The organism is Synechococcus sp. Cruz-7E5, assembly GCF_024345995.1.
In the GTDB taxonomy this organism is placed as follows: Bacteria; Cyanobacteriota; Cyanobacteriia; order PCC-6307; family Cyanobiaceae; genus Regnicoccus_A.
Genome location: NZ_JAGQCE010000019.1, coordinates 1 through 43,631, shown reverse-complemented (window position 1 = coordinate 43,631; position 43,631 = coordinate 1). Strand labels below are relative to the sequence as shown.

The 43,631-nt window shown below is 66.7% G+C and carries 43 protein-coding genes and 1 pseudogene; 22 read left to right on the top strand and 22 right to left on the bottom strand.

Features of this window, described 5'->3' with window-relative positions; genetic code table 11:
- Nucleotides 1-146: 146 nt before the first annotated feature.
- From KBY77_RS15280 to KBY77_RS15260, 5 genes are all read right to left on the bottom strand, one after another.
- Entirely contained in the window at nt 147-953 is an 807-nt protein-coding gene (locus KBY77_RS15280; RefSeq protein WP_255094579.1) for an inositol monophosphatase family protein, read from the bottom strand.
- Nucleotides 950-2,359: a BCD family MFS transporter gene (locus KBY77_RS15275; protein WP_255106295.1), complete on the bottom strand. Its 1,410-nt coding sequence runs from the start codon at nt 2,357-2,359 to the stop codon at nt 950-952. The genes KBY77_RS15280 and KBY77_RS15275 overlap by 4 nt, the downstream gene beginning before the upstream one ends.
- Nucleotides 2,360-2,426: 67 nt before the next feature.
- Nucleotides 2,427-4,121 (bottom strand): TolC family protein, encoded by a 1,695-nt coding sequence (locus KBY77_RS15270; RefSeq protein WP_255106292.1) that lies wholly within the window; start codon nt 4,119-4,121, stop codon nt 2,427-2,429.
- Between the two features lie 65 nt (nt 4,122-4,186).
- Complete coding sequence (locus KBY77_RS15265; RefSeq protein ID WP_255106289.1) at nt 4,187-5,575, bottom strand: TIGR03279 family radical SAM protein; 1,389 nt, start codon at nt 5,573-5,575, stop codon at nt 4,187-4,189.
- Between the two features lie 46 nt (nt 5,576-5,621).
- On the bottom strand, nt 5,622-6,494 hold the full coding sequence (locus tag KBY77_RS15260; protein WP_255106286.1) for an undecaprenyl-diphosphate phosphatase: 873 nt from the start codon (nt 6,492-6,494) through the stop codon (nt 5,622-5,624).
- Nucleotides 6,495-6,721: 227 nt separating this feature from the next.
- On the opposite strand from KBY77_RS15260, the gene KBY77_RS15255 reads away from it, so the two are divergent.
- From KBY77_RS15255 to nadB, 3 genes are all read left to right on the top strand, one after another.
- A complete protein-coding gene (locus KBY77_RS15255; protein ID WP_255106301.1) occupies nt 6,722-7,354 on the top strand; it encodes a DUF3120 domain-containing protein in 633 nt (210 codons plus the stop codon).
- Nucleotides 7,355-7,525: 171 nt separating this feature from the next.
- Nucleotides 7,526-7,903, top strand: coding sequence for a photosystem II complex extrinsic protein PsbU (gene psbU, locus KBY77_RS15250; protein ID WP_255094586.1), 378 nt, complete (start codon nt 7,526-7,528; stop codon nt 7,901-7,903).
- Nucleotides 7,904-7,963: 60 nt separating this feature from the next.
- Nucleotides 7,964-9,658 (top strand): L-aspartate oxidase, encoded by a 1,695-nt coding sequence (nadB, locus tag KBY77_RS15245; protein WP_255106284.1) that lies wholly within the window; start codon nt 7,964-7,966, stop codon nt 9,656-9,658.
- A 16-nt stretch (nt 9,659-9,674) separates the two neighbouring features.
- Here the strand turns inward: nadB and KBY77_RS15240 are convergent, their stop codons facing one another.
- Together KBY77_RS15240 and KBY77_RS15235 are read right to left on the bottom strand one after the other, a co-directional pair.
- A complete protein-coding gene (locus KBY77_RS15240; RefSeq protein WP_255106282.1) occupies nt 9,675-10,595 on the bottom strand; it encodes a vitamin K epoxide reductase family protein in 921 nt (306 codons plus the stop codon).
- Nucleotides 10,592-11,428: a BtpA/SgcQ family protein gene (locus tag KBY77_RS15235; RefSeq protein ID WP_255106280.1), complete on the bottom strand. Its 837-nt coding sequence runs from the start codon at nt 11,426-11,428 to the stop codon at nt 10,592-10,594. The genes KBY77_RS15240 and KBY77_RS15235 overlap by 4 nt, the downstream gene beginning before the upstream one ends.
- Nucleotides 11,429-11,540: 112 nt before the next feature.
- Between KBY77_RS15235 and rimO the strand changes: the two genes are divergently transcribed.
- The 3 genes from rimO (at nt 11,541) to KBY77_RS15220 (ending at nt 15,975) form a co-directional block, all read left to right on the top strand.
- A complete protein-coding gene (gene rimO / locus KBY77_RS15230; protein WP_255106278.1) occupies nt 11,541-12,974 on the top strand; it encodes a 30S ribosomal protein S12 methylthiotransferase RimO in 1,434 nt (477 codons plus the stop codon).
- A complete protein-coding gene (locus tag KBY77_RS15225) occupies nt 12,971-14,209 on the top strand; it encodes an MFS transporter (protein ID WP_255106276.1) in 1,239 nt (412 codons plus the stop codon). Before rimO ends, KBY77_RS15225 begins: the two co-directional genes overlap by 4 nt.
- Before the next feature lie 161 nt (nt 14,210-14,370).
- Nucleotides 14,371-15,975, top strand: coding sequence for a B12-binding domain-containing radical SAM protein (locus KBY77_RS15220; RefSeq protein WP_255106274.1), 1,605 nt, complete (start codon nt 14,371-14,373; stop codon nt 15,973-15,975).
- A gap of 47 nt (nt 15,976-16,022) precedes the next feature.
- Here the strand turns inward: KBY77_RS15220 and KBY77_RS15215 are convergent, their stop codons facing one another.
- Both KBY77_RS15215 and KBY77_RS15210 read right to left on the bottom strand, forming a co-directional pair.
- Nucleotides 16,023-16,445, bottom strand: coding sequence for a DUF4346 domain-containing protein (locus KBY77_RS15215; RefSeq protein ID WP_255106272.1), 423 nt, complete (start codon nt 16,443-16,445; stop codon nt 16,023-16,025).
- 22 nt (nt 16,446-16,467) lie between these two features.
- Nucleotides 16,468-17,646 (bottom strand): GNAT family N-acetyltransferase, encoded by a 1,179-nt coding sequence (locus tag KBY77_RS15210; protein WP_255106270.1) that lies wholly within the window; start codon nt 17,644-17,646, stop codon nt 16,468-16,470.
- Nucleotides 17,647-17,692: 46 nt separating this feature from the next.
- On the opposite strand from KBY77_RS15210, the gene KBY77_RS15205 reads away from it, so the two are divergent.
- Complete coding sequence (locus KBY77_RS15205) at nt 17,693-18,145, top strand: hypothetical protein (RefSeq protein ID WP_255106268.1); 453 nt, start codon at nt 17,693-17,695, stop codon at nt 18,143-18,145.
- Here KBY77_RS15205 and KBY77_RS15200 read toward each other — a convergent pair.
- Together KBY77_RS15200 and KBY77_RS15195 are read right to left on the bottom strand one after the other, a co-directional pair.
- Entirely contained in the window at nt 18,132-18,779 is a 648-nt protein-coding gene (locus tag KBY77_RS15200; RefSeq protein ID WP_255106265.1) for a dihydrofolate reductase family protein, read from the bottom strand. The genes KBY77_RS15205 and KBY77_RS15200 overlap by 14 nt on opposite strands.
- Nucleotides 18,776-19,714 carry a 6-carboxytetrahydropterin synthase gene (locus KBY77_RS15195; RefSeq protein ID WP_255106298.1) on the bottom strand — a complete coding sequence of 313 codons (939 nt, stop codon included), beginning with the start codon at nt 19,712-19,714 and terminating at the stop codon, nt 18,776-18,778. Before KBY77_RS15195 ends, KBY77_RS15200 begins: the two co-directional genes overlap by 4 nt.
- 103 nt (nt 19,715-19,817) lie before the next feature.
- On the opposite strand from KBY77_RS15195, the gene KBY77_RS15190 reads away from it, so the two are divergent.
- Entirely contained in the window at nt 19,818-20,480 is a 663-nt protein-coding gene (locus KBY77_RS15190) for a shikimate kinase (RefSeq protein ID WP_255106262.1), read from the top strand.
- Nucleotides 20,481-20,558: 78 nt separating this feature from the next.
- Here KBY77_RS15190 and KBY77_RS15185 read toward each other — a convergent pair whose 3' ends face one another.
- On the bottom strand, nt 20,559-20,822 hold the full coding sequence (locus KBY77_RS15185; protein ID WP_255094601.1) for a chlororespiratory reduction protein 7: 264 nt from the start codon (nt 20,820-20,822) through the stop codon (nt 20,559-20,561).
- On the opposite strand from KBY77_RS15185, the gene KBY77_RS15180 reads away from it, so the two are divergent.
- Nucleotides 20,821-21,516 (top strand): DUF6816 family protein, encoded by a 696-nt coding sequence (locus tag KBY77_RS15180; RefSeq protein WP_255106260.1) that lies wholly within the window; start codon nt 20,821-20,823, stop codon nt 21,514-21,516. The genes KBY77_RS15185 and KBY77_RS15180 overlap by 2 nt on opposite strands.
- 9 nt (nt 21,517-21,525) lie before the next feature.
- Here KBY77_RS15180 and KBY77_RS15175 read toward each other — a convergent pair whose 3' ends face one another.
- Complete coding sequence (locus tag KBY77_RS15175) at nt 21,526-22,269, bottom strand: glutathione S-transferase family protein (protein WP_255106257.1); 744 nt, start codon at nt 22,267-22,269, stop codon at nt 21,526-21,528.
- Between the two features lie 113 nt (nt 22,270-22,382).
- Between KBY77_RS15175 and KBY77_RS15170 the strand changes: the two genes are divergently transcribed.
- The 5 genes from KBY77_RS15170 to KBY77_RS15150 are packed head-to-tail and all read left to right on the top strand — an operon-like array spanning nt 22,383 to nt 26,746.
- On the top strand, nt 22,383-22,589 hold the full coding sequence (locus KBY77_RS15170; protein ID WP_255094604.1) for a DUF751 family protein: 207 nt from the start codon (nt 22,383-22,385) through the stop codon (nt 22,587-22,589).
- A gap of 2 nt (nt 22,590-22,591) precedes the next feature.
- The gene (gene rbfA, locus KBY77_RS15165; protein WP_255106255.1) at nt 22,592-23,041 is read left to right on the top strand and encodes a 30S ribosome-binding factor RbfA; all 450 of its coding nucleotides are present in this window, start codon (nt 22,592-22,594) and stop codon (nt 23,039-23,041) included.
- Nucleotides 23,038-24,690, top strand: a complete 1,653-nt coding sequence (locus KBY77_RS15160; protein ID WP_255106253.1) for a glycoside hydrolase family 3 N-terminal domain-containing protein — start codon at nt 23,038-23,040, stop codon at nt 24,688-24,690. The genes rbfA and KBY77_RS15160 overlap by 4 nt, the downstream gene beginning before the upstream one ends.
- 50 nt (nt 24,691-24,740) lie before the next feature.
- On the top strand, nt 24,741-25,949 hold the full coding sequence (locus tag KBY77_RS15155) for a TPR domain-containing glycosyltransferase (RefSeq protein ID WP_255106251.1): 1,209 nt from the start codon (nt 24,741-24,743) through the stop codon (nt 25,947-25,949).
- Nucleotides 25,949-26,746 carry a uroporphyrinogen-III synthase gene (locus KBY77_RS15150; protein ID WP_255106249.1) on the top strand — a complete coding sequence of 266 codons (798 nt, stop codon included), beginning with the start codon at nt 25,949-25,951 and terminating at the stop codon, nt 26,744-26,746. The genes KBY77_RS15155 and KBY77_RS15150 overlap by 1 nt, the downstream gene beginning before the upstream one ends.
- On the opposite strand, the gene KBY77_RS15145 is transcribed toward KBY77_RS15150, so the two are convergent.
- The 3 genes from KBY77_RS15145 to zds are packed head-to-tail and all read right to left on the bottom strand — an operon-like array spanning nt 26,743 to nt 29,253.
- The gene (locus tag KBY77_RS15145) at nt 26,743-27,282 is read right to left on the bottom strand and encodes a hypothetical protein (protein ID WP_255106246.1); all 540 of its coding nucleotides are present in this window, start codon (nt 27,280-27,282) and stop codon (nt 26,743-26,745) included. The two genes, KBY77_RS15150 and KBY77_RS15145, sit on opposite strands and share 4 nt — an antisense overlap.
- Nucleotides 27,283-27,316: 34 nt before the next feature.
- Nucleotides 27,317-27,763 (bottom strand): SRPBCC family protein, encoded by a 447-nt coding sequence (locus tag KBY77_RS15140; RefSeq protein WP_255106243.1) that lies wholly within the window; start codon nt 27,761-27,763, stop codon nt 27,317-27,319.
- 5 nt (nt 27,764-27,768) lie between these two features.
- Nucleotides 27,769-29,253: a 9,9'-di-cis-zeta-carotene desaturase gene (gene zds / locus KBY77_RS15135; protein WP_255106241.1), complete on the bottom strand. Its 1,485-nt coding sequence runs from the start codon at nt 29,251-29,253 to the stop codon at nt 27,769-27,771.
- Nucleotides 29,254-29,375: 122 nt separating this feature from the next.
- On the opposite strand from zds, the gene KBY77_RS15130 reads away from it, so the two are divergent.
- Genes KBY77_RS15130 through KBY77_RS15115 form a run of 4 tightly spaced genes read left to right on the top strand, consistent with a single transcriptional unit; the run spans nt 29,376 to nt 31,813 of the window.
- The gene (locus tag KBY77_RS15130; protein WP_255094612.1) at nt 29,376-29,804 is read left to right on the top strand and encodes an iron-sulfur cluster assembly accessory protein; all 429 of its coding nucleotides are present in this window, start codon (nt 29,376-29,378) and stop codon (nt 29,802-29,804) included.
- 56 nt (nt 29,805-29,860) lie between these two features.
- Complete coding sequence (locus KBY77_RS15125; protein ID WP_094556463.1) at nt 29,861-30,289, top strand: hypothetical protein; 429 nt, start codon at nt 29,861-29,863, stop codon at nt 30,287-30,289.
- A 17-nt stretch (nt 30,290-30,306) separates the two neighbouring features.
- Complete coding sequence (locus KBY77_RS15120; RefSeq protein WP_255106238.1) at nt 30,307-31,533, top strand: lipid-A-disaccharide synthase-related protein; 1,227 nt, start codon at nt 30,307-30,309, stop codon at nt 31,531-31,533.
- Complete coding sequence (locus tag KBY77_RS15115; protein WP_255106235.1) at nt 31,508-31,813, top strand: hypothetical protein; 306 nt, start codon at nt 31,508-31,510, stop codon at nt 31,811-31,813. Before KBY77_RS15120 ends, KBY77_RS15115 begins: the two co-directional genes overlap by 26 nt.
- Here the strand turns inward: KBY77_RS15115 and KBY77_RS15110 are convergent.
- Nucleotides 31,749-32,684 carry a TIGR01777 family oxidoreductase gene (locus KBY77_RS15110; protein ID WP_255106232.1) on the bottom strand — a complete coding sequence of 312 codons (936 nt, stop codon included), beginning with the start codon at nt 32,682-32,684 and terminating at the stop codon, nt 31,749-31,751. The two genes, KBY77_RS15115 and KBY77_RS15110, sit on opposite strands and share 65 nt — an antisense overlap.
- 94 nt (nt 32,685-32,778) lie before the next feature.
- On the opposite strand from KBY77_RS15110, the gene KBY77_RS15105 reads away from it, so the two are divergent.
- The gene (locus KBY77_RS15105) at nt 32,779-33,027 is read left to right on the top strand and encodes an NAD(P)H-quinone oxidoreductase subunit O (protein WP_255106229.1); all 249 of its coding nucleotides are present in this window, start codon (nt 32,779-32,781) and stop codon (nt 33,025-33,027) included.
- Here the strand turns inward: KBY77_RS15105 and KBY77_RS15100 are convergent.
- The 3 genes from KBY77_RS15100 to KBY77_RS15090 all read right to left on the bottom strand — a co-directional run bounded on the left by KBY77_RS15100 (nt 33,024) and on the right by KBY77_RS15090 (nt 37,498).
- Nucleotides 33,024-33,701: a J domain-containing protein gene (locus KBY77_RS15100; RefSeq protein WP_255106227.1), complete on the bottom strand. Its 678-nt coding sequence runs from the start codon at nt 33,699-33,701 to the stop codon at nt 33,024-33,026. The genes KBY77_RS15105 and KBY77_RS15100 overlap by 4 nt on opposite strands.
- A 141-nt stretch (nt 33,702-33,842) precedes the next feature.
- The gene (locus tag KBY77_RS15095) at nt 33,843-35,528 is read right to left on the bottom strand and encodes an iron uptake porin (protein WP_255106226.1); all 1,686 of its coding nucleotides are present in this window, start codon (nt 35,526-35,528) and stop codon (nt 33,843-33,845) included.
- Between the two features lie 347 nt (nt 35,529-35,875).
- The gene (locus tag KBY77_RS15090; protein WP_255106224.1) at nt 35,876-37,498 is read right to left on the bottom strand and encodes an iron uptake porin; all 1,623 of its coding nucleotides are present in this window, start codon (nt 37,496-37,498) and stop codon (nt 35,876-35,878) included.
- A 186-nt stretch (nt 37,499-37,684) separates the two neighbouring features.
- On the opposite strand from KBY77_RS15090, the gene KBY77_RS15085 reads away from it, so the two are divergent.
- From KBY77_RS15085 to KBY77_RS15075, 3 genes are read left to right on the top strand one after another with little or no spacing between them, the layout of a single operon-like run.
- The gene (locus tag KBY77_RS15085; protein ID WP_255106222.1) at nt 37,685-39,733 is read left to right on the top strand and encodes a glycosyltransferase family 39 protein; all 2,049 of its coding nucleotides are present in this window, start codon (nt 37,685-37,687) and stop codon (nt 39,731-39,733) included.
- On the top strand, nt 39,733-41,385 hold the full coding sequence (locus KBY77_RS15080; protein WP_255106220.1) for a glycosyltransferase family 39 protein: 1,653 nt from the start codon (nt 39,733-39,735) through the stop codon (nt 41,383-41,385). Before KBY77_RS15085 ends, KBY77_RS15080 begins: the two co-directional genes overlap by 1 nt.
- Nucleotides 41,345-43,003 (top strand): DUF2079 domain-containing protein, encoded by a 1,659-nt coding sequence (locus tag KBY77_RS15075; RefSeq protein WP_255106217.1) that lies wholly within the window; start codon nt 41,345-41,347, stop codon nt 43,001-43,003. Before KBY77_RS15080 ends, KBY77_RS15075 begins: the two co-directional genes overlap by 41 nt.
- Nucleotides 43,004-43,119: 116 nt before the next feature.
- Here KBY77_RS15075 and KBY77_RS15070 read toward each other — a convergent pair whose 3' ends face one another.
- Entirely contained in the window at nt 43,120-43,260 is a 141-nt protein-coding gene (locus KBY77_RS15070; RefSeq protein ID WP_158218592.1) for a hypothetical protein, read from the bottom strand.
- A gap of 228 nt (nt 43,261-43,488) precedes the next feature.
- Nucleotides 43,489-43,631, bottom strand: a pseudogene (locus tag KBY77_RS15065) (photosystem II D2 protein (photosystem q(a) protein)); the annotation flags it as partial.

Here is a 43,631-nt window from a genome sequence, read left to right as displayed (position 1 = left end):
GCTCGCGGTGGTCTCCCGACCGCTTTGGAAACTTACAACACCGGCGGCGGGCTCTCGCCCTCACTTCTGCTGTAAGCCCTGCAGCGCTCGCCTTCCGGCTCACGCGCAGTCCAAAAACATACCACAGAACGAGCCGTACTCAGGGCTCAACCTCGAAGAAGCGCTTCGGCCCAGGGCATGAAGCGCTCGAGCGCCTCCGGGCTGCTGGCGGCCAGCACCGGAAAATCAGTGTGGCCATGGTCGTCGCCAGGCCTCAGGTGCTCAGGACTGCGCACCAGCCAGCGCAGGGGACACTGCAATTCACTCAGCACCAGCCATGCTGCAGCCAGATCCCAGATCTTGGGGGTGGCCTCCAGCGCCATCACGGTCTGGCCCATGGCCACGCTCACAAGGTTGAGGCTGGCGACCCCGAGCAGGCGGATCTTGCCGGGGAAGCGCCGATCCGGCAGCTTCTGCAGCACCCCGATCGAACGGCTGCAGAGCGAAGCACACCCGGCCGCCTGGGCCTCATCTCCCGGGGGTTTCAAGGATTTGCCATTGCGCCAGGCGCCCAGCCCACGCACCGCGATGATTCTCTGGCGCAGGGGAGGCACATCCAGCACCGCCAGCACGGGGACACCTCCCTCGAAGCGGGCCAGGGAAATCGCCCAATAGGGAATCCCGGCGGCGAAGTTGGTGGTGCCATCAAGGGGATCGACCACCCAGTAGGCGTCGGTGGAGGGCACCAGCTTGCGGCCCTCCTCACTGAGAACCCCCTCACCGGGATAAAGCAGCTCCAGCCCCCGCACCAGGGTTTCATCGCTCCAGCGGTCACAGGCGGTTATCAGGCTGCCGTCGGCTTTGGCTTCCGAGGCCATGTGGCCGAAATCCTTGCGTTGCCGCTCGGCAACGGCATCAAGCAATTCCGTGAGCCTCAGAGCCTCGGGTGGAATGGCGGTGAAGGTGGCAGTCATCCGAGTTCGGTGGTCAGGACCTGGGTCAGCTGCCTGGTGGTGTCGTCGCGGAAGCGGTGAACATTGAGGGCGACCAGCACCCGCAGGGCCGCCAGGGCGATCAGCGCGGCCGTGCCCAGGACCAGGGCATACGGAACAAAAGGACCCTGGCCGGGGATGATGGCACGACCCAGATCCAGCAATCCGCCACCGATCAGTTTGGCCGTGGCGCGGGAGAATGCCTGGGCCAGGCCCCACACACCCACGAAGGTGCCAGCGGCTTCCGGCAGGGTTAGATCGAGCATCAGGCACAGGGTGCTGTTGGTGCCGATGCCGGAGGCCAGCCCGAAGAGCAGCAGCACCGCCTGAAGCAAGGGGACCTCACCCACCAGTCCGCTCAGAATCAGCAGGAGCATCGAAGCCAGGATCAGCTGACAGCCAAGCCTGGCCGTTGCGTACTTACCCAGCCTGGGCACGATCCACCAACCCGCCAGCACCAGGCCGAGCAGGGTGCCGACCCCCCAGAAGGCATTGAGCGAGGCGGTGGCGGCAATCGGCATGCCGAACACGTCGGCGCCATAGCTCTCCAGGATCGGGTCCTGGATGAACAGGGCCAGGGTGAAGAGCACCACAAACAGGAAGAAAACCGCCACCTGCCGGCTGGAGGTGATCAGACGCCATGCCTGGGGCATGGTGATCGCATCGTCACGGGCTGAGCTGGTGCCGCTGCCGACGGTCTTGGCGCTAGCAGGAACGACGGGCTCGACGCCCCAGGTGGCCAGCAGGGTGAGGCACATCACCGCCAGGGCGGCCCGCACCATGAACCGGGAGAGCTCAGCCTCGAGCACCAGCGGGTCGGTGATGCCGTCGAGCCCCTTGAGGCTCCGGGAGATCACCACCGCTCCCACCACGATCCCCACGGTGAGCATGCACCAGATGATTCCCACCGCCCGGGGTCGCTCCCGCTCCTGGGTGCGGTCGATCACCAGGGCCAGGTACGGGGTGGTGGCCATCGAAACAGCCAGTCCGTAGGCAGCGAACAGGACACACATCAGGACTGTGCCCAGAGTGATGGCGGCTCCATCCCCCAGCTCCCGGGCCGCCGCTAGCCGGAAGATCACCGGCACCACCAGCACCGCCAGCCCGCAGAAGAGCGCGGCGCCCAGCCAGATGTACGGGGTGCGGTGGCGGCCCGCCAGGGGCCGGGCATCGGAGAGCTGGCCGAACAGAATTCTCGACGGGGCCACGAATTGTTCGAAGGCCAGGGCCCCACCCACCAACAGACCGGGAAATCCCAGTTCACTGATCATCACCCGGTTGAGCATGCCGGCGAAGATCACCGCCAGAAAGCCGAGGCTCCCCTGGAACAGCCCCAGCCGCACGGTGCTGGCGATCGAGAGGCTGGGCGGCGAGCTGGAGAGGGCCATGGTGGAGGGCAAGATTCAGGCAACGAAACCTTCCGGCCACCCGGGTTGATCCCCCGCCGGGCGCTCTCTAGGGGGAGAGAGGACCGCGCCCATCCGGCGTACGCACCTCAGACTGACAGGCCGGTAACAACGGTTGGGGCTCGATCGGGATCTGGGTGGTGGGATCGGTGGCCGGCTTGCTGGATGGGAGGCTGGGCGGCTGACAGAAAGCCACCTGATCCAGGCCCGTGCGGCGCCTCAGTTCGGCCAGCCGGCGGTTGTAGTCGGTCACGGCGCGGGCGTAACTCACCTCTGCCTGGGTGAGGTCGCGCTGGCTCTCGACGACCTCCCGCTGGGTGGTGACGCCCGCCTGGAAACGCAGCCTTGCCAGGCGCAGCGCTTCGCGCGAAGAGATCACCGACCGGGAGGTCGTGGTGATGTCGCGGTTGTTCTGAAGAAGCAGGTAGAAACTGGTTTCCACTTCCAGCCGAATCTGGTCGCGGCGGTCGGCGAAGTTGAAGCGCTGCTCTTCTGCCGCCTGTTTCTGCTGGCGGTACTGGGCGGCGGCCCGGCCGCCATCAAAGAGATTCCAGCTCAGATTCAGGCCGATCGAATTGTCGACTCCGTAGGTGTAACTGCCCATGTTGATCGGCAGATCCACCGGAACCCCATTCCGGCCGTTGCTGCGATCCCAGCCGAAGTTGTTGACGATGCTCAGAAAGGGCTGAACCGCGCCGATCGCCGCATTGGCATTGCTGTTGGCAATCGAGATCTGCAGGATGACCTGATCGAGCTCCTCTCGGAAGGCGTAGGCCGCCACGATGCTTTCCTGCAACGACGGCATCCAGGTGCCCACCACCCGTGCCGGCTCCTTGGCCGTCGGCGTGACGTCCTGGGGAAGATCCAGCAGGGAGGCCAGAGCCCGGCGAGCCACCGACTGTTCGGCCAGAGAGTTGGTCAGCAACTGCTGGTCACGGGCCAGCTGGGTTTCCGCCTGGAGCACCTCAAGCTTGGTGGAGACCCCCGCCTGAAACCTGGCTCGGGCATCCTTGAGACTCACCAAAGAGGCCCGCACCGATTCCTGACCGATGCGCACGCCCTCATCGGCAAGCTGCAGGTTGAAATAATTCTGGGCCGCCTGAAGGCGCAGGTCGCGAAGGGCGATCAGGTATTGATTCTGGGCCTGCTCGAACTGGTCGCGGGCCGCCGAAATCTGGGGAACCCGCTGGGGATTGATCAGGTCCCAGTTGATCCCGATGTTCATGTTGGCCCCAAGGGTCTGCCCTTTCGTGCGCGACTCAGGCGTGGCAAAGGGGCCGGTGGCGTCGGCGTCGTAACTGAACCGGTAGCTGTTGGTAAGGGCCGGGAAGGCTCCGGTGGATAAATTGATGCTGGGGTACCAGGCGGAGATCTGGGCCCTCAGGTTGGATCTGGCCTGATCCACCCGGGAGGCCACCGCCTTGAGGCTGGGGTTGTTGGTCTCGGCGAGGGTCTCGACCTCGCGGAGGCCCAGGGGCCGCAGTTGCTGGATTTTGACCTGGGCTGGCCTGGTGGGCAGCGCCAGGGAGGGGGGTGAGGCCAGGGGTTGTAAACCGGGCTCAAGCTCGGTAGCCGCCGGCGGAAGAACGGTGGGGTCCGATTTGGGCCGGTTTCCCTTGACATCTGGAGCCAGGGGAATCGGCACGGGCTGGGCTGGGCGCCCAGGCACAGCCTCAGCCGGGACAGCCGCTGGGGCTGTGTCCTGGGCGAGGCTCACGCCCTGAAAGCCAGGGACGAGCGCCATCCCCGCAAGGGCTGCCGAGGCAAGGAAGGAGCGCCGCACACAGATAACCGTTGTTAGGCCAGAGCTTAAAGAGCCGAGGCCTGAATGCCGAGGCAGGCGGCCACGAAATCATCCGCCCCCTGCACCAGGCGGATCGGCGCCGGCAACCGACGTTGCAGGTCCTCAAGTCTGAAGTCATCCAGGAAGACCGGCTCCCCCTGACGCAGCATCACAGCGGGAAGCAGCAGCTCATCCCCGAGCTCCTGGCCCTCCAGACCGGCCAGAAGATCTGAGCCCGTGAGCAGGCCGGTGACAACCTGCTCCTGCCCCCAGTAGGGACTGGGCAGACCATGGAGCCGAAGCGACAGCCCTTCGACGGCATTGAGGCGATCGACAACCGGCTGCAGGGCCTCGGCCACCAAGCCGCCGACGACCCAGCTCAGGTACCGAGGCTGCATCAGGCGGCGGGGCAGGCGACTGGTGGCCTGATCGAGAGCTTCAAGAAAGGCACGGATACTGCCGACCCCATTCTCCTGCTGGGGCAGATCCTCGTAGCTGGCACGCTCCGGCAGGGGGAGGCCGGCCATGAGGTACCACTCGTCGGAGAGCCAGGCGAAGCGGCTGCCGAGGGCCGCCCGGAACCGGTCCTGGAGGGGCTCCACCTGCTCGATCACCCGCCGGGCGCAGGCGCGGTCGACCGGCACCAGACCATCCCCCGGGGGACGGAAGCGAGTCAGGCCCACGGGCACCACGGCGGTGGAGAGCACGGCCGGCCAGTCGCCGGCCCCGAAACGGGCCAGATCCAGCAGGGTGCGCTCCAGGGCAGCCCCGTCATTCACCCCTGGGCAGACCACCACCTGGGCATGGATCTGCAGCCGCCGTTCGCTGAACCAGCCCAGCTGATCGAGCAACAGGCCGGCCCTTGGGTTCACCAGCAGGCGGCTGCGCAACTCGGAGTCGGTGGCATGAACCGAAACAAACAGGGGCGAGAGCCTCTGCTCCTCGATCCGCTGCCAATCCGCCGCGGTGAGGTTGGTGAGGGTGAGGTAAGACCCGTAGAGAAAGCTGAGACGGTAATCGTCGTCTTTCACATAGAGGCTCTGGCGCCGTCCGGGGGGCTGCTGATCGATGAAACAGAAGGCGCAGTGGTTGTTGCACTGGCGCAGGCCATCGAAGAGGGCCTCGGTGAAAGCAAGCCCCAGACCGTCATCGGCATCCTTCTCGAGCTCGACCTGATGACGGGTGCCATCGGGGTCCTCCACCTCCAGGCTCAGCTCCTCCTCCCCCACCAGCACCTGCAGGTCGATCAGGTCGCGGGGCCGCACCCCGTTGATACTGATCAGCCGGTCCCCGGGCTGGAACCCGAGGTCTTCGCCGATCGACCCGGGCTCCACGGCGGCCACCACGGCTGGCTGGGGCTGGCGGACTGAATCCACAGGGGCCAGGGGAAGACCTGCGGAGGGTTCGTTCCACACGGTGGGGACTCGAAGCGAAGAGTTTCAGTGTGGGCGCCTGAGGGCTTCAGCTGACGGCTGGATCCATCCGCCAGACCCAGAGAAGCAGCAGCAGTCCGAAGGCCAAGCGGTAGATCACGAAGATCCAGGTGCTGTGGTTCTGCAGAAAGCGCAGCAGCCAGGCGATCGCCAGCCAGGACACCACGGCGGCTGAGGCAATGCCGATCAACAAGGGAATCGGGCCGAGGCTGGCGCTGCTGGCGAAGGCCGACTTCAGCTCCACCAGTCCGGCCAGGGTGATCGCCGGGATTCCGAGAAGGAAAGAGAATCGGGCAGCGGCGGCCCGCTGCCAGCCATCGAAGAGCGATGCGGTGAGGGTGCTTCCGGAGCGCGACACCCCGGGGATCAAGGCCAAGGCCTGGGCGATGCCCACCAGCAGGCCATCAATCGGGCGCACCTGGGGCAGGTCCTTCTGGCGTCGACCGCTCCGCTCGGCCAGGGCCAGCAGCAGGGCCATCACGATCGAGACCAGGGCGATCGAGGTGATGCCGCGCAGCAGAGAGCTCTCGTAGGCCGGCCACAGGATTTTGATGGCCAGGCCGGCCAGCACGATCGGCAGGGTGCCGATGGCCATGGCCACCCCCAGCCGCGCCGAAGGATCTCCCCACTGCCCATGGCGAAAGGCACGGCTGACGCCCGCGATCACCTCCGCCAGGTCGTGGCGGAAGTAGACGATCACGGCCGCGATGCTGCCCAGCTGAATCACGGCCGTGACTGCCACCCCAGGATCGCCCCAGCCGAGCAGAACGGGCACCACCTTGAGATGGGCTGTGCTGCTGATCGGCAGGAATTCAGTGAGGCCCTGCACGATGCCGAGCACCAGGGCGTGCCAGCAGGCTTCAAGAAAGCCTGGAACCGGTGCTGAAAGGGCAGAGCCCATGCGCGGAGTGGCACGGCGGAGCCAGTGACCCTATGACCGCCCAGCTCGCAGCTCCACCTCCGGCGTCCCTTAAGGTTGCATACCTTTCTTCACAGAACCAGGTGATCGGGGCCACCGCCACTCCTCCCACGTCCGCCCTGGTCCCCGAGACCCTCGTGCTTTCCTGGCACCCATCCAGCGCGGCACTGAGGGCGCCCCTGGGGAGTTCTGATACAGCCGTGCTGCCGATGGTGGCCGCAGCCTTGGTGGTGCTGCCTGTCTTCCTTCAGGCTCCCTGGGTCCGCCTGCACCCCAGCAGCGCCACGCTGTTCACAGTCGTGATCATGGCCATCGGGCTGCTGCTGGAGTTGCGGGGCCCTGAGCGCTGTCGCGGTTTCGGGCCGCTGCTGATTGGCTTCAGTGGCAGCTGGCTGGCCGGCTGTCTCTTCTGGGGATGGTGCCGCCTGCATCCGCTCTGGCATCTGCCGATCGAGGCCTTCGCCCTGCCTCTGGCCCTGGCCGGCCTGAGTGGACGCTGGCGCAGCGCCTCCCACATCTATCTCGCCTCACTCCTGGGTACCGCCTGCACCGATGGGGCGATCGCCCTGACGGGGGTCATGCCGCTCTGGCCGCAGGTGTTGAGCGCCCCGGTCCATGAAGCACCCGCTCTGTTGCATGGAGCAGCCCTGCAGGTCCTGGAGCCGGCCTCGCTGGCTCTGGTTCTGGGGATGGCGGTGGCCCTGACATTGCTGGCGCGCCGATGCCGCCGCTCGGGTGCTGGAGGGCGATTGGCCGCAGCCACGCTGCTGACCACCCTCGCAGTGGACGGGTTGTTCCTGATCGCCTCCCTGCTCAGCCCCCAGCTCAGTGGATTGATCTGAAGGGGGGCGGGACTGGGGGGCGGGAATTGAAGAACTGCAAAAGCCTTGGCGCTGTGTGGATTGATCCGCCAACTGGCCTGTAGCGTTGCCCCTGACCCTGCTCGGAGAGCTTCCGAGTCAAGGCTTCCATCCAACGGCGATCCTCACCGATCCACACCACGGAGAACTGCGATGAAACGGCTGGTTGCCTGGATGATGAGCGGCGTGCTGCTGGCCGGCCTGCTGGTGTCCCTGCTCCTGCCTCCGGCAGTCCAGGCGGAGGAGCTCCGCAATGTGGCGGATGAGAAGATCGCGGCCCGCCAAGGCAAGGTGGATCTCAACAACTCACCCGTGCGCAGCTTCCAGCAATTCCCTGGCATGTATCCGACCCTGGCCGGCAAGATCGTGCTCGGGGGGCCTTACGAGGAGATCGACGACGTGCTCAGCCTTGATCTGACGGATCGGCAGAAGGAATTGTTCGAGAAGTACAAGGACAATTTCACGGTGACTGCACCCTCGATCGCCCTTAATGAAGGCGACGATCGCATCAACCCGGGCGTCTACCGCTGAACCCCTAAAGTCGCGACCCTCCGAAAGCCGTCGGTCCCCGGCGGCTTTTTTTGCGGCCCCATGACCTCGACACCCCACCCCCAACCACCCCTGGCTCCGCGCTGGGACGTGGTGGTTGTGGGTGGCGGCGCTGCCGGGCTGATGGCCTGCCTGGAGCTTCCCGCCGGGCTGAGGGTGCTCCTGCTCAGCAAGGAGCGCGGACCCAGAACCGCCAGTCGCTGGGCTCAGGGCGGCATCGCCGCAGTCACCCGGGCTGAGGACAGCCTGGAGAGCCACCGCGATGACACCCTGCGGGCTGGGGCGGGACTGTGCGATCCAGGCGCCGTCGATCTGCTGGTTCAGCAGGCTCCGGCCTGCGTTGAGCGGCTGCTGGGGCTGGGCATGGCCTTTGACCGCGACGGCAGCGGCCTCAGCACCACCCTTGAGGCCGCCCACAGCCACCGGCGGGTGCTCCACGCTCAGGATCGCACTGGAGGCGCTCTGGTGGATGCCCTGGAGCGGGAGGTGCTGCTCCGCCCGGGGCTGGTGCAGCGCAAGGGGCTGATGGCGCTTCAGATCTGGGTCGAGCAGGGCCGCTGTCTCGGCCTGCAGGTGCTCGAGAACGATCAGGTGCGCTGGCTTGGAGCCGGCGCCGTGGTGCTGGCCAGCGGCGGCGGCGGCCACCTGTTCGAGAAAACCACCAATCCCTCCCAGTCAACGGGCGATGGTGTGGCGATGGCCTGGCGGGCCGGGGCCGCCATCCGCGATCTGGAGTTTGTCCAGTTCCACCCCACCGCCCTGATGCTGCCAGGGGCCCCCCACTTCCTGATATCCGAGGCGGTGCGTGGTGAAGGGGCCCGCCTGATCGATGCCCACGGCCACAGTCCGGTGGCCGACCTGGCCAGTGCCGATCTGGCGCCCCGCGATCAGGTGAGCCGTGCCCTGGTGCGAACCATGCAGGCCCAGAGCGTGGACCACCTCTGGCTAGACCTGCGACCGGTGGGACAGGAGCGGCTGAACCGTCAGTTTCCAACGATCCTGCGCCGCTGCCGCGAGCTGGGCCTGGAGCCCATTTCGGCGCCGATCCCCGTGGCTCCGGCCGCCCATTACTGGATGGGTGGGGTGAGCACCGACCTGGGCGCCGCCACAAATCTTCCTGGCCTGTACGCCGTGGGGGAAGTGGCCTGCACAGGCGTGCATGGCGCCAATCGGCTGGCCAGCAATTCACTGATGGAATGCCTGGTCTTTGCCGGGCAGCTGCGGCACCTGTCCCTGCCGGAGCAGCAGCCCTGGCCCAGCTCCTGGGAATCGCCCTCTCCTGCCAGGGGGGGCAGCTGCCCCCCCCCTCTCGCCCAGGCCCAGCCCCTGCAGAGCGACTTGCTGGCCCAGAGCGAGCGGCTACGCCGTCTCTGCTGGCGGGTGGCGGGGGTAGAGCGCCAGGAGCGGGACCTACGGGAGGCCCTGCGGCTGATCCACCACCAACGACAGGAGCTGGACGATCAGCCCTGGATTCAGGCCCTGGCACGGCTCGAACCCGGCGATCAACTACCCCTTGGAACGGGAGGCGGAAGTGTTCTGCGCCCCCTCAACGATCTGCGCCAGCTGCTGACCCTGGCGGATCTGCTGGTGGAGGCTGCCCTGTTCCGCCGCGAGAGCCGTGGCGGCCACTACCGGACCGACTGCCCGGCGCCCCAGCCCTTCTGGCAACGTCACTCACTGCAGCTGCGCGGTAAGGCGATCCACACTGCCCCTTTGAAGAACGGTAACTCGGGCTGAACAATGTCCTGTGAGTTCAGAGCTGGCCCTTGAAACCACTCAATTCGGCCAGTTTGGCGAGGGTCTTGACGCCGGAATCGAGCTTGCCGTTGATCTCCCAGGTGGGGAATCCCTCGAGGTTCTTGCTGTCGCAGAGCGCTTTCTGATTGTTGACGCCATCGGCGGCACATTCGATCACCTTCAGCTTGGCGTTGGCCTCCTTGCCGAACAGTTCCTTCTGTTCATGACAGTGGGGGCACCAATAGGCGCTGTACATCACCGCACCGGTCTGGCTGAGGTGCTCCGCCAGGGCCATGGTGGCTGGGGTACTGACGCTGATGACGGGCGGTGATGTCCCGCGGGTGCCCATGGCGGCGGGCCGATCAACGGAGGCGGCCCAGCCCAGGCCCACCAACCCCACCAGCAGAGCTACAAGAACCCCACGAAACACCAGCTGGCCGCGGTCGTCCCACTGGCCGCCGATGAGGCTGAGAACGAACAGGCTCAGGCTGAGAACAGCCGAGAGAACACAGAAGAAACAGAAGGCCTTGATCTTGAACACCAGCAGCCCCATCAGGAGCAGGCTGAACACGGCCATGCCGCCGCTGAGGAGGAACAGCCCCCACCAGCTGCGCTCGGAGATGGCCGAGCGGGCCTCGCCCTTGAGAATCAGCGGCAGCACCGCCAGCACCAGCACCGTGGTGTAAGCGAGGAAGCCGAAGAGCGAGAGCGGCTGTCCGAAGAGACTGCCCCAGGCACTGTTGAGCACCTTGTCGCAGCCTTCGGCGCCCCCGGGGCAGCTGAGCGGGCCGATCAGCCCCCAACGCTTGAGGGTGATAGCACCGGTGTCGATCGCACCGATCGTGGCCAGAACAGCCATCACCACACGAACCCAGCGCAGTCCGGGGTCTGATCGTCGACGGCTGCTCAGACGACTGCTCAAGCGGGTGGAAGTCAAGGCAAGGGCTTTATCTGGGCCGATTGTGGCAGCATCCGCTTCAGAGCACTGACCCGCGCGGGGTCCACCGGCTCAGAGATCAAGCCGTTGCATTTGAGGGCTGTGCCGGCGATCACGCCATCACAGGCAGCCGAAAGCCTCTGCAGCGTCTGGGGATTGGCCCCACTGCCGATCAGCACAGGCGCCCCGGCTGCCGCAGCCCTGGCCTGCTCCAGATCGGCCGGATCGGTGGGTCTGCCGGTGCCCGTGCCCGAGACGATCACCCCATCGGCGCCGCCGCGCTCGAGCGCATCGCTCACTGCCTCTGCCATCGACAGCGGCGCCAGGGGGGCTCCGTGCTTGACCAGCACATCGGCCAGGATCCTCACTGATTCGGCACCCAGCAGCCGGCGCCGGCGCAGCAGCTCGGCGGCCACCCCCTCGATCAACCCCTGATCGGTGACCGTGGCACCGCTGAGCACATTCACCCGCAGAAAGCGAGCGCCACTGGCCTGGGCTATCGCCAGAGCCGCCAGCGCGTCATTGCGCAGCACGTTGATGCCCACAGGCCGCTCTGTGGCCCGCACCACCGCCAGGGCCAGCCTGGTCATGGCCGCCACCGTTTCCGGCGGCACTGATCCCCGCCAGAAGGGCACATCGCCGAAGTTCTCCACGATCAGGCCATCGACGCCACCGATGAGATAGGCCTCGGCATCGGCGAGGGCGGCGGCCTCCAGATGCCCCAGATCACCGGCCCAGCCCGGAGATCCAGGCAGGGGGCCGAGGTGAATCACCCCGATCAGCGGACAGGGCTGGGGGAACAGCTCACGCCAGTGGGATCCAGAGCAGGGCATGGCAATCGCCGCAGAAGGAGAACTAGCCAGGCCGAGGCACCCTGGAATCCCTAGGGTGACGGATTGGCCCAAGGGCTTCCACCCACGGCCAAGGTTTTCGGCCTCCGCATCCATGTCTCCCGCCAGCGCAGCTTTCCCAGCAGGATCGACCCGGCCCGGGGAATCCGGCAGCAGCCGCCCGACCGTGGCCTTCGCTCACCTGGGCTGCGAGAAGAACCGGGTCGACACCGAGCACATGCTCGGACTGCTCGCCCAGGCGGGCTACGGGATCAGCGCCGATGAGCGCGATGCGGCAGTGGTGGTGGTGAACACCTGCAGCTTCATCCAGGACGCCCGTCAGGAGTCGGTGCGCACCCTGGTGGAGCTGGCAGAGCAGGGCAAGGAGCTGATCATCGCCGGCTGCCTCGCCCAGCATTTCCGCGAGGAACTGCTGGAATCGCTGCCGGAGGCACGCGCGATCGTCGGCACCGGCGACTACCAACACATCGTGGAGGTACTTGAGCGGGTGGAAGCCGGTGAGCGGGTGAACCGTGTGAGCGAGGTGCCCACATTCGTGGGCGATGAGCATCTGCCCCGCTACCGCACCACCTCCGAGGCTGTGGCCTACCTCAAGGTGGCCGAAGGCTGCGACTATCGCTGCGCCTTCTGCATCATCCCCAGGCTCCGGGGCGACCAACGCTCCCGCACGATCGAGTCGGTCGTGGCGGAGGCCCATCAGCTCGCCGCCCAGGGGGTGCAGGAGCTGATCCTGATCAGCCAGATCACCACCAACTACGGCCTCGACCTATACGGCAAGCCCCAGCTCGCGGAGCTGCTGCGGGTCCTGGGAGAGGTGGAGATCCCATGGATCCGTGTTCACTACGCCTATCCCACCGGCCTCACATCCGAGGTGCTCAGCGCCTACCGGGACGTGCCCAACGTGCTGCCGTATCTGGATCTGCCGCTGCAGCACAGCCATCCCGAGGTGCTGCGGGCCATGAACCGCCCCTGGCAGACCGGCGTCACCACAGAGCTGCTGGGACGGATCCGCCAGCAGCTGCCCGATGCGGTGCTGCGCACCACGTTCATCGTCGGCTTCCCCGGTGAAACCGAGGAGCATTTTGAGCACCTGCTCCGTTTCGTGGAGGAGCAGCGCTTCGACCATGTGGGGGTATTCACCTTCTCTCCGGAAGACGGCACCGCTGCGGTGGATCTGCCCGATCCGGTGCCGGCTGAGGTGGCGATCGAGCGCCGCAACCGCCTGATGGCCGCTCAGCAACCGATCGCGGCCGAGCGCAATGCCAGCTGGGTGGGCCGGATCGTTGATGTCCTGATCGAGCAGGAGAACCCCAGCAGCGGCGAGATGATCGGGAGATGTGCCCGCTTCGCTCCCGACGTGGACGGGGAAGTGCGCGTGAGCCCTGGCGCCGGCGGCCTCTGCGCCTCCCCGGGAACCATGGTGCCGGTGCGCATCACGGCCTCCACCCCCTACGACCTTCAGGGCGAGGTGGTGGGAGCCCGGGCCATGGTGGAGGAGGCTCTGGCCACCAGCGGAAGCCGCGGTTGAGGCACTGGATCCACCGCAACCAGCGCACCACCTTTCTGATCGCCTCGGGGCTGAGCACCGCCGGCTCCTTCGCCGGACTCACCGCCAAGGGCTGGATCCTGATGGACCAGACCAGCAATCCCCTCTTGCTGGCCCTGCACTTCGGCGCCCTGGCAATTCCGAGTCTGCTGGCCAGCGGCAGTGCCGGTGTGCTCACAGACCGGATCGGCTGCGAACGGGTGCTGATCCGCTCCCAGTGGGGCCTGGTGGCCGGCGCAGCCCTGGGGGCTGTGGCCATCCCTCTGCTGACGGGGGCCGCCCAGGTGAGCCTGCTTCTGCTCAGCACCCTGGTGGTGGGTCTGGCCAGCGCCTTCGAGCTCACGGCTCGCAACAAGTACTGCGCCCTGCTGGTGGATGAGCCGGCCCAGCTGGCTCCCTACCTCACCTCCTTCTCGGTGGTGTTCAACGTCGGCAAGCTGGTGGGGCCACCCATCGGTGGGTTGCTGCTCGCCCTGACGGGACCAGCCACGGCCCTGACAATCGATGCGGCCTCATACCTGCTGCCGATCGCCACAGTGCTGTGGCTGCTGCAGCCCAACCTCAGCGCCGAGCGGCGCAGCGGCAGGGGCGTTGATTCCAGCCTGATCAGCGCCTGGCGGGGCTGTGGCGCCAGCCTTCGCCACGTCCTCGTGTTCACTGGCCTCGCTTGCCTGGCGGTCTTCTTCCATCCCGGCCTGGCGCCACTGATCGCCGCCCAGGTGCTGGGACCATCCCCCCAGGCCCTGGGCTGGTTCACGAGCGTGCTGGCGGCGGGCAGCATCAGCGGAGGGCTGCTGCTGCAACGACGCAGCCAGTGGCTGAGCGAGCGGCCTTCCCTGCTTCTGGGCACCTGTGCCGTGATAACCAGCCTCGCCCAGCTGGGCATGGCTCTCAGTGCGCCCACGGCCTTCCGACTGGGGATGACCTTTCTGATCGGAGCCGGGACCGCTGGACTGCTGGCGGGCAGCAACCTGATCCTGCAGGTGGGAGCTCCGCTCGTGCTGCGCGGACGTATGGCAGGTCTTGGTCAGATCGCCTTCCTCGGCGGCGGCGGTTTCAGTGGACTGATCGCCGCCGTGCTCACGCTGAGGATCGGATTGCCAGCCACGTTCGCCGTCATGGGCAGCATTGGCCTGGCGCTGGGGCTGCTGGAGCTGACAAGCCGCTGGGGACTGCGCCTGAATCCAGGGGGCTCAGATCAGCTTGATGCCGCGTAAAACAGTGGACAGAAGGAAGGCCGTCACCAGTCCAGCGGCCACCAGAACGAGGTACAAAGCTGCCGCCATGGCCAGCACGGAAATACAACCCGCTCATTAGAGCAGAGCAACCCTGCTGCCGTGGGTTCCCCTTAGGCTGTCGCCCTACGAACCGGATCAGCATGCGCGCTCTGCTCGTCTACCCGGAGTTCCCCAAGACCTTCTGGAGCTACGAGAAAATTCTCGAGCTTGTGAACCGCAAGGTGTTGCTCCCGCCACTCGGGATGGTCACCGTGGCGGCCCTGCTGCCCCAGCAGTGGGAGTTCAAGCTTGTCGACCGCAATGTGCGGGAAGTGACCGAGGCCGAGTGGGCCTGGGCTGAGCTTGTGATCATCTCCGGGATGATCGTGCAGAAGGCCGACATGGCCGCCCAGATCGCCAAGGCCAAGCAGCGGGGTCTGCCCGTGGCTGTGGGAGGCCCCTTCGCCAGCTCGACCCCTGATGCACCAGAGATAGCTCTGGCCGATTTCAAGGTGCTCGATGAGGGTGAGATCACCCTGCCGATGTTCATCGAGGCTCTGGAGCGCGGCGAGCGGCAGGGCCGCTTCAGCTCTGAGGGCGTGAAGCCCGATGTGACCGGCACCCCCATTCCCCGCTTCGATCTGCTCGAGCTCGACGCCTACGACTCGATGTCAGTGCAGTTCTCCAGGGGCTGCCCGTTCCAGTGCGAATTCTGCGACATCATCGTTCTGTATGGACGCAAGCCCCGCACCAAGACCCCAGAGCAACTGATCGCCGAATTGCAATATCTCTACGACCTGGGCTGGCGGCGCTCGATCTTCCTGGTGGATGACAACTTCATTGGCAACAAGCGCAACGCCAAGTTGCTGCTACCGGCCCTGAAGCAATGGCAGATCGAGCACGGCTACCCCTTCAGCTTCGCCACCGAAGCGTCGGTGGATCTGGCCTCCGACGACGAAATGATGTTGATGATGGCCGAAAGCCGTTTCGACAGTGTCTTCCTCGGCATCGAGACGCCGGATGAGGCGAGTCTGGAAACGGCCCGGAAGCTGCAGAACACACGCAGCTCCCTGGAGGAATCCGTCGATCGGATCACCTCCTACGGCATCAGGGTGATGGCCGGCTTCATCATCGGCTTCGATGGGGAGAAATCCGGGGCCGGCAACCGCATCGTCGAGTTCGTGACCCGCACGGGTATTCCCGCAGCGATGATGGGCATGCTTCAGGCTCTGCCCAACACCGGCCTCTGGCATCGGCTTGAAAAGGAAGGACGGCTGATCCAGGACAAGGCTGACGCCAAGGGGGTGAACCAGACTAATCTGCTCAACTTCGTGCCCACCCGCCCGATCCGCGACATAGCCAACGAATACGTGGAGGCCTTCTGCAACCTCTATGAGCCGAACGCCTACATGGATCGGGTCTTCAGCTACTACCACAAGGTGGGCAAGCCCCGCTGGCAGCCCTTCCTCAAGCCTGAGCATTCCGGCTTCAAGCTTCCCAGTTGGACTGACGTGCGCGCCCTGCTGATCGTCATCTGGCGTCAGGGCCTGGTCCGCGACACCCGCGGTCGGTTCTGGCGTTACCTGTTGGCCATGGCCCGTACGAATCCCGATCAGCTCGAGCAGTTCCTCGTGGTGCTCGCTCACAACGAGCACTTCATGGAGTACCGCAGCATCGTCACCGAGGAGATTCAGGTGCAACTGCAGTCACTGCCTCCGGAACCCCCTCCCGCCACGTCAGATGTGAGAGAACTCCAGCCGGCGTGACCCACTGAGCTCATGTCGGAGAGAAACCCTGAGCGCCAGCAGCTCCTTCAGTCCTGGATGTAGGAGTCGCCAGAACGCAGGGCCGCTTCGGCCTTCTGCAGTTCACGGCCCAGATAGAGGGCATGATCCAGCCTGCTGATCGGGGCTGGGGATGGCCCCTCGGTCAGCTGAATACCCAGCTGTTTGGCCGTGCGGCCTCGAAATACTGTCACCGGCCGGCGAGGGGCTGCTCCACGACAACTGAGCACTTCGCCGGTGTCAGGATCGGTGGCCAGGCCTCTGGCATTGATGCCGTTGCTGTAGAGCTCCGCAACCAACTCTCCCCGCTCGCGATCCAGGCTGATCAGCACATAGCCGGCGGGATCGAGATCGATAGGGCGCTGCGACAGGCGTTCATCGAGCGCTCGCAGCTCCTGCAAGGGTGTAGCTGCAGATGCGGGTGAAGGCGTGATCGACGATCGCTGATCCATGCACTGATCGTAAACAGCGGCCTCAGCAGGTGCCCAAGGGCAGATCCCGGCGGCTGAAAGGCAGCTCGGCATTTTCCGCCCCGATCTCCTCGAGCATCTGGGCATTGGCTTCGGGCAGCCAGCGACGCAGCAGCCGATCGAAGCCTGGATCCTGCCAGCGGTGCAGGCTGGCTCGGGGCTCGGCCAGAAAACCCCGGCGCCGCTTGTGGCTACCGCCAGCCCCTGGATCAAAGCAGCGGATGCCCTGCTCGATCGCCCACTCGATCGGGGCGTAGTAGCAGACCTCGAAATGCAGGTTCTCGATCTCCCGATCACTACCCCAGTAGCGGCCCCAGAGGGCCTCGCCATGGCGCACGCACAGCGACATCGCCACCGGCTCCTGCGGATCGCCCTGATGGGCACTGAAGAGCACCAGATGCTCTCGCAACTCAAGGGCATCCAGCTGGAAGAACTCCTCGCTGAGGTACTTGCTGCCCCAGGCCCCCCAGCGGCTGCAATGCTGGGCGTAGAAGTGGTGCATCCGCTCCAGCATGGCGGCGGGAATCGCCGACCCAGCCAGGGGAGTCACCTGCAGACCGGCCGCGGCGATCGAGCGCCTCTCCCGGCGGATGTTGCGCCGCTGGTTGGCATTGAAGCCCGCTAGATAATCCTCGAAACTGCTGAATCCATCGTTGGACCAGAGACTCTGCTGATTCAGCCAGGTGGCGCAGCCAGCGGCCTCGGCCAAGGGCTGCCACTGGGGATCCACGTAGAGGAAGTTGCAGCTGAAGATCTTCTGTTCGCGGCAGAAGCGATCGATCAGCTCCAGCATCAGGGCCGTGACCTCTGCCTCGTCTTCACTGGGATCGATGTGAAAGCGATAACCCTGCACCGGGCTGAGCGGGCTCATGCCCACCAGCTTCGGGTAGTAGCGCAGGCCCAGCTGACCAGCGAGCTGGGCGAAGGATTGATCGAAGACGAATTCCCCGTAGCTGTGGCCCTTGAGGTAGAGCGGCGCCACGGCAATCAACCGCTCCTGGCGCCACAGGCTCAGATGGCAGGGCTGCCAGCCCTGGCGGGGCACGATGCTGCCGGAGCGCTCCAGAGCGTGCAGCCAGGGCCAGCCGTAGAACGGAAGACCCGCAGGCCCCGTGAGCTCCTGCCAGGCTTCACGGGGAATCTCCGTCATGGCCCGGTGCCAGCGGGCCTGCAGCTCAGCCATGGCGGAGGAACACGTGGGCTCGACGGCGAGGGGCAAAACTAACGGCATGACGCAACGACTGCACCGGTTGTCGACCCTGGTGGCGGCAGTCCTGACGCTGTCCGGTGCATTGGCCTCCGGGTTGGGCAGCCCCCTGCCCGCTGCGGCCAGTCTGCTGGGGCCGGTACTGCGCCTGATGCGACCCCAGCTGGAGAGAAAGCTCAGCGACGTCTGCGTGAGCACTGCCGCCGGCGGCCAGGCCAGCCTGGAGCGCAGCCTGAAGGAACCCTGCCGCCGTCTGGCGGCACCTGCCAGCGCCTGCCTGATCTCCGAGGCCGAGAGCAGCGGGCGCAGCTTCGGGGTGATCAGCGAACTGGCCCGGGGCCGGCTTGGCGACGACAGCGAGGTGGTGGTGAAACGCTGCGTTGCCAAGCTGCTGGGGCTGCCCGCCGACAGTCTCAAAGAAGTCTCTCTGGATGACCTTCAACGCCGCTTCAAGCGCCCCGTCACGCTGCCGTAGGCGCACTGCAGCGGTAGCGCAGCAGCAGTTCACCGCCCCCAAGGGGCCGGTGCTCCAGCAACTTCCAGCACTGACCCGAGAGGTCGGGCGCCAGGGGACTCACCCAGCCATGTCTGCCCCCCAGCAGCAGTGGGCAGAGGCTCAGCTGCAGCTCCTGCACCAGTCCCTCCGCCAGCAGGGCCGTGGCCAGTTCGGCGCCACCGAGCAGCACCACCCGGCGCAGCCCTCGCCCTGCCAGTTCCGCCAGGGAAGCCCGCCAGTTGCCAAGAGCCACATGGCCATCAAAGGCCTGCTGGGCAGGCCCGGGTGAAAGCAACCAGCGCTCCAGGGGCTGGGAGAAGAATGGCAGGGACGGCTCGAGTCCGCGGCCGCGACTGACCACCACAACGATGGGTTGAGGTTGGCGCCCCTCCAGGCGGCGACGCGCCAGCAGCTCGGGGCGGTGGATCAAGCAGGTACTGCGATGCAGGCGCAGCGTGGCCGCTCCGACGAGGCAGCCATCAGCCCAGGACAGGGCCTCCTCGAGCACGGCGCGATCTCCGGCAGCTCCAAGCTGGGCGGCACCTCCCTGGGCTGGCGCGAGACGGCCATCGAGGCTGATGGCCAGCACCAGCCGCAGCTGGGGCAAGCTCAAGCGCCGGCCAGGGCCTCCAGCACGGCGGGGCGAGTTTCGAGCAGGGGGGTTTCGGCGAACACCTCAGCGGCGTTGTTCGGGCTCTCCTGCAGACGCACCTTGTGCAGGGCTGCACCAGTGGCAGCAATCGGGGCGCTGAGCAGATCGGCAATGTGCAGAGCGATGTTCTCAGCTGTGGGGACGCAGCTGGCGAAGTGGGCCACGTCCTTGTTGAGGAAGGTGTGATCGAAGGGCTCCACCACCAGTTCGTTCACCAGGCCCTGCAGCTCGCCCAGGTCGCAGACCATGCCGGTACGGGGATCGATCGCACCGCGAACGGTGACATCCAGCAGGTAATTGTGGCCATGGCCATGGGGGCGGGCGCACTTGCCGTAGATCGATTCGTTCTCGCTCTGGGACAGCTCTTCGCGGGCCAGGCGGTGGGCGGCCGAGAAGTGGGTGCGGATCGAGAGGAAGGCTTCCATGGGATTGCCGATGACATCGGCCCAGAGGGTGGGTTGCTCGTAGAGGCGCAGACCGACGAGCGGCAGGCGCGGAGCCAGCCGTTTCCAGATGGCCTGGAGCAGAGCCTCGGTGGTGGGCAGGCAACCCTCGGGTCGGCTCAGATCGAACTCCGGCCAGCAGTCGTTTAGGAAACGGAAATCGAGGGGATCTGTGACCTCCCGACGGATGGCGTGTTTGACATCAGAGAGGTTGAGCACCATGCCGTCGCCATCAAGCGGGCCAGCCATCGCCACGATCAGCTCATAGTTGTGACCGTGACCCGGGGCGAGGCTGCAGCGGCCAAAGCGGCTGGCGTTCTCCTCATCGCTCAGCTCCGGCAACCGGTAGAGGTGGCTGGCACTGAACAGGGCCCGTCGGGTGATCACGCAGCCACGGCCACGGCCGTGGTGATTGATGCCGGCTGAAACGCCAGTACTTGGGGTGGCGGGCATCGCCAGGATCCCGGTTGCCATCGACTCGGCGGCGTCCTGCCGGGTCATCCTAGGGATTCCGCCCCTGGCAACGCCGGACCCAAGTCTTCGCCGACCAGCCCCCATGGCCTTTGAACCCCCCTCCCCCGCCAGCTTCACCCCAGATTTGCCGGGGAGCCTGGAGGGCCTCAACATCTACCTGGTGGGGATGATGGGGGCAGGCAAGAGCAGTGTGGGGCGCCCGCTGGCCGAAGCCCTCGGCTATCGCTTCATCGATGCCGACAGCGTGCTCGAGCAGCACGCCGGCTGCTCCATCCCCGAACTGTTCGAGCACCAGGGCGAAGCGGCCTTTCGCGAACTGGAGTCGGCCGTGCTCAACCGGATCGCCTGCTGGCATTCCCTGGTGGTGGCCACAGGCGGTGGCGTGGTCAGCCGCCCCGTCAACTGGGGCCAGATGCGGCAGGGGCTGGTGGTGTGGCTGGACGCCCCCGCGGAGCTGTTGCTGAAGCGCCTCCGAGCCGATCCAGGCCAGCGGCCCCTGTTGACCACGGCTGATCCTGAGTCGCGGCTACGCCAGCTGCTGGACCAACGCCTGCCCCTCTACAGCCAGGCCGACCTGAGGGTGCCCCAGGACGGCCGGGCGGCCGCGGCAGTGGCCCAGCAGGTCCTGGAGGCGATCCCGACGGTGCTGCGCCAGCGGGAGGCACCACCCCAGGCTCCCGCCGAACTGATCGACATGAACGGCGCCAGCGCGGCGAACCTGAACGCCACAACAGGACCGGACTGAGCCTCAGATCTGCAGGAGGCCTCAGGTCTGGAGGGATAAACAGATATTCACTGAAACTTCCTGGGAAGCGTTCGTGCCTCAACGGGCCGGGGGCTCCAGGCGCACGGCAAACCACTGAACAGCCATGCCGGGCTCCAACTCCAGTTCACAGGCCGTTTCCAGCAGGCGCTCGGCCCGTTCACGGTCGCTGGGCAGGGAGCGCAGGTCGGCGGGGGGCTCTTCCAGTTCAGCGAGCTGGGTGGTGAGCCAGCTGAGGGTTTCGGCGGCCGAGAGAATGCGTTCCCCCCGGGAGGGCTCCAGCACCACGTAATGATCGAGTTCCCTCAGCAGGGGATCGGACATGCTCAGCTCACGGATCGCCTTCATCCTCGCCGCCCTGATCGCCCTCTGGCCGGGGCAGGCGATGGCGGCCGACGGTGGCCCAGGTGCGCTGGAGCGGCGGCTGGTGGCCTGGCCGGAATGGAGTCTGCCGGCTCCGCTCAGCCGACCCGGTCGCAGCGACCTCCGCTACCCCGACTGGTTCGCCGGGGCCTGGTGGGTCCACAGCCTGGAGGAGGGCAGTGCTGCGCCGATCCCGCCCTACGCGGTGCGCTTCCTCATGGATCACCGAGGGGCAGTGGTGGGCGATCGTGCCTTCAACGCCACCCAGGTGGGCGATGCGCTGCTGGGTGGTCAGCTGCTCTCGGTCGCCAACGACCCGGCCAACCCCAACCGTCAGCTGGCTCTGCTGCGCGGTGATCTGGAGCTGGAATCCACCGTGATCGGCCGCCGCAGCCAGGGTGGTTCGGAGGCTGTGGCCCTTGGCGACAGCTTTCTCAGCGACGAGCTGGCCCTGCAGGTGCTGCATGGCCCCGGGGGAGCCCGGATCAGCCGCGTGGAGACCCTGAGCCGCTACCGGCTCGTGGACAGCACTACTGGCCACGAACTGATCCGGGCGGAGCAGTGGCAGGCCAGCTACCCGTCACCGGAGCAGGGGCTGGTGGCCCATGCCGTCGACAGCCATCACCTCTGGTTGCTGCTCAGCCGCAACCCCTGAGTACCAGGATCAGGGTGTGGTGGGGGAAACCGGCTCGCTGATATCAATACGGCCGAGGGAGAGGTACAGGCCATCCCTCCAGGCGAACAGGCTGGTGAACAGAGGATGGTCGGCCAGGCCTGGCACGCCACGGCCAGCCAGGGGGGCACCGGAGCTGGCCGGGAAGAGCAGCAGAGACAGCTGGGCCGCCACCGCCAGATCAGCCAGAGAGAGGCGATCACCCACGAGAAAGCGGCCGGGAGCGAGAAGCACCGCCAGCTGCTCGAGGTTCGCCTGCAGTTGGCGCCGCTCCGTCTGGCCGATGGTGTCGCCAAGCGACGCGAGCAGATCCGTGGGCAGGGCCCCCACCAGCGAGCGCAGCACCGCAGGGGTGGCTTCAGGCAGCAGGGCGCCGCGCAGCACCGAATCCGAGCTTGCCGCCTGCAGCAGAGCCTGACGGACCCCGCTGGCCAGGGCAGTGTCGGCCCAGTCTTCAAACAGGAGCACCCGCGCCCGTTCGGCCGGATCCTCGGGAATCAGGGGAGGGGTGGGCACCTGGCGCTCCAGGTACTGGGCAATGGAGCTGGAGTCGGCGATCACCTCGGCTCCATCCACGAGCACCGGCACCTGACGCTGACCTGAGAGACGGAACAGCTCAAGCTGCCCCAACCCGGGGGTGACCTCGATGACGCGATACTCCAGACCTTTGGCGGCCAGGATCAACCTCACCTTCTCGCAGAAGGAGGAATGGCGGAACTGGTGGAGCTCGAGCATCGGCGGCACGGTCCTCTGGGCGGCAGAGTAGCCCTCATGTTCTCCCGGCGTGGGCGGCACCCCGCCACTGCCTCGCCTTTCAACGACTTGCCACCCACTGCCCCGCCTGCGCCATGAAGGACTTCTTCCTCAACGTGACGCGCTACCCGCGCTATCTGGTGGCCTTCAGCCTCGGTGTGTTCAACTCCGTGCTCGAACCCCTGGCAAAACGGCGCAGCAACCCGGTCACCGCCGTAGCCCTTGTGGGGGCCCTGGTGAGCGGAATGATCAGCCTGAGCCTTGTGCTGCGTGCCATGGTGAATCCAGCACCACTGGCATAGGAATGGCACAGGGCCGACGGGTCGAGCGGATGGCTTCCCTGATTCGCCGGGAGATCAGTGAGCTGCTGGTGAACGGCATCAAGGACGAGCGGGTCTCGCTGGGCATGGTCAGCGTCACCCAGGTGGAAGTTGCGGGTGATCTGCAGCACTGCAAGATTTTCGTGAGCGTCTTCGGGAGCGACGAGGACCGCCGGACGACCCTGGCCGGCCTGAAGTCGGCGGCTCCCTTCGTGAAAGGGGAGCTGGCACGGCGGCTGAATCTGCGCCGCACCCCCGAGGTGCAGTTCCTGCTCGATCGGGGCCTTGAGCGGGGCGGGGCGGTGCTCGGGCTGCTCAGCCAACTGGGGGAGGAGCGGCAGCAACGGGAGGCACTGGCCATTGATGAGCCTCCCCCCTCTGATGAACCCCTCACAGCTGAAGCCGGCGACGGAGGCCACGGCAGCGGGCGATGACGACGGTTCGGCCCCTGACCCTGGAGCCCCTGCCACCGGCGGCTGAACTGCGCCAGCAGGTGGCCCGGCTGCTGGTGATCCGCGGCAGCGGCCACCTGAGTGACGGTCAGCGGCGCTACCCACTCTGGGAACTGGAGAACTCCACCCTGAAGCGGCTGCTGGCCGAAGGCGTGGGTGGCGTGATCCTGCTGGGGGGCAGTGCCGCCGAGCTTCGCCTGCGCAGCGAACAACTGCGGAACTGGTCGGAGCAACCGCTGCTGATCTGCGCCGATGTGGAGGAGGGGGTGGGGCAGCGATTCGAGGGGGCCAGCTGGCTGGTACCGCCCCTTGCGGTGGGGCGCCTGCACTGCAGCGATCCTGAGGGCGCCCTCTCCCTGGCCCGCCGCTACGGCCAGTGCACGGGGCGCCAGGCGCGCCTGCTGGGGCTCAACGGTGTGCTCGCTCCGGTCTGCGATGTCAACAACAACCCCGACAACCCGGTGATCAACGTGCGCGCCTGGGGGGAGACCGCCGCCACGGCGTCGGCACTGGCGGCGGCCTTCGTGGAGGGGGCCCAGGCCGAAGGTGTGCTCTGCTGCGCCAAGCACTTCCCCGGTCATGGAGACACCAGTGACGACTCCCACCTGGAATTGCCCCGATTGCCCCATGGCAGGGAGCGGCTGGAGGCGATCGAGCTGCCCCCCTTCCGGGCAGCCATGGCCGCCGGCTGCGCGGCGGTGATGACCGCCCACCTGCAGCTGGACGCCCTGGATCCGCTGCGGCCGGCCACCCTTTCGCGGCCCGTGCTCACGGGGCTGCTGCGGCACGAGCTGGGATTCACGGGGCTGGTGATCACTGACGCCCTGGTGATGGAGGCGATCACCTCGCGCTGGGGCGCAGCGGAGGCCGCCGTGCTGGCCTTCGAGGCCGGGTCGGATCTGATTCTGATGCCCGCCGATGCCGATGCAGCCATCGACGGCCTGGTGGAGGCCTTCAGCACCCGGCGCCTGCCGCTGGAGCAGCTGACCCAGAGCCTGCGGCGGCGCGAGCAGGCCCTGGCCGCCGCAGGCTCCCGGGCCCCGGCCGCCTCCATGGCACCACTGGAGGCGCTGGGCGAGCTGGAGACTCCGCAGGATCAGGCCCTGGCGCGGGAGCTGGTGGAGATGAGTCTGAACACGCGGGGCCACCAGGGCCTGCCGCCGGGGCCAGGGGTCAACCTGATCCGCCTGGACAACAGCCTGGCCTGTCCCTTCCTGCCTGCGATGGCGCCGGCCCTGTTGCGGCCAGCCGCGGCCGGCTACCGATGCTGCCTGCTGGACGCCCGTGGGCCCAGCCCCTGGAGCGGGAACGCCGAGGCACCCCTCGCCATGTATCGCCTGCCGGATGGGCCGTTGTTCCTGCAGTTGTTCGTGCGCGGCAATCCTTTCCGCGGCAGCGCCGGAGCTGATGAACCCTGGCCCGCGGTGATCCGGCAGCTGCTGCGGCTTGGTCGGTTGGCGGGCCTCGCCGTGCTGGGCAGTCCCTACCTGTGGGAGGCCCTGGAGCCCCTGCTTCCCAGGGGAATTCCCGCGGGCTACAGCCCCGCCCAGATGCCCCTGGCCCAGGCCGGCCTGCTCACAAGGCTCGGCCTGGCCGCCAGCAGCCCAGCCGAGGGCGGCTTCACCGACTGAGCCCGATCACGCCTGAAGTCCTGACCTCTCACCCCTAACCTCACGCCTGGATGCGGGCCGCCGCCGTGCTCAGCCTGTCGATGATCGTGCGCAACGAGGCCGAGCGTCTCGGCCGCTGCCTTGAATCGGTGGCGGGCTTCGCCGATGAGCTGGTGGTGGTGGACACCGGCTCCAGCGACGACACGGTGGCGGTGGCTGAAGGCCATGGCGCCCGGGTGGAGCGCATCGCCTGGCCCGGGGATTTCGCCCCCGCCCGCAACCGGGCCCTGGAGTGGGTCCGGGGCACCTGGGTGCTGGTGCTTGATGCCGATGAGCAGCTGCTGGAGGAGGCCCGTGAACCATTGCGCACGTTGATGGCCGATCCCGACACGCTGCTGATCAACCTGCTGCGCCAGGAGGTGGGCGCGCTGCAGTCGCCTTACTCCAGCGTCAGTCGTCTGTTCCGGCGTCACCCCCAGATCCGCTGGAGCCGCCCCTATCACGCGATGGTGGATGACAGCGTGGCCGAGCTGATGGCAAGGGAGACCCGCTGGAAAGTGGTGGACTGCCCCCAGCCGGCGATCCTCCATGAGGGCTACCGGCCGGAACGGCTTGCCGATGGACGCAAGGCGCGGCAGCTGCGACGGGCCATGGAGCAGGAGCTGCTGGAGCACCCCGGCAATGCCTACGCCAGCGCCAAACTCGGTGGCCTGGAGATCAGCGAGGGGCGGGTGAAGCGTGGGATTGCCCTGCTCAGGGCCGGGCTGGCTGGCTGCCCCCCCGGAGCCCACCCCGAACGCTTTGAACTGCTGCTGCACCTGGCGATGGCCGAGGCCAGCCGCCATCCCGCCAGGGCCGCCGCCCTGTACCGGGAGGCCCTGGCGCTGCCTCTCGATCCACGACTGCAGGTCGCGGCACGGCTGAACCTGGCGGCACTGCAGCTACAGGAGGGCGCCTCAGAAGAGGCTGCCCAGCTGGCGGAAGCCGTCACGCGCGGGGCACCCGAGCTGGCTCTGGGCTGGTACAACCTCGGCCTGATCCGCCGCCGCCTCGGCGACATTCGCGGCTCCCTCAAGGCCTACGACATCGCCGTGAGCCTGGCCCCCGAGCACGCCGAAACCCACCAGAACCGGGCGGTGGCCCAGCTGCTGGCGGGCGACATCAGTGCTGCCCGCGCCAGTTTTCGCCAGGCCATTGCCCTGCTGCGGCAGCAGGGCCAGACCAGTGCCGCCGAGCAATTGCAGCGGCAGGCCGGAGCGATGGTGAGACTGGACGACTGATGGAGGTGGCAGTGCTCTCAGGTCGGGTGGTGGCGGTGACGCGGGCCGAGCAGCAGCTTGGCGAAGCTCGCGCGATGTTCGAGCGGGCCGGCGCCCGGGTGCTCGACCTTCCCGCTCTGGTGATCGGCCCTCCCGATGAATGGGGGCCCCTGGATGATGCGCTCGAAGAGCTGGAGAGCTTTCACTGGCTGGTGTTCTCCAGCGTCAACGGAGTGGAGGCGGTGGAACAGCGGCTGCAGCGGATCGGGCGCAACCTCAGTGATCGCCCCCGCGGCCTCAAGATCGCGGCGGTTGGCCGCAAGACCGCAGCCCGACTGGAGCAGCTGGGCGCCCCCGCCGATTTCGTGCCTCCCAGCTTTGTGGCCGACAGCCTGATCGAACATTTCCCTGTCTCCGGCTGGGGGCAGCGCCTGCTGCTGCCCAGGGTCCAGAGCGGTGGACGCACTCTGCTGGCGGAAGCCTTCGCCGAAGCCGGCACGCGGGTGGTGGAGGCCGCCGCCTACGAGTCCCGCTGTCCGCCCCATCTCCCCCTGGCCACCGCCGCTGCCCTGCGCCAAGGCCAGGTGGACGCCATCACCTTCACCAGCGGCAAGACCGTGCTCCACACCGTGCAGCTGCTTCAGCAGGACCTGAAGGAGGGCTGGCGCGAACGGCTGGACTCCGTGGCCCTGGTGTCGATCGGTCCCCAGACCAGCACCGCCTGCAGGGAGCTGCTTGGACGGGTGGACGCAGAAGCCGACCCCCATGACCTGGACGGGCTGATGGCGGCCTGCGGCCGCGTCCTTGGAGGTCCCTAGAGCTCGGCGATCACCACCTGGCCCTTGGCCTGGCCCTGACGGCTCACAAGGGTCAGGCGGCCGCGCAGCACATCGATCGAGGCCACACCCCAGGCCTCGGGCAGGAGGTCTGTGGTGCGGCCGCCTGCATCACCAACCGCCAGGGAACCGCTCTGACCGCCGAACTGGACGAGAGCCATGGGGCGGCCGCCGCTGGTGATCACGCCCTGAAAACGGAAACCATCGGGGAGGGTGAGCGGAGGTTGGACCACGATGGCCCGTGGTTTACCGGTGACCCTGGTGACCGCCAGTGGCGCGAAGGGGTCGAGCCGGCCTGGGGGCATCGCAGCCTCAACCTGCTGGACCGTGGGCAGCGGGGTGAAGCCTGCTTCGGCAATGGCGGCTGACGACGGTGCGGGTTTGCTGGGTGCGGTGGGGGCTGCCCCGGGTGCAGCGGGGGCCGGAGGGGCCACCGCACCAAGATCGGCAGGAGGTGTGCCTCCACAGCCCACCAGGCCACCAGCGAGCAGGAGCGGCAGCAGGGCGAGACCCGTCACGGTTCTCGCCTGGTTCATGCCGGGTTGATGCCGCTCAGCTCTGGCCATGCTCCTGCTCCACAAGGTCCCGGAAGCGATCCAGGTTGGCCTGGAGTTCCCGGGTGACGATTCCTCCAAGGATGGTCGGTTCCATGAGGGGCGCAAGGATTCCCGGCAGCTCATAGCTGACAGTCAGCCGGACAATCGTCAGCCTCTCGGACTGGGGGTAGAACCGCACGGCCCCCTTGGTGGGCAGACCCCCCACCGACTCCCAGTGCAATTGCTGGGCTTCGATCCGGTGGGAGATACGGGCCTTCCAGTGGAAGCGAAATCCCTGGGCCGCCAGGGTCCAGTCGGTGAGATCGGGGTCATCAAGGGTGACCACTGACTCGATCCAGCGCATCCAGCGCGGCATCGCCTCCAGATCGCTCCAGACCTCCCAGACCCGCTCCACCGGAGCCTTGATCTCCGTGGTCACACTGTGCTCAAGCCAACGTCCCATGGTGATCAGGCGACAGCCGCCACGGAGGCGAGCCGTACCGGCTGATCAAGGATGGCGGCTGCCGCCAGTCGTCCGCTCATGGTGGCCCCCTCCATCGAATCGATGTAATCCTGTCGGGTGTAACTGCCAGCCAGAAAGAAATTGTCCACCGGGGTGCGCTGCTGCGGGCGGAAGGGTTCCATGCCGGGGGCCTCGCGATACAACGACTGAGCCAGTTTGACCACGTTGCTCCAGATCAGGTTCAGGCCGCGGGCTGATGGGAACAGCTCACGCACCTGGGCGTCCACCAAAGCGGCGATCTCGTCGTTTCGGCGGGAAATCCAGGGGTCACCGGGAGTGAGCACACACTGCAACAGGGATCCCTCCCCCTCGCGCCTGTAGTCGGCTGGGCTGGCGAGAGCAAGGTCGGCGAAGCAGCTGAAATCGGCGTCGGCGGTGTACAGCAGGTTGTCCAGTCCGCTCGCACGGCTGAGATCACAGCGGGCAGCGGCGTGGGCTTCGCCCTCCCCGAGCTCGGTGACCCAGCCGTCGTAGCGCAGTTGCACCGTGGCCACCGGCACCGCCTCCAGCCGGTAGATGTTCTCAAACTGGGTGAAGCGGCGCCAGGAGGGCGGCAGCAGCCTCTGGATGCCGGGCACATCGCAGGCCGCCAGGTAAGCGTCGGCCTCGACACTGATCTCCCCATCGGGGGTACCCAGGCGCAGGGCCGTGACCTGGGGCGCCGCCTCCGGCCCCGCCCCCTCGTCGAAGCAGACCTCACTGACGCGGTGGCGGAGATGCAGCCTGGCCCCGCGGGCTTCGATGTAATCGAGGATGGGCTGGTGCAGCCAGCGATGCGGCGAACCCTTGAGCAGATTCAGCTTGGACGCCTCGGTCTTGGAGGCGAACATCATGAAGATGGTGAGCATGCAGCGGGCCGAGATGGCCTCGCAGTCGATGAAGCCCAGGGCATAGGCAATCGGATCCCACATCCGCTCGACACTGCGGGCGCTGCCTCCATGGCCGAGGAACCAGTCGCGAAAGCTGATTCGGTCGAGGGACCGTATCACTCCCATCGCCCCCTCGTAGTCCACCAGACCACGCACGATCGGGCTGGTGCCCAGGGCCAGGGCATTGCGCAGCTTGTCGATCCAGTCAAGCTGCGGGGTGGTGAAGAAGGCCTTGAGCCCGTTGAAAGGGGCTCCGATCGGGAAGCGGAAATCCAGTTCACGCAGATCGCCGCCCTTGTTGACGAACAGATGGGTGTGCTGCTTGGGCAGAAGGTTGCCAAAGGCACCCACCTTGCGCATCAGGGCGAAAAGGTTGGCGTAATTGAAGAAGAAGACATGCAGGCCCATCTCGATGTGGTTGCCGTCCGCATCGACCCAGCTGCCCACCTTGCCACCCACGAACGAGCGGGATTCATAGAGGTCAACCTGGTGGCCGGCATCACAGAGATCGACCGCGGCTGACAGACCGGCCAGACCAGCTCCCACGATGGCGACGCGCACCCTTGACTCCTTCAGGTGAGCCGACTCTATGGAGCCGTCCACGGCGACGGCGGGACGCCAGAGCTCGAGATTGATCCATAGAGTGTCCTGACAACCCGTTCCACCTGCCCCAGGCCTCGCCCATGAGCAGCCCCACAACCGATGCTCCCGCCCCGACCCAGGAGGCCGCGGCGGCACCTGTGGCAACTCACACCGGAAAGGACGGCAAGGGCATCCGCATCACCGAGCCGGCCATGAAGCAGCTGGCCGCCCTGATGCAGCAGCAGGGCAACGACAAGCTCCTGAGGGTGGGAGTGCGCTCCGGCGGCTGCAGCGGCATGAGCTACACCATGGATTTCATCGACAGCGCCGCGATTCGCGACGATGACGAGCATTACGTCTATGAGCCTGATGGCGCCCCCAGCTTCCGGGTGGTGAGCGATCCCAAGAGCTTGCTCTACATCTACGGCATGCAGTTGGATTTCAGCTCTGCCCTGATCGGTGGTGGCTTCAATTTCACCAACCCCAATGCCAGCCAGACCTGCGGCTGCGGCAGCTCCTTCGCCGTCTGAACCGCCCAGATGCGGACCTTCAGCGTGGGAATCTGGGTCACCCGCAGCCGCTGCCGATGACGGCCACCACCAAGTCCGCCGAAGCCCTGTTCGATCAGGCCATTGGCCGCTACCAGCAGGGAGCTGCAGCCGCTGACGTCATCGACGACTTCCTGACGATCACGTCCCAGGCTCCCCGCCTGGCGGCAGCCTGGACCTGCCTGGCCTGGCTGCAGCTGCTCGAAGACCAATCCGAAGCGGCGCTGCGCTCAGCCCGGATGGCGGTAAAGCTCAACCCCCAGGACCCCCAGTCGCGGGTGAACCTCTGTCTGGCCATGCTCGAGTCGGGCGCCAAAGGAGTGCGGGAGCACATCGATCTGGTGCTGCGCATCACCGCCGTATCACCGGAGCTGGCCAGCGAACTGAACGAGGCGATAGCCGATGGGCTCAGGCGGCGCCCAGGCTGGGGTGCCCTGGAGAAGGTCAAGGCCTGGCTGCAGGGTTGATCCCTGGAGCCCCCACGATGGGCGATCCCCCCCGGCGCCTGCTGCTGCTCAGCAATGGCCATGGGGAAGACCTCAGCGGCAGCCTGATCGGACAGGAGCTCCAGAAACTGGGGCTGGAGGTGGTGGCCCTGCCGCTGGTGGGTCATGGCGGCGCCTACCGCCAGGCTGGATTGCCCGTGCTCGGGCACACCCGTGAATTCAGCACCGGCGGCCTTGGCTACACCAGCCTCGGCGGACGCCTGACTGAACTGGTGCAGGGCCAGCTCACCTACCTGCTCAGCCAGCTGGTGCTGTTTTTCCGAGAAGCCCGGCACTGCGCCGCGGTGGTGGTGGTCGGGGATGTGATCCCCGTACTGGCCGCCTGGTGCAGCCGCCGGCCGGTGGTCACCTACCTGGTGGCCTACTCCAGCCACTACGAAGGCCGCCTGCGCCTGCCCTGGCCCTGCGGAAGCTGCCTGCGCAGCCGCCGCTTCCGCAGGGTGTTCAGCCGGGATGCATTCACCGCCACAGACCTGAGTCACCAGCTCGGGCGGCCTGTGGACTTTCTCGGCAACCCCTTCCTCGACAGGGTCCTGGAGAGCGCACCTCCCCTCGACGGACCAGGGGTCGGGGCGCCCAGCCCCCGGCTGGGGCTGCTGCCTGGCAGCCGCCTGCCGGAGGCCCTGCGCAACTTCGAGTTGATGCTGCAGGTGCTCACCCGCTTGCCTGCCGCCCTGCAGGCCAGCGGCGGCCTCCAGCTGAACGCCGCCCTGGTGGGGGCCATCGACAAGGCGACAGTGGCCAGGCTCAGCCGCCCCCTGGGCTGGCAGCTGGAGCCGTCTGGGCGTCTGTGCCGCGGGGAGCTGGAGCTGAGGCTGCACTGGGGGGAATTCCAGGCGGTGGTGCAGCAGGCCGATCTGCTGCTGGCGATGACCGGCACGGCCACGGAACAGGCCGTGGGTCTGGGCAAACCCGTGGTTCAGCTGGCGGGGGGCGGGCCCCAGTTCAGCCCCAATTTCGCCGAGGCCCAACGACGCCTGCTGGGGCCCTCGCTGTTCAGTGCCGAGGGGGAGCCGGGCTCGGAGCGAAGCCTTGGCGGCACCGCCGCGCTGGTGGGCGAAGTGCTGCACCAGCTGCAGCACACCGATCTGGGCGAGCGCTGCCGACGCAACGGCCTGGAGCGCATCGGTGGTCCCGGCGGGGCCGCCAGGATGGCTGGGCAGATCCTGCAGGTCCTCAATGAACCCTCAGCCCCGCTCCAGTGATGCCGCCAGCACTGAAGCCCTTGCGCCGCGGCTGAAGCGCTGGATCGACACCGTGCTGGTGATCGATGTGTTCCTGGTGATCGCGGGGGCGATCTGGTTTGCCCTGGCGGTGACTCTGCACAGCCAGCATGTGGAGGCACCGCTCCAACTGCTTCAGAGGCTCTGGGATCCTCTGTTCACCCCGGCGATCGGCCTGCTGATGGCGGCCGCCCTGGTCAGTGGGCTGCTGGGCTGGTGGCAGCGGCAAGGGCTGAGTCGAGATCGGGGTAGCGAAAAGTGAAGCCCTGGAGTTCCAGCCGCTCGGAGTCCACCTGCTGGCCTTCGAGAACCACCGAGGCACCATCCCCGAGCATCAACTGCAGCACCGGTGCGGGAACCGGCAGCAGGCTGGGACGCTTCAGCACCCTGCCAAGGGCTGCCGCGAATCGGCCCATGCGCACCGGCTGGGGAGCCACGGCGTTGTAAACGCCCTGGTAATCCTGGGTCTCCAGGGCGCTGGCGATCAGCACGCAGAGGTCGGTGCGATGAATCCAGCTCATCCACTGCCGTCCGGAGCCGATCGGGCCGCCCAGACCAGAGCGGAACACCGGCAACATCTTGCCGAGGGCACCACCATCGGGGCCGAGAACGATGCCGATCCGCAGCTTCACCACCCGGCAGTCGGAGGGAGCCAGATCGGCAGCTGCCTCCCAGTCGCGGCAGAGCTGACCAAGCAGATCCGGCGCCGCAGGGCTCGATTCGCTGAAGCGGGCGTCCTCGCTGCTGCCGTAGTAGCCCACGGCGGAACCGCTCACCAGCACCCTGTTCGGCCGGGGATGGGCCCTCAGCGCCTCCACCAGATTGCTGGTGCTGCCCAGCCGACTGTCGATCAGCCTGCGCCGCTGCTCGTCACTCCAGCGCTTCTCCGCGATCGGCTCCCCGGCCAGATTCACCACCCCGTCCGCCTCAGCCACGGCAACGCTCAGAGTCGGCTCCTGCCAGGAGGCCGCCAGGGCCGGATCCGCCTGGATTCGCCGCAGTTCAGGGTGCTCCAGCCCCACCAGGGGCACCAACTGACGGCTCACCACCACCAGGTGGTGCCCCCGAGCAAGCAGGTGGGGCACCAGCTCGCGCCCCACGAACCCCGTACATCCCAGCAGCAGCAGTCTCACGGGCCCAGGCAGCACACACCGCTGCCGAGGCTAAGAGGCGCCCCAGTCCTCCGAGCAGGGCCTAGCGTGATTCCAAGCGGAGTGCTGACTGTCAATGGCCCAGACCCCAACAGATGCCGTTGCCCCCAAGGCCGCTGCCATCAAGAAAGGCTCCCTGGTGAAGGTCAGCAGGAATGCCTATCTGGGCAGCCTTGAAGCGGCTGCCAGCGATCCCACTCCCCCCGACTATTTGTTTGAAGGTCCAGGCGAAGTGCTGGCCATCAGCGGCGAATTCGCCCAGCTGCGGTGGCGCCTGCCGGTGCCGGACGTATGGCTGCGGCTCGATCAGCTTGAGGCCTGCTAGAGATCGAGGCTTCGACGCTCTTCCTTGAGGCGGCTGCGCCGTTGCTTGGCTTCCCTCAGCATCTCGCGGCCATCGTGCAAGTATCTGTCGACGTAGCCCAGGGTGTAGCGCTCCAGCTCCAGCAGGGCGTCCTGGACCTGGCTGAGGCAGTGGTAGAGGCTTAGGCCAAACCCCCGGGCCTCGCTCGGGCAAGGGATTGAACGATAAAGTGCCTCCACCTTGTCCATGCGGCTCCGGCTCTGCTCCAGATAGGTGCAGAACGCCTCCATCAGGCTGTCGTCGTAAGGATCGGCAGCCAGGGCCCGAAGCTGGCCGGGGAATGGGTTGATGACCTGGGCAAGCAGACGATCGATCGGCCCATAGACCTGCTGCAACCAGCCCAGCAGGGCCCCGTCGCGATCGAGGCCGCGATGGGCTGGGGTGGCGACTCTGGAGCCATGCCGCCGGCTGCTGGCTGAGGGTTGCCGGCTGATGTCGTAGGTGCGACGCCGGTCGCCATCTCCAAGAACGGCCCAGGCGGCATTGATGGCCAGGATCGCGGTGTCATCCCCACCGGCATCGGGATGGTGCCGTTTGACCAGAGCGCGGTACGCCGCCTTGATCTCATCTGCCGCAGCCGTGGCTGGAACGCCCAGAACGGCATAGAAATCGCTGCTGGCCAGGGCTGCCTTCAAGGGGGATTGCTGGGAGCTGAACCCATCATGACAAGGGCTCCAGCCATGAAAAAGCCCCCTGACGGGGGCCGGTGGTGTGAGGAGCCGGAGGAGAGGACACGACCTGGGCTGATAGCAGCAACCAGGGCCGTGCCCGTTGGATCAGAACTTGAAGGTGGTCTGCACGAGGCCGCCGAAGTTGCTGAAGCTGTTGTCCTCGCCGGTGAGCTGCCCCAGGGGACGGCTCAGGTAGAAGATCGCCGGGGTCACGGCAATGTTGTCGGTGACCTGGAACTTGTACCACCACTCCCAGACGTAGTTGCCATCGGCCGGGGTGGTATTGCCTGTGTCGCTGCTACCACGGGAAAGGGCGGTGGCGAAGACAGGCTGACCGACCGCCATACCGGCGGCATTGCCTTTGCCGAACAGATCACTCCACTGCAGGCCGACGAACCAGCTCTGGCTCTCGGTCACGTAGGGATCAACAAATTCGATACCCAGGGCATTGTTGTCGTTGCCGGAGAGGCTGTTGAGACCCCAGCCCACGCTGATCGAGGGTAGCCAGCCACTTTCCTTGGGCTGCCAGTAGGCGTTAGCCGCCACACTGTTCGATTCACCAGTGGTCAGGAACCAGCTGTTGCTGGCAGCGAAATTCGTGCCACGACGGAAGTTGGTGGCTTGCTGGCCGTAGCGGTAGGCCAGCGAGACGTTCCACTGGGGGGCGGTGTAGTTCAGCTGGGCCAGGAAGTTGCCACGGGCACAATCGGTGCCGATGCCGCCTTCGCTGCTGGAGCAGACATTGTCATTTCCGTCGAAGACCTGACCGGAACTGCCTTGCTGAGCAACGTAGTTGGCCGAAGCGCTGAATCGGCCCTGACCTTTCTTGACATTCTGCTTCCAGATCACGCCGCCCAGAGAGCCGGTAGCCTTGTTGTAGACACCTGGAGCACCCCAGAGCTGGAATACATCAAGGATCTTATCGCCCTTCCCGCTGCCATAAAGCGACGGGGTTACAGCGACTGACTCAGTATTCCTGGCCTTGGGACCAACAATGAAGGTGAAATCGCGACCCACCGGGAAACGGTAGTAGAGACGATCAATTCCGATGGAGTCGGAACCGCCGAAGCCATTGCTGGCCACATCCAGGGCTGTGAGGTTCACCCCATTGCCACTCAATGCATTGTCGAAGTTGCCAGTGCGCAGCCGGGTGTAGAGCAGATCCTTGCCGGTGAAGCTTGTGAGCAGATTCAGCCGAAGGTCGTAGTTGAAAGTGGTGGCGCCGAACTGAGCATTATATTTTTCAGCCGCATCGCGGCTGCCGAATTCGGGGGCAGAACCGAAGACGCCTGCACCCGGGCGATCACCACTGGCGTTGACCGCGCCGATTACGAAGGTGGCCTGACCCTGAAGTTTGGTGGTGGTGGAGAACTGGGTAGCCTCCAATTCACCAACCTTGGCCTCAAGGTTGTCGACGCGGCCGCGCAGAATGGCGAGTTCCTTCTCAAACTCCTTGAGCAGGCGGCGCAGCTCGTCGGTCACTTCGGTGATCCGATCAAGGCAGGCATTCAGAAGAGCAGCAGCTTCCCAGCGGCTCAGGGGTTGCTTGCCGCGGAAGGTGCCGTCGGGATAACCGGCGACGCAGCCATAGCGCTCGATCAGGTTCGAGAGTGCCTGATAGGCCCACTCGGTGGGCTGAACATCAGAGAACTGGGTGATGCTGGTCACCTGATCTTTCTTGGCGGCATACTTTTTCATGCCATCGAGATCGAGATCCCCGGCCGAAGCGGCCATGGGGGCCACCAGCCCAAGGGCGACCGGTGCCAGCAGCAGACGCTGGAATAATTTCATTGGAACCTCACACCAATTGAGGGATGGTCCAAAAGGACACTTTTATACTTTATCGAAGAGGCGGATTAGGACCACCACCCACGAACACATGCCCGAGTGTCGACGGTCACATACCTATGTGCAACCCCCTGTCCCGCAGGGGATTTGGAGCCCTGCAGCGCCTCGGCCTCAAAAGCGCAGCCATACAAAAAAGCGCATCAAAAAGCCGTGGTGGGAACCACGGCCAAAGGGGCGTACTGCTGAGAATCAGATTAGCTCAGAACTAGGGACCAGCCAGATCAAGGTGTGTGAGGAGATGATCTGGCTGGAGGATAATCAGCAGAAACCGATCAACTGATCAGAATTGATCAGAACTTGAAGGTGGTCTTGACCAGGCCACCGAAGTTGTCGAAGGTGTCGCTGCTGTTCTTCTGCAGCTGACCAAGGGGCACGCTGAGGTAGAAGAGCGCTGGGGTGATCGAGATGTTGTCGGTCACCTGGAACTTGTACCACCACTCCCAGGCATAGTTGCCGTCGTTGGCCTCGATGATGTCGCCATCACCCGACTTGGTGAAGAAGGTGGGTTGACCCACGGCCATACCAAAGGAATTGCCCTTGATGAAGACGTCGGACCACTGCAGACCCACGTACCAGGACTGAGTCTGGGCACCGTCGATCTGATCGAAGGTGTCGGAACTGTGGGCGTTCAGACCCCAGCCGGTGCTGATCGAGGGGAGCCAACCGGAGTTGGAGGGCTGCCAGTAACCGCTGATGCCAACTGAGTTGACGCTGTCGGAGAGGGCATACCCGAGGTTGGCCAGGGGGGTGCCGTTACCGCCGTAGAGGCCAGCCAGACCGCCCTGGGGGGTGGTGTAGGTGTAGGCGGCCGCGATACCGAAGTTCTCGTTGTTCCAGGCGATCTGGGCGGTGCCGGTCTGGGCGGAACCGTCGGTGCCGATGCCACCGATGTTGGGGTTACCCACGTTGCCGTTGACGGCCACATAGTTGGCACTGATGCTGAAGCCGCCGCTCTTCCACCACAGGCCACCACCGGAGCCGAGGGTCAGGGGGTAAGCGCCGGGAGCGCCGCCGTAGGTGAAGATGTCGAGGACGGTATCAGCTGGGTACACGCTGGGCCAGAAGGCCAGCATGTCGTCCTGACGAACCTTTGCACCCACCGTGGCGGTGAAGCTGCTTCCCAGGGGGAATTGGTAGAAGAGGCGGTTGACTTCGACGGAATCGGCGCCACTGGCACCCTCAAAGGCAATCTCGAAGGCGTTCAGGCCGACCAGGTTGTCAGGGTTTGCGGCACCCCAGGGGCTGGAGCCGAAGTTACCGGCACGCAGACGGGTGCGCAGCAGGTCCTTACCGGTGAAGCTGGTGTCGAGGAAGAGGTCGAGGTTGTAGTTGAAGGCGGTGGCGCCTTGCTGAGCTGCAGCGACGTCGGCCAGCGTGGGGTTGAGGCTGTTGGGGAGTCCGGTGTTGTCACCCAGGACACGGGCACTGCCACCGAAGCTGTTGGCGCCGATGGTGAAAGTGGCCACACCACGCAGCTTGGTGGTGGTGGAGAACTGGTTGGCCTCCAGCTCACCGACCTTGGCCTCGAGGTTGTCGACGCGGCCGCGCAGGATGGCGAGTTCCTTCTCGAACTCCTTGAGCAGGCGGCGCAGCTCATCGGTCACCTCGGTGATCCGATCGAGGCAGGCGTTGAGCAGAGCGGCGGCTTCCCAGCGGCTCAGCGGCTTCTTGCCACGGAAGGTGCCATCGGGGTAGCCAGCGACGCAGCCGTAGCGCTCGATCAGGTTCGAGAGTGCCTGGTAGGCCCACTCGGTGGGCTGCACGTCGGAAAACTGGGTGATGCTGGTGACCTGGTCCTCGGAGGCGGCGTACTGGTTGATGCCGTCCAGGTTCATTTCGCCGGCTGTGGCGGCCACGGGGGCCATCAGTCCGAGGGCGACAGGTGCCAGCAGCAATTGCCGGAAGAATTTCATGGGGTCCTCACACAAGTTGGCGCAATGCGCCTGCCATGAAGAATCGCCCCAAGTCCAGCAGGCGGCCCGTGCAGGTGTGACAGAAAGCACAACGGCTGCAGGGACGGCAACTGGTCCAAAGTGGCCTGAACCGCCGCCAAGGCCCTGAACACCCGGTCCCAACGCCCCTGGCTGTGGTGGCTGGCCGTGGCCGCCATCTGGCTGGCTGGCAGCCTGGCCGACCAGCTCTGGTTGCAGCTGGACCAGCGGTTGCCGGCCTGGGATCAGGCCGACTACCTCAACAGCGCCGTGGACCATGGCCGCGCCCTCGGCCTGCTTCCCGGTGGAGCCTGGCCGGGCTGGCAGGGTCTGCTCGATCTCTCCCCAAAGGTGCCGCCGCTGGCGAGCCTGGTGAATGGCTCGGTGATCGCTCTATCGGGCGACAGCCCCGATCAGGCCAGCGCGGCCCTGGCGCTCTGGCAGGGACTGCTGCTGGTGAGCGTGGCCTGTTGGGGCCGCCAACTGGTTTCGCCGGGTTTCGGCCTTCTGGCGGCCGCCCTGACAACCACCACCCCGGCCCTGCTCAGCCTGCGGCTGGATTTCACCCTCGATCTGCCACTCGCCGCCACCAGCGTGCTGGCGCTTTGGCTGCTGGGGCGCTGGGCGTCGCCCGACCCCAGGGGGGGGCGCTGGCACCAGGCCGCCGTCGCGGCCCTGGCGCTGGCGGCGGCCGTGCTGGTGAAACAGAGCGCTTTGCTGGTGCTGCTCCCCCCGGCCCTGTGGGTGGCTCTGCGGGGGCTGGGGCGAGCCCGGCGGCGCTGGCAGGCGCTGGCCGCCCTGGCGCTGGTGCTCACCCTCGTGCTCCCCTGGCTGCAGCACAACTGGATAACCACGATCGGCGGCACCAACCGGGCGGTGCTTGAGTCGGCCGCCCAGGAGGGTGACCCGCCAGCGTTCAGCCTGGCCAGCCTGCTCTGGTACCCCAGGCTCTGGCCCCAGCAGCTGGGACTGGCCAACAGCGTGCCAGCCCTGGCAGGCACGCTGTTGGCCCTGCACGCCGCCTGGCCATGGCGCCGGGACTGCCCGCAGCCGCAGCCCGCCGATGGGACGGACCGGACTCAGGGCGGCTGGGGCTGGCGCTGGTTGATCGGCTGCGGTCTCAGTGGCTGGCTGTTCACCACCCTCAGCCCCAACAAGGATCCCCGCTACATCACCCCGGTGCTGCCCCTGCTGGTGCTGCTCCTGAGCTGGGGCTGGTGGCAGCTGGGGCAGGCCTTGCTCAGGCAGGGCTGGAGACGCGCCAGCTGGGCTGCCCTGGCCGCAGGGCTGGCGGCCAGTGCCGGCAGCGCGGTGACAGCCCAGGCCGGCGAAATCCGCTGGCAACCCCGCTCACCCCTGCCAGACGTGATGGACACCATGCGCCAGCAGGTGGGTGATCAGCCCCGCACCCTGGTGATGCTCCCCAATGCCGCCGAGCTCAACGAGCACACCGCCACGGTTTTCGGGCGGGCCCGGGGGGGGCAGATCGTGGCCCGGCAGCTCGGCCGGCAGCCCAGGGAGCGCGAGCTGGTGCTGGATCAGGCGGAGTGGGTCCTGCTCACCACCGGCGAGGCAGGCATGCGACGGGAAGCCTCACGGAAGCTGGCCAGTGCGATCCGCCAGGACTCCCGCTTCCGGCTGGTGGGCCGCTGGCCCTGGAGCGACGGCGAACCCGTTGAGCTCTGGACCCGCCGCCAGCCCGTGCCCGCCACGACGCGCTTCGATCGCAGGTTCATTGAGCTGGCCTCCGGTCTGGAGCGGGGCCCGGCCGGGCTGGCGCCTGTGTTCGAAGCCATCGGCCCCCAACACCAGCTCGATGGCCACTGGCACTACCAGGGGCGGGTGATCGACTGGGCCGAGCAGCGCCTGCGCTCCGATCCCGGCGATCGGGACGCCCTCTGGGCGCTGGCATTACTGGCCGTGCTGCGCAACCGCCCCTTCCAGGCAGATCAGTGGTTCAGCAGGTTGCAGACCCTGGAGCCAGCGAACCCCTGGCCGCCGGCGTACCGCAGTGTGGTGCTGCTGGCCGGCTGGAATCCCTGGCGCGCCCATGCCGTGGCCACCGCGGCGACCCGTGGGCATCAGGAGCCTGTGCTCAACGCCCTCGCCGATGTGAGCGGCGCCCTCCTGGCAGATCCCTTCAGTCTGCAGCGGGCCTTGCGTTCGGTTCCCCAGGCAACCCGCAGGGTGACCGACCAGCTGAACAAGGACAAGTGATGAAAGTGAGCCGCGCTCTGCTCGGGCTCTGGGCCGTGGCCCTGGTGCTGGCCCTGGCCGGCCTGGGCAACCTGCCCCTGCGCGACTGGGATGAGGGCATCGTGGCCCGCGTGGCCCTCGAGACCAGCCAGGCCTCCTGGCCCGAAACCCTGCTGCCGACCTTCTGGGGATCCAGCTATCTGAACAAGCCTCCTGGCCTGCACTGGCTGATCGCGGGCGTGATCCAGCTCTGGCGCGCCCTCAGCGGCGAGGCCACCACGCGTCCACCGGAGTGGGTGATCCGGCTGGCGCCGGCGATCGTCTCAAGCCTGCTGGTGCCGCTGATCGGCGCGATCCAGCTGCGGCTGCGACCCGGCCAGCCCCTGGCCGCCGTGGGGGCGGCAGCCATCGCCCTTACCCTGATGCCCCTGGCCCGCCACGGTCGGCTGGCGATGCTCGATGGGGCCCAGCTCACGGCCATGGCCCTCCTCTGGCTGGGCCTGCTGCTGGCCAGGCCCCGGCCTCGAACGGCGCTGGTGGGTGGTCTGATCGCTGGGGCCGGGGGCAGTGGGCTGCTGCTGCTGAAGGCTCCGGTGCTGTTGCCGGTGCTGGCTACGGGCCTGTTGTTGCGCTGGCTCGATCGCGACCTGGATCGGCAGGCCTGGCTGCGTCTGGGGCTGGGACTGGGCCTGGGGCTGTCGGTGGGTATGGCCTGGCACGGCTGGCATGGCCTGCAACGGGGCTCCGAGGCCCTGCTGATGTGGGGAGGTCAGGGACTGCTGCGCTTCACCGCCACGGTGGAAGAGCACCACGGCAGTCCACTAGAGCCGCTGCTGGAGGTGCTGGAGGGGGGGTGGCCCTGGCTGCCCCTCTGGCCGATCGGCCTGGTCCTGGCCTGGAGAGAGAGGAGGCAACCGGCGGGTCGCTGGAGCCTGGGCCTCAGCCTGGCGGCCAGCCTGACGGTGCTGCCGATGAAGACCCAGCTGCCCTGGTACAGCCTCCTGCTCTGGCCACCCTTCTGCCTGATCTGCGGGCCGATTCTGGCGAGACTGGTGGAAGGTCCCCGTCCGAGGGGCCTGCTGGGGCGGCTGCCCTGGTTCTGGGCCGCACTGGGGGGGCTGCTGCTGCTGGCCTCAGTGCTGCTCCCGCAGTCGTTCCGCTGGCTGCCCCTGCCGGCGGGCCTGGGTCTGCTGCTGGGGGGGATTGCCCTGAGCCGGCCGGCCCAGGGCAAGCGACGACTGGGGCTGACGCTGCTGCTGCTCGGTTGGAGCGCCTCGCTGCTGCTGTTCTTCCTGAGTCCGTTCTGGAACTGGGAGCTGAACGAAACCTGGTCGGTGCTGCCAGCCGCTGAGCTGGCCCGAGGCGTCGAGGGCGACAGTCCCAAGGCCAAGCTGCCGATCCACATGCCCGGCAACGAGGGACAGCGCCCGAGCCTGCGCTGGTACGCAGAGCAGGAGCTGTTCAACCTGCCCGACAGCCCTCGCGACCACTGGCAGAAGCGCTTCAGGGTTCTGCTGCGCCCCGTCGACGGCGTCGGCAGACTGGAGCCCGGCAACCCTGGTCGCCTGCGGCTTCAGGATGCCACCTGTGACCTGGAAGCTCGCGGTGGCGACAGCTGGCAACGCTGGATCTGTGCAGGAGAAGCCAAGACCCCTGCCCCTCAAGCCCCCTGAGCAGGTCCAGGCTGAGCGAACCGTGCTGGTGGCGGCGGCGCTGTTTGCGCTGACGGGGCTGCTGCTGCAGTGGTGGCGTCTGCAGGTGCTCACCGCCTCCTACGACCAGGGCATATTCCTGCAGACGATCTGGAGCGGCCTGCACGGCCATCCCTTCGAGAGCACCCTCTCTTCCCAGCTGTCCACCAACGTGATCCACGCCGGGGAACCTCCATCCCTGGGCTATCACCGACTGGGCCAGCACTTCACACCAGCCCTGCTGCTCTGGGTGCCACTGGTGGGGCTGCTGGGGATCTGGGCCCTGCCGCTGGTGCAGGTCGGCCTGATGACGGCCGCCGGACTGGTGCTGCACCGCATTGCCCGGGAACGGCTGGAGGATCCGTGGCTGGCCGCCTTCCTGGCCTGCAGCTTCTTCGGCGCCAATGCCGTGATCGGCCCCACCTTGGGGAACTTCACCGACCTGTCCCAGCTGCCCCTGGCCGTCCTGCTGCTCTGGTATGGACTGCAGCGCCGCAACTGGTGGCTGGTGGCGCTGGCGGCGCTGGCGGTGCCGATGATTCGGGAAGACACCGGCGTGCTGCTGGTGGGGGTCAGCCTCTGGATTCTTGTGCGTCAACGCCAGCGCTGGCCCCTGGCCCTGGGGCTGGCCGTGATGGGTCTGGGCTGGGTGCTGCTGGTGACCAACGTGCTGATGCCGCTCTTCAGCGACGACAACTCGCGCCGCTTCATGGTCGAAAACTTCGGCCAGTACCTCGATGATGCGGAGCAGGCCAGCAGCCTGGAAGTGCTGCTCAAGGCCCTCGGTCAGCCGTTGGTGGTGCTGCGGGAGCTGATCTGGCCGCCAGGGGAGACCCTGCGCTATCTGCTGGCCCAGGGTCTGCCCCTGATGCTGGTGCCGCTGATCAGCCTCGACAGCTGGCTGCTGATGGGCCTGCCCCTGCTGGGCCTGCTGCTAGCGCAGGGATCGAACAATCCACTCTCGATCAACCTCCGCTACGCGCTGCTGGTGGTGCCCGGGCTGTTCGCCGGGGCGATCGAGTGGTGGAGCCGCCATCCCCAGACCTTCGCGCGCCGGCGCCTGCGGCGGGTGTGGAGCGGCTGCATCGCGCTCTCCCTGCTGTTCACCCTGCTGGCCAACCCCAATCGCAGCCTCTCGTTCCTGATTCCTGACAGCATCGATCCCTGGGTCTACAGCTCCCCGCCGCGCCAGTGGAGCCACGGGGCCAACGCCCGCGACCTGCTCAGGCTGATCCCTGATGGCGCCAGCGTGGCCGCCACCACCCCCCTGATTCCCCACCTGGCCCAGAGGCCGGTGCTGATCCGCTTCCCGAACGGGGTGATCTACCGAGATCGCCAGGGCCGCGACAATGCCGTCGACTGGATCGCCGTCGATCTCGATTGGTTGCGCCGCTACGAAGTGGCCTTCCCCAGCGATCGTGAAGCCCTGGAGAACAGCCTCGAAGCGCTGAGTTCCCTGCCTGAGCCCTACGGGGTGCGGGCCTTCTCCGATGGGGTGGTGCTCCTGCAGCGGAACCAGCCTGATGTGATGCCAGCGCGACGCCAGCTCGAGGAACTGATCGGCTCGATCCAGCAGCAGCTCAATAGCCACCCCGACTGAATCAAATGCGGTCCAAGAACGATGCCCCCGCTGCCGTGCTAAAGAGCGCAGCAGCGGGGGCGTTCGCCGGGTCCGCTATGGCGCGGAACCGATTGATCAGGAAACAGGCGCCGAAATCAACCGGCGTTCTCCGCGATCAGCAGACCCTGGGTCATGGAACTGTGGCTCACGGGCACCTCCTCCTTGGGGGGATAAAGCCAGCCGGTGACGTTTTCGAAGCGGGCTGATCGGGCACTGGGCCTGAAGACCTGCTCCACGACACTGCTGACGGAACGCCGTGAATCTAGGGGAATCTCCCGGCCTGGCGAGAGCTGATGAGCTGGGCAGCACAGGCATCACCATCCTGAGCTCGTCATCGGCGGAGGACGGCCATTACCCAATGGGACATCCAACAAAAAAGGCGCCCAGCAGGGCGCCTTGATGATCCGAAGAGATGAGGCTGGACCCGACCAGAGGGCTCGGGTTTCAGGGTCTCAAGGCAGAGATCAGAGAGCGTTGCCGCGGGGCAGGACCTCTTCAGGGAATACGAAGTTTTCATGCGGCTGGTCGGCCGGTGCCATCCAGGCACGCAGTCCTTCGTTCAGAAGAATGTTCTTCGTGTAGAAGGTCTCGAATTCAGGGTCCTCAG

Coding starts and splice junctions, on each gene's coding strand:
- KBY77_RS15260 (WP_255106286.1), bottom strand. CDS start 6,494: ATGGGCTCTGCCCTTTCAGCACCGGTTCCAGGCTTTCTTGAAGCCTGC.
- KBY77_RS15180 (WP_255106260.1), top strand. CDS start 20,821: ATGCTCAGCTCACGGATCGCCTTCATCCTCGCCGCCCTGATCGCCCTC.
- KBY77_RS15215 (WP_255106272.1), bottom strand. CDS start 16,445: ATGGATCAGCGATCGTCGATCACGCCTTCACCCGCATCTGCAGCTACA.
- KBY77_RS15190 (WP_255106262.1), top strand. CDS start 19,818: ATGGCCTTTGAACCCCCCTCCCCCGCCAGCTTCACCCCAGATTTGCCG.
- KBY77_RS15270 (WP_255106292.1), bottom strand. CDS start 4,121: ATGGCGCTCGTCCCTGGCTTTCAGGGCGTGAGCCTCGCCCAGGACACA.
- KBY77_RS15255 (WP_255106301.1), top strand. CDS start 6,722: ATGGTGGCCGCAGCCTTGGTGGTGCTGCCTGTCTTCCTTCAGGCTCCC.
- psbU (WP_255094586.1), top strand. CDS start 7,526: ATGAAACGGCTGGTTGCCTGGATGATGAGCGGCGTGCTGCTGGCCGGC.
- KBY77_RS15090 (WP_255106224.1), bottom strand. CDS start 37,498: ATGAAATTCTTCCGGCAATTGCTGCTGGCACCTGTCGCCCTCGGACTG.
- KBY77_RS15160 (WP_255106253.1), top strand. CDS start 23,038: ATGACGACGGTTCGGCCCCTGACCCTGGAGCCCCTGCCACCGGCGGCT.
- KBY77_RS15275 (WP_255106295.1), bottom strand. CDS start 2,359: ATGGCCCTCTCCAGCTCGCCGCCCAGCCTCTCGATCGCCAGCACCGTG.
- KBY77_RS15105 (WP_255106229.1), top strand. CDS start 32,779: ATGGCCCAGACCCCAACAGATGCCGTTGCCCCCAAGGCCGCTGCCATC.
- KBY77_RS15115 (WP_255106235.1), top strand. CDS start 31,508: ATGAACCCTCAGCCCCGCTCCAGTGATGCCGCCAGCACTGAAGCCCTT.
- KBY77_RS15175 (WP_255106257.1), bottom strand. CDS start 22,269: ATGCTCGAGCTCCACCAGTTCCGCCATTCCTCCTTCTGCGAGAAGGTG.
- KBY77_RS15125 (WP_094556463.1), top strand. CDS start 29,861: ATGACGGCCACCACCAAGTCCGCCGAAGCCCTGTTCGATCAGGCCATT.
- KBY77_RS15280 (WP_255094579.1), bottom strand. CDS start 953: ATGACTGCCACCTTCACCGCCATTCCACCCGAGGCTCTGAGGCTCACG.
- KBY77_RS15195 (WP_255106298.1), bottom strand. CDS start 19,714: ATGCCCGCCACCCCAAGTACTGGCGTTTCAGCCGGCATCAATCACCAC.
- KBY77_RS15095 (WP_255106226.1), bottom strand. CDS start 35,528: ATGAAATTATTCCAGCGTCTGCTGCTGGCACCGGTCGCCCTTGGGCTG.
- KBY77_RS15130 (WP_255094612.1), top strand. CDS start 29,376: ATGAGCAGCCCCACAACCGATGCTCCCGCCCCGACCCAGGAGGCCGCG.
- nadB (WP_255106284.1), top strand. CDS start 7,964: ATGACCTCGACACCCCACCCCCAACCACCCCTGGCTCCGCGCTGGGAC.
- rimO (WP_255106278.1), top strand. CDS start 11,541: ATGTCTCCCGCCAGCGCAGCTTTCCCAGCAGGATCGACCCGGCCCGGG.
- KBY77_RS15235 (WP_255106280.1), bottom strand. CDS start 11,428: ATGCCCTGCTCTGGATCCCACTGGCGTGAGCTGTTCCCCCAGCCCTGT.
- KBY77_RS15205 (WP_255106268.1), top strand. CDS start 17,693: ATGACGCAACGACTGCACCGGTTGTCGACCCTGGTGGCGGCAGTCCTG.
- KBY77_RS15185 (WP_255094601.1), bottom strand. CDS start 20,822: ATGTCCGATCCCCTGCTGAGGGAACTCGATCATTACGTGGTGCTGGAG.
- KBY77_RS15155 (WP_255106251.1), top strand. CDS start 24,741: ATGCGGGCCGCCGCCGTGCTCAGCCTGTCGATGATCGTGCGCAACGAG.
- KBY77_RS15210 (WP_255106270.1), bottom strand. CDS start 17,646: ATGGCTGAGCTGCAGGCCCGCTGGCACCGGGCCATGACGGAGATTCCC.
- KBY77_RS15150 (WP_255106249.1), top strand. CDS start 25,949: ATGGAGGTGGCAGTGCTCTCAGGTCGGGTGGTGGCGGTGACGCGGGCC.
- KBY77_RS15080 (WP_255106220.1), top strand. CDS start 39,733: ATGAAAGTGAGCCGCGCTCTGCTCGGGCTCTGGGCCGTGGCCCTGGTG.
- KBY77_RS15170 (WP_255094604.1), top strand. CDS start 22,383: ATGAAGGACTTCTTCCTCAACGTGACGCGCTACCCGCGCTATCTGGTG.
- KBY77_RS15140 (WP_255106243.1), bottom strand. CDS start 27,763: ATGGGACGTTGGCTTGAGCACAGTGTGACCACGGAGATCAAGGCTCCG.
- KBY77_RS15220 (WP_255106274.1), top strand. CDS start 14,371: ATGCGCGCTCTGCTCGTCTACCCGGAGTTCCCCAAGACCTTCTGGAGC.
- rbfA (WP_255106255.1), top strand. CDS start 22,592: ATGGCACAGGGCCGACGGGTCGAGCGGATGGCTTCCCTGATTCGCCGG.
- KBY77_RS15120 (WP_255106238.1), top strand. CDS start 30,307: ATGGGCGATCCCCCCCGGCGCCTGCTGCTGCTCAGCAATGGCCATGGG.